Genomic DNA, 57,671 nt, shown 5'->3' with positions numbered 1-57,671 from the left:
TGCGTCAGTGGCAGACACTCTTCTACGAAGAGCGCTACTCCAACACCAACCTCGGAACGCACGGCGCCATCCGCATCCCGGACTTCGTCAAGCTCGCAGAAGCATTGGGCTGCCACGGAATTCGTGTCGAGCGCGAAGAAGATGTCGAAGCTGCGATCCGTGAGGCGCAGTCCATCAACGACAAGCCTGTCGTGATCGACTTCATCGTCACCGCCGACGCACAGGTGTGGCCGATGGTCGCTGCCGGAACGAGCAACGACGAAATCATGGCGGCCCGGGGCATCCGGCCGCTGTTCGACGACGACGAGGCAGTTGCCGAGCCCGCCGTCATCCACGAAGCCATGTCACGCGAGCAAGCCGGACCCGCCGCGGGCACAGGGGAGGATCAGAAGTGAGCACCAGTCACACCCTCAGTGTTCTCGTCGAGGACAAGCCAGGCGTGCTGGCTCGCGTCTCCGCACTTTTCTCCCGCCGCGGATTCAACATCGAATCCCTTGCGGTGGGCGGAACCGAGATCCCCGAGATCTCACGTATGACCATCGTCGTCACGGTCGACGAGTTCCCTCTCGAGCAGGTGACGAAGCAGCTCAACAAGCTGATCAACGTCATCAAGATCGTCGAGCAGGACGGTGAAGCATCCGTCGCTCGCGAGCTCGTGCTCATCAAGGTGCGCGCAGATGCAAGCGTGCGCACGCAGGTCATCGAAACGGTGAACCTGTTCCGCGCCAAGGTGATCGACGTCTCCCCGGAGTCCGTCACCATCGAGGCGACCGGTACTCGGTCCAAGCTGGATGCACTGCTGCGGATGCTTGATCCGTACGGTATCCGGGAGATCGTTCAGTCCGGGGTCGTGGCAGTCGGTCGAGGGCCGAAGTCGATCACGGCCACCCGCTAGTACTTTTAGACACGTAAAAATCCAAGGAGAGGTTGAGAACTGTGGCAGTCGAGATGTTCTACGACGACGATGCCGATCTGTCGATCATTCAGGGCCGCAAGGTTGCTGTGATCGGCTACGGAAGCCAGGGCCACGCCCATTCGTTGAGCCTGCGTGACTCGGGCGTCGATGTGCGCATCGGCCTCAAGGAAGGCTCCAAGTCCCGTGAAAAGGCTGAAGAGCAGGGGCTGACGGTCGGTACGCCGGCCGAGGTTTCCGAGTGGGCCGACGTCATCATGGTGCTCGCACCTGACACTGCTCAGGCGAGCATCTTCACCAACGACATCGAGCCGAACCTCAAGGACGGCGACGCGCTGTTCTTCGGTCACGGCCTGAACATTCACTTCGACCTGATCAAGGCTCCGGAGTTCGTCACCGTCGGTATGGTCGCTCCCAAGGGACCGGGCCACCTGGTGCGTCGTCAGTTCGTCGACGGCAAGGGCGTTCCCGCGCTCATCGCCATCGACCAGGATCCCAAGGGTGAAGGCCAGGCTCTCGCTCTGTCCTACGCCAAGGGCATCGGTGGAACGCGCGCAGGCGTCATCAAGACCACGTTCAAGGAAGAGACCGAGACGGACCTCTTCGGCGAGCAGGCCGTGCTGTGCGGCGGCACCGAGGAACTGGTCAAGACCGGTTTCGAGGTCATGGTCGAGGCCGGCTACGCACCCGAGATGGCGTACTTCGAGGTTCTGCACGAGCTCAAGCTCATCGTCGACCTCATGTACGAGGGTGGCATCGCCCGCATGAACTACTCGGTGTCCGACACCGCTGAGTTCGGTGGATACCTCTCCGGCCCGCGCGTCATCGACGCCGACACCAAGGAGCGCATGAAGGCGATCCTGGCAGACATCCAGTCCGGCGAGTTCACCCGTCGTCTGGTTGCCAACGTCGAGAACGGCAACACCGAGCTCGAGGGCCTGCGCAAGGCCAACGCCGAGCACCCCATCGAGGTCACCGGCAAGAAGCTGCGCGACCTGATGAGCTGGGTCGATCGTCCGATCACCGAAACCGCGTAATTCGCAGTTTCACGCTCCACGTCTCCACTGGCCTGATGTCGCGCCGGTTCAATTACGTTGAACCAGCGCGGCATTGGGCCGGAGTCGTTTTCCGGGTCGGCTGAGTCCGGATTCATATTGCATCGAGAATTTGCCCGCGAAAGTGTCCACTATGTGGTATTGCCTACCGCGTTGTGGATTCGAAGTCAGCGCGCACTAAACTATCGGTGGTTAAACCACCTTCACACCCACCTAATCAGGGAGTTTGCACGTGAGCCAGCCTGGCCGTCCCGTTGTTCTGATCGCCGACAAGCTCGCGCCGTCCACAGTCGAGGCGCTCGGTGACGGTGTGGAGGTGCGTTGGGTCGACGGACCCGACCGCCCGGCGCTGCTCGCCGCGGTACCCGAGGCCGACGCGATTCTCGTCCGTTCCGCCACCACCGTCGACGCCGAGGTTCTGGCTGCCGGCACCAAGCTGAAGATCATCGGCCGCGCCGGTGTCGGCCTGGACAACGTCGAGATCCCCGCAGCCACCGAGCGCGGCGTGATGGTCGTCAACGCACCGACCTCCAACATTCACTCCGCTGCCGAGCACGCTGTCGCGCTCCTCATGTCGACCGCTCGCCAGATTCCCGCAGCAGACAAGACCCTGCGTGAGAACACCTGGAAGCGAAGCAAGTTCAACGGTGTCGAGATCCTCGGCAAGACCGTCGGTGTCGTCGGACTCGGCCGCATCGGCCAGCTCTTCGCGCAGCGTCTCGCCGCGTTCGAGACCACGATCATCGCGTACGACCCCTACCTGCCCGCAGCCCGCGCAGCGCAGCTCGGCATCGAACTGGTCACCATCGACGAGCTCGTCGAGCGCGCCGACTTCATCTCCGTGCACCTGCCCAAGACCAAGGAAACGGCCGGCCTGATCAACGCCGAGCGTCTCGCCAAGGCCAAGGACGGCGTCATCATCGTCAACGCCGCCCGCGGTGGTCTGATCGACGAAGATGCGCTTTACGACGCACTGGTCTCCGGCAAGGTTCGCGGCGCCGGTCTCGACGTGTTCAGCACCGAGCCGTGCACCGATTCCAAGCTCTTCGGTCTCGACAACGTCGTTGTCACCCCGCACCTCGGTGCATCGACGTCCGAGGCTCAGGACCGCGCAGGCATCGACGTCGCGAAGAGTGTTCTCCTCGCTCTGGCAGGCGAATTCGTTCCCGAGGCCGTCAACGTCTCCGGTGGCCCCGTCGGCGAAGAAGTCGCTCCGTGGCTCGAGCTCGTCCGCAAGCTCGGTCTCCTCGCTGCGACGCTGTCGCCCGAGGCAGTTCAGACCGTGCAGGTTGTCGCCACCGGCGAGCTGTCGGCCGAAACCGTCGACATCCTCGGCCTGGCTGCACTGCGCGGCGTGTTCTCCGCCAGCAGCGACGAGGCTGTCACGTTCGTCAACGCTCCGGCACTTGCCGAGCAGCGCGGCGTGACCGTGTCGGTCGAGAAGCACTCCGAGGCTCTTGCTCACCGCAGTGCGGTCGAGGTTCGTGCAGTTGCCGCCGACGGCACGGTCACTTCGGTCACGGGCGCACTCACCGGCCTGCAGCAGGTCGAGAAGATCGTCAACATCAACGGACGCAGCTTCGACCTGCGCGCCGAGGGCCACAACATCGTCGTTCACTACAGCGATCGTCCGGGCGTTCTCGGTGTGCTCGGCACGGTTCTCGGTAACGCAGGCGTCGATATTCTCGCCGCAGCGTTGAGCCAGGACGCTGAAGGCGAAGGCGCAACGGTCATCCTGCGTGTCGACCGCGTCGTCGGTGACACCGAGGTCGAGGCAATCGTCTCGCAGCTCGACGCTCGCGTCGCCCAGGTCGACCTTTCCTGATTTGTTTTTGCTGTGCGCCTTTATTAACCGCCCGCGGTTAATAAAGGCGCACAGTTCTACTGAGATGAGGACTCCATGAAGCTTGCGGTCATTCCGGGTGACGGAATCGGCGTCGAGGTCACAGCCGAAGCGCTCAAGGTGCTCGGCAAGTTGGTTCCGGATCTGGAAACCACCGAATACGATCTCGGTGCCCGTCGCTACAACGCCACCGGCGAGTTGCTTCCGGCCGACGAGCTGGACCAGATTCGTCAGCACGACGCAATCCTGTTGGGCGCCATCGGGGATCCGCGGATCGTCGCACCCGGCATCCTCGAGCGTGGACTGCTGCTGAACATGCGTTTCCAGCTCGATCATCACGTGAATCTTCGCCCCGCACAGCTGTATCCGGGTGCTTTGTCGCCGTTGGCGGCTCAGCCGGAGATCGATTTCGTCGTGGTTCGTGAAGGAACCGAGGGTCCGTACACCGGAAACGGTGGAGCGATCCGCGTCGGTACCGATCACGAGATCGCGACCGAGGTGTCGATCAACACCTGGTTCGGTGCCGAGCGCGTGGTGCGTTACGCATTTGCCTTGGCGCAGACCCGGTCCAAGCACCTCACCTTGATTCACAAGACCAACGTGCTCTCCAATGCGGGCGCAATCTGGACGCGTGCAATCGAGACCGTCGGCGCCGAGTTCCCGGACGTCGAAACTGCGTATTGCCACATCGACGCGGCCACGATCTACATGGTCACCGACCCCTCGCGCTTCGACGTGATCGTCACGGACAACCTCTTCGGTGACATCATCACCGACCTCGCCGGCGCGGTGACCGGTGGAATCGGTTTGGCCGCAAGCGGAAACATCGACGCGTCGGGTACCAACCCGTCGATGTTCGAGCCGGTGCACGGTAGTGCTCCCGATATCGCAGGCAAGGGGATCGCCGACCCCACTGCCGCGATCCTGTCCGCTGCACTGCTCCTTCGTCACCTCGGTCGCGAAGACGACGCCGCTCGGGTCGAGGCAGTAGTTGCCGCGGACCTGGCAACGCGAGGCGAAGGCCCCATCTCCACCACGGAGATCGGTGACCGGATCACCGCAGCACTGTAGGGGTTCTTCTCACGAGACTGACGCGCGTAAGCCTTTCGGCTTGCGCGCGTCAGGCGTATCCGGCACCCGGATAGACTTGCGTTCATGCGTCTTGGTCGAATTGCCAGTCCCGATGGTGTTGCGTTCGTCAGTATCGAAGGTGAAGAGGATGCCCTCGTCGCCAAGGAGATCGCGGAGCACCCGTTCGGGAATCCCACATTTACCGGCCGAAGTTGGCCACTCGCCGATGTTCGCCTTCTCGCCCCGATTCTGGCGAGCAAGGTGATCTGCATCGGTAAGAACTACGCCGACCACATTGCCGAGATGGGCGGCGAAGCTCCCGCGGATCCCGTGATCTTCCTCAAGCCCAATACGTCCATCGTCGGTCCGGGTGCCCCGATCGTCTTGCCTCCCACCTCCAACGAGGTGCACTTCGAGGGTGAACTCGCGATAGTCATCGGTCAGCCGTGCAAGGACGTTCCCGCGGCGAAGGCGTTGAGCGTGGTCCTCGGCTACACGATCGCCAACGACGTGTCGGCGCGAGATCATCAGCGTCACGACGGGCAGTGGACGCGTGCGAAGGGGCACGACACGTTCTGCCCACTCGGACCCTGGATCGAAACCAGCCTGGACGCGTCCGACGTGGACATCAAGACCGAGGTGAACGGTCAGGTCAAGCAGGACAGCAGCACGGCTTTCCTCCTCCATGACATTCCGAAGATCATCGAGTGGATCTCGGCGGTGATGACCCTCCTGCCCGGCGACGTCATCCTCACCGGCACGCCCGCCGGAGTCGGCCCGATCGTCGACGGCGATTCCGTGTCGGTCACGGTCTCGGGGATCGGCACGCTCACGAACCCGGTGACCGCCAAGAGTTGATCTGACCCGATTCGTTCAGTCACACGAATACGGAGGCCCCATCCTTACCGGATGGGGCCTCCGTCGTGCCGTGAGCTCGCGAGTTGTCCATCGAGAAAAGTTGCAAGATGGTAACTATCGGTTGGAGGGCGGTCTGGATTGCCGCCCCACTCCAGCCGATCGCACTCCGTGACTGACCTGCAGGTTTCATGAGTCAAGCAAAGCTTCGTTAGCTCTGACCTGGCATTTTGACCGAAATTCCCGGATTGGAGGCCTTCGCCGCGAGGGTTTGCTGCCGCAACCGATATCAGACCAAATTCCCTGAAATGTAACGCTGAGCAGTAGGGTGGCCGATAACTGGATAGAAGCCGATGGGGCAATCGAGTGGATTGCGCAGAAACGTGGTGACAGATGACGACTTTCGCGGAAGCCTCCCGGACGGCGGCTGGGGACGCGCGGAACGGGCAGCGGCCGGTGTGGCGAGACAAGAAGCGCTACCTGTGGCCGTTGGGTTTGCTGGTGCCGCTCAGTCCCTTTGCTGCTTGGTTCCTGGTCGACAAATTCAGCCTGGGGCTCTTCTGGGCTATCGGGGCGTGGCTGATCGTCATCGTCATTCCTCTGATTGATCTTCTGGCAGGCGAGGACGGGAACAGTCCGCCGGACGAAGCGATTCCACATCTGCAGGAGGATCGTTTCTACCGCTGGTGCACATACTTGTTCCTGCCCCTTCAATACGTCGGTCTCGTGTTCGTCGCGTGGTGCTGGGTGAATGCGCCGATGGCTGCGGGGGAGAAGTTCGCTCTCGCGATGACTGCCGGCGTTGTTGCCGGTGTGGGAATCAATGCGGCACATGAACTAGGGCACAAGAGTGAGAAGCTCGAGAAGTGGCTCGCGAAAGTAGCGCTGGCGCAGTCCTTCTACGGCCATTTCTACGTCGAACACAACCATGGTCACCACGTCCGCGTTGCGACGCCGGAGGATCCGGCCAGCTCGCGCTACAAGGAGAATTTCTGGTTCTTCCTGCCTCGCAGTGTCATCGGCGGTCTGCGCTCGGGATGGCGGATCGAAAGCGCTCGACTGAAGCGTCAAGGACGGCGGACCTGGAGTTGGCGGAACAACATCCTGAACGCGTGGGCGATGAGCGTTGTTCTGTTCGGCAGCCTGATCGCGGTGTTCGGGTGGGAAATCGCACCGTGGCTGGCCGTTCAGGCGATTGCAGGATTCACGTTCCTCGAGACCGCCAACTATCTCGAGCATTACGGATTGCTTCGTGCAAAGAGGCCTGACGGCTCGTACGTCCGCTGCTCACCAGAGGACAGTTGGAACAGTGACCACGTGGTCAGCAACCTGTTCCTCTATCAGCTTCAACGCCACAGCGACCATCACGCGAATCCGCGTCTGCGGTACCAGAGCCTGCGCAGTGCGGCCGAAGCGCCGCAACTTCCTGCGGGTTACGCGGTCATGATCGTGTGCGCGTGGGTGCCACCGCTGTGGCGAAAGGTCATGGACAAGCGACTACTCGCCTACTACGACGGTGACATGACGAGAATCAACGTCCTGCCGGGTAGGTGATCGGGGGGATGGAGGAAGGGCTACCGGACTAACCTGTAGTACGACCATCCACCATCGCCGAGCCAAGTGAGCCATGACCAACAGCGAAGTACGCGTCCGTTTCTGCCCGTCACCCACCGGAACCCCGCACGTAGGTTTGGTGCGCACAGCCTTGTTCAACTGGGCATTCGCACGTCACCACGGCGGCACGTTCGTGTTCCGTATCGAAGACACCGATGCGCAGCGCGACAGTGAAGAGTCCTACCAGGCCATCCTCGACGCCCTCCGCTGGTTGGGGCTCAACTGGGACGAGGGCCCGGAGGTCGGCGGGCCGCACGCGCCGTATCGCCAGTCCGAGCGTCGTGACCTGCATCTCGACGTCGTAGCCAAGCTGCTTGCCGCGGGGGAGGCCTACGAGTCGTACTCGACCAACGAAGAAGTGGAAGCGCGGCACAAGGCTGCCGGCCGCGATCCGAAGCTCGGATACGACAATTTCGATCGCGACCTCAGCGAAGAGCAGCGCGCCGCCTACATTGCCGAGGGTCGCAAGCCCGTCGTCCGACTCCGGATGCCCGATCACGATCTGACGTGGAACGACCTGGTTCGCGGCGAGACCACGTTCAAAGCAGGCACCGTCCCGGACTTCGCGTTGACTCGCGGCAACGGTATTCCGCTGTACACGCTGGTCAACCCTGTCGACGACGCGTTGATGAAGATCACCCACGTACTGCGCGGCGAGGACCTGCTGTCCTCGACTCCGCGTCAGCTCGCGTTGTACGAGGCATTGATCCGCATCGGTGTTGCCGATTTCACACCGTCGTTCGGGCACCTGCCGTTCGTGATGGGTCAGGGCAACAAGAAGCTTTCCAAGCGCGATCCCGAGTCCAACCTCTTCATTCACCGTGATCGGGGCTTCATCCCCGAGGGACTGCTGAATTATCTGGCTCTGCTCGGGTGGAGCATCGCCGACGATCACGACGTCTTCTCGCTCGACGAGATGGTGGCGGCCTTCGACGTCTCCAAGGTCAACTCCAACCCCGCGCGCTTCGACCAGAAGAAGGCCGACGCGATCAACGCCGAGCACATTCGCTTGCTCGAGCCGGCCGACTTCGCGGCCCGACTGAAGTCGTTCCTGGTGGAGCACGGCCACATCAGTGCCGACGTCGACGAAGCGACGTTCACTGTTGCTGCGGACCTCGTGCAGACGCGCATCGTCGTTCTGTCCGACGCGTGGGATCTGCTGAAGTTCCTGTTCGTCGACGAGGCGTCGTTTGCCCTCGATCCGGCTGCAGCGGCCAAGAACCTGAAGGAAGATGCGGGACCGGTTCTGGACGCATCGCTTGCTGCGCTCGACGCTGTCTCCGAGTGGACGGCGGCAAGCATCGAGGAAGCTCTCAAGAAAGCCCTCATCGAGGATCTGGAGCTCAAGCCGCGTAAGGCCTTCGCCCCGGTGCGAGTGGCGATCACGGGCTCTCACATCAGCCCTCCGCTCTACGAGTCGATGGAATTGCTCGGTCGCGACATCTCTCTCGCGCGGTTGCGAGCAGGTAGGGCAGCCGTAACCGCCTAGATCGGGCGGTCTTCCGGCCGAAAATGAAGCAAAAACCTCCCGTGACCATACGATTTGGTATTTGGGGCAGGGGTACTGGTAATCTTCTTTTCGGCCGGAGACGAGCCGCCGAGCACAACAGCGAAGCGGATCGGGCAAGGCTGGTGAGCAAGACCTTGGGGTATGGTGTAATTGGCAACACAGCGGTTTCTGGTACCGCCATTCTAGGTTCGAGTCCTGGTACCCCAGCGGAAATCCGGTCGATTTTGTGGCCGGACTCAGACAAGCTAAGCTTGCTGAGCATCCTAGAGTAAGACTGAAATACCACGTTTAAAAGCGTGTCCTGGCCCCGTCGTCTAGCGGCCTAGGACGCCGCCCTCTCAAGGCGGTAGCGCGGGTTCGAATCCCGTCGGGGCTACAAAGGAAAGACCCTCCGATCATTGATCGGAGGGTCTTTTCGTATGTCCGGGAAACCTTCATCGGGTCGCGAAAAGCAATCACCCCCAATCGAATTCGACTGGGGGTGATCGTTGTCTCACTCTGTTGTCCGCCAAGGACTATCCGCTCTTACGACGGAACTCTCGCTTGTGATCGGCTGGGCCATGCGTGTTGTGGACCTTGGACTGTCCGTCGCGATGGTCGGTCGATTTGGCGTTCTGATGATTCTTCCGTTCGAGGGCCTCACGGAACTTTCGTTTGGTCTCCTCCGATTGGGATTCGGGTTCGGACGGGGTGTTGCTGTCGAGATCGCTCATATGCTCACTCCTTGTTGTTGGGCCTGTTGGTGAAACTACGCCGGCCCGAATTCGAATGCTCGTGATTTATCGGCTTACGAATCTCGGGGCTGCGGCGGCGGTGCGGTAGAGCCGGACAGAGGCATCGCAGGCATCCCGAGCTTGCGGTGGTCCCACGAACGAGTGCGATCGGGAACGAACCGTACCGCGACGCGTTTGTGGAGCATCGCGTCGACGGCGGGGCGGAGATCGTCGGTGTACGGGCCGGTGTATCGCTCCCAGACGCTGATTCCCACGGCGAAGAGGGCTTCCGGATCCTCGACGATCACTCCGGTGCCTTCCATCGAGACCCCTCGGAGCGTGTCGTACGTCAGGCCGTCTTCGATCAGCACGGACATACGGGCGTCCCGGCGAAGATTGACGGCCTTCTGCGACTTGGCTTTGGTCTCGAACCAGATTTCGCCGTCGACTATCGCGAACCACATCGCGATCAGGTGAGGCATTCCGTCAGCGCTCAACGTCGCCATCGTTGCCGTGCGGCTCTTTTCGACGAAGCTCGAAATTTCGGCCTCGGTCATCGTGATCTGACTACGCTGCTTTCCTGCCATGGTCGCGTCGTACTCCTGCGTGCTCGAGGATCTGAAGACCTTACTGTGTCACGAATTACAGACGCTTGTGGAGCGCTTCGGCAGCTGCGAGAAGGTCGGCCGCCCAGCGCGCTCCCGGTCGCCGACCCATCCGGTCGATGGGGCCGGAGACCGAAATCGCGGCAATGACAGCACCTGCGGAGTCGCGGACCGGAGCCGCGACGCTGGCGACACCCGGCTCACGTTCGGCAGCACTCTGCGCCCAGCCGCGCCGACGCACCTCGAGGAGTACTCGTTCGCCGAACGACGCATCGGCGAGAACGGTCCGTTGGGTTTGTGGATCTGCCCATGCGAGAAGGACCTTGGCGCCGGATCCGGCATTCATCGGCAGCCGAGCCCCGACGAGAACCGTGTCGCGCAAACCTGTCGGCGGCTCCATCGATGCGACGCAGATGCGTTGTGTGCCTTCCCGGCGGTACAGCTGGACGCTTTCGCCGGTGATTTCGCGAAGGCGGGGGAGGATGAGTCCGGCCGCCGCAATGAGTGGATCATTAGCCGTGGCAGCGAGTTCGGCGAGTCCGGGCCCTGGGCACCACTGACCGTCCGAGTCGCGGGTGAGGAGTCGATGGACTTCGAGGCCGACGGCGAGCCTATGGGCGGTTGCGCGCGGCAAACCGGTTCGTGCACAGAGTTCGGTGAGGCTGCATGGTTCCTCAGCTACTGCATGAAGCACGCCCATTGCTTTGTCCAGGACGCCGATGCCGCTATGCTGTCTCATAGGTCGATACCAGTTTCTCGCATAGTGGGATGTTACCGCATTTCCTGGTGAGCTAGCGCATTTCCTGAAGGGCTAGTGCAGTTCCCAGGGGCAGCCTGCATCTGCTGCAGAAGCTGGGGACCTACTTCACGCGCGGCGGGCCAGCCCGTAGTCCGCCGACGCGAGGCTACGTACAGAGGTGGAAGACATGGCACAGAAAGCACGCACTCTCGCCGAGAAGGTGTGGGACGACCACGTTGTCGTGAAAGGGGAGGGGCAGGATCCCGACCTCATCTACATCGATCTCCACCTCGTTCACGAAGTGACGAGCCCGCAGGCATTCGACGGACTTCGCTTGGCCGGACGTCCGTTGCGCCGTCCCGACCTGACGATCGCCACCGAGGATCACAACGTCCCGACGATCGACATCGACAAGCCGATTGCCGATCCCGTGTCCAAGACTCAGGTCGACACCTTGCGCCGAAATTGTGAGGAGTTCGGAGTTCGCTTGCACCGCATGGGCGATCTCGATCAGGGCATCGTGCATGTGGTCGGACCGCAGCTGGGCCTGACTCAGCCCGGAACCACCGTGGTGTGCGGCGACAGTCATACGTCGACGCACGGCGCATTCGGTGCGCTCGCAATGGGAATCGGCACCAGCGAGGTCGAGCACGTTATGGCGACGCAGACATTGTCGTTGCGCCCCTTCAAGACCATGGCGATCACGGTCGACGGCGAGTTGCCTCCCGGCGTCACGAGCAAGGACTTGATCCTCGCCGTCATCGCCAAGATCGGCACCGGCGGCGGCCAGGGCTACGTACTGGAGTACCGCGGCGAGGCCATTCGCAAACTGTCGATGGAAGCTCGTATGACCATCTGCAACATGTCGATCGAGGCCGGAGCGCGCGCCGGCATGATCGCACCGGACGAGATCACTTACGAGTTCATCAAGGGTCGTCCGCACGCACCGTCCGGCGCAGAGTGGGACGAAGCGGTCGCCGCGTGGGAGCTGCTCAAGACCGACGAGGGTGCGGAATTCGACAACGAGGTCCACATCGACGCAAGCGCATTGACGCCTTTCGTCACCTGGGGAACCAATCCGGGACAGGGTGCGCCACTCGGTGACCGTGTGCCCGATCCCGAGCTGATCGTCGACGAGAGCGAGCGTCAGGCAGCTGAGAAGGCGCTCACCTACATGGGTCTCGACGCCGGGATGCCGCTTCGGGATGTTGCTGTCGACACTGTGTTCGTCGGTTCGTGCACCAACGGACGGATCGAAGATCTGCGCGCGGTGGCCGAGGTGCTCGAAGGTCGCCATGTGGCAGAGGGTGTTCGGATGCTCATCGTTCCCGGCTCGATGCGGGTGCGTGCTCAAGCCGAAAGTGAAGGTCTCGGTGAAATCTTCACAGCGGCAGGGGCGGAATGGCGCCAGGCCGGTTGTTCGATGTGCTTGGGAATGAACCCTGACCAGCTTGCTCCCGGCGAGCGCTCGGCATCGACGTCCAACCGGAATTTCGAAGGCCGACAGGGTAAAGGCGGTCGGACCCATCTGGTTTCCCCGCTCGTCGCGGCGGCCACGGCGGTCCGCGGAACGCTCTCGGCACCGGCCGATCTGGTCTGACCCACTTACCTTCTCGAGGAGAAATTCGATGGAATCCTTTACCACGCACAAGGGTATCGGCGTCCCGCTGCGACGCTCGAATGTCGATACCGATCAGATCATCCCTGCCGTGTACCTGAAACGGGTGACGCGCACGGGATTCGAGGACGGGCTGTTTGCAGGCTGGCGTGCCGACCCCAACTTCATTCTCAATCTGGCTCCGTACGACAAGGGAAGCGTTCTCGTTGCCGGTCCCGATTTCGGCACAGGCTCTTCGCGTGAGCATGCCGTGTGGGCTCTCTCCGACTTCGGATTTCGGGTTGTGATCGCTTCGCGGTTCGCCGACATCTTCCGTGGGAACGCCGGAAAAGCCGGTCTCGTAGCGGCACAGGTCGAGCAGGGCGACGTCGAATTGCTGTGGAAGTTGCTCGAAGAGCAGCCCGGACTCGAATTGACAGTAGATCTCGAGAATCGGACTGTGAGTGCCGGAACTACGGTGGTGCCGTTCAATATTGACGACTACACACGGTGGCGTCTGCTGGAGGGTCTGGACGACATCGGACTGACATTGCGGCAGGTAGAAGCGATTTCCGAGTTCGAAAAGTCAAGGCCTTCATGGAAACCGACTACCCTTCCGGCTCGAATTTCGCAGGGCTGAACCGAAATCCGCAACTCCGCGCGGGAAGAGAAATAGGTCACCATTTCGCAGTCACGTTGAATGAGAATTGGCGTGGCACATAGACTCTTGCCGTTATCAGGTTTACCGTGGTTCTCAGTCGGTCCGACGGTGGACCACAATTAGCGGAGGAATTTCAATGAACAAGGCAGAGCTCATCGATGTTCTGACTGAAAAGCTGGGTTCGGACAGGCGCACAGCGACCGACGCAGTGGAGCACGTCGTGGACACCATCGTCCGCGCCGTCCACCGTGGCGAGAGCGTGACCATCACCGGCTTCGGAGTCTTCGAGCAGCGTCGTCGTGCAGCACGTGTTGCACGCAACCCGCGTACGGGCGAGACCGTCAAGGTCAAGCCGACGTCGGTTCCGGCTTTCCGTCCGGGTGCGCAGTTCAAGGCTGTTATCGCTGGTGGACAGAAGCTTCCGGCCACCGGCCCGGCAGTCAAGCGTGGCGTAGCAGCACCGGCCACCAAGGCTGCAGCCAAGAAGGCTGCTGCCAAGAAGACCGCAGCCAAGAAGGCTCCGGCAAAGAAGGCTCCGGTCAAGACCGCAGCCAAGAAGACGGTTGCCGCCAAGGCTCCCGCCAAGAAGGCTCCGGTCAAGACCGCAGCCAAGAAGACGGTTGCCGCCAAGGCTCCCGCCAAGAAGGCTCCGGCCAAGACCGCAGCCAAGAAGACGGTTGCCACCAAGGCTCCCGCCAAGAAGGCTCCGGCCAAGACCGCTGCCAAGGCTCCGGCCAAGAAGGCTCCGGCAAAGAAGGCTCCGGCCAAGACCGCAGCCAAGAAGGCTCCGGCCAAGAAGGCTCCGGCCAAGCGCGGCAAGTAGTCGCGTTCGGGTGAAAAACCCGATGCCGTAAGACAAAGAGGTGCAGCCGCGGATTCAATCCGCGGCTGCACCTCTTTTTGCTGTCTCGGAGAAGTCTGAATTCTCCTGTGTTTCAATGCTTTGCAAAACTACCGAATCGGTCCCACGCTCCGATTGCCCAAATCCCTCAGGAGTTGGCGACTTTGGGGAGCGGGCTGTCGAGGTGATCGGCCGCGACAAGACGGCCGTCGAGGAACGAGAGCACCCAGGTGCTCGCCTTACGGTTGCGTGCAGAGGGCAGTGTTACGCCGGCCGTATCGGCCCACCAGCGCATCAGATCGGGAATGACGCCTCCTTGGCTGCAGATCACGGGTGTGCCCTCCAGCGCGGCGATCTGCAACGCACGGGCCCGAGCGGCATCGGGATCGGCCGCATAACCTTCTTCGGTCAGAAGAGGTTCCGTAGAAATCTCGACACCCAATGCCTCCGCCAACGGCATCACCGTGTCGATGCAGCGAGTACGGTCGGCCGCGAAAACGGAATCGGCGCCGAAGATTTTCAGCTGCTCGACCAACGCGGCCGATTGCTCTTTGCCCTTGGCGTCGAGTGGACGCAGATTGTCGTCGCCCTTGTATCGCTTCCGGCTTCCGGCTTTTGCGTGGCGGACGAGTAATACCGTTTTGGTGTCCGGCCGAATGGAAACGAAGCGGCGAAGAATCATTCGATCCATCGGGTACGAAAGATGATCGGCGACCTCGGCGACCGGAAGCCAATAAAGAACATCCACTTCGTTATTCGGTCCGAAATCTCCGTCGACTGCTTCTGCCGACCAGTATTCGACCCGCTTGAGTTTGCGATGCCCCGGGATCGGGTATGTCACGCCACCGAGGTGCCTGCCGAAACGTCCCGTGATCGAGGTCTCTTCGCGCACCTCGCGAACCGCCGCGGTCAGGAAGGTCTCGCCGGGGTCGAGTTTCCCTTTGGGGAATGACCAGTCGTCGTACTTCGGTCGATGTACGACGGCGATCTCGATGGCGGAAGGATCCTCAGGAGCCTTCCGCCACAGAACCGCGCCTGCGGCAAAGATGTTGGCTTTGACCGGCTTGTCGCTCATTGTGTGATCCGAGCCCGTCAAGACCCGCTGGAGGTGCGGCTGCGCATCAACGACTGCTGATGCTCGCGTACGTCCTCGCCGCGTTCGGGGGCAGCTACCCAACTGCCGTCCGGATGCAGTACCCAGCAGCGAGTTCGGGGATCGAGCGCGGAATCGAAGATGTCACCGAGTTGCTTCGACAGTTTCGGATCCTTGACCTGCACCATGACCTCGACGCGGCGATCGAGGTTGCGGTGCATCATGTCTGCGCTGCCGATCCAGAATTCGTCGGCAGAGCGGAAATGGAACATTCGCGAGTGTTCGAGGAACCGGCCGAGAATGGAACGTACTTCGATGTTTTCGCTGAGGCCCGGAACCCCCGGCTTGAGCGCGCATATTCCGCGGACCACGATCTCGACGGGGATACCGGCCTTGGATGCGCGGTACAACGCGTCGATGACCTGCTCGTCCACCAATGCGTTGGCTTTCAATCGGATACCGGCATCGCGGCCCGCGAGCTTGTGAGCGATCTCGTTGTCGATCCGCTCGATGATCCCGCGGCGAACCCCGTACGGCGCAACGAGAAGGTTGCGGTAACTCGTCTTACGGGAGTATCCGGTCAGCGAGTTGAAGAGGTCGGTGAGGTCCGCGCCGATCTCCGGTGCTGCGGTGAGCAATCCGACGTCCTCGTACATGCGCGCGGTCTTCGGGTTGTAGTTGCCGGTGCCGATGTGGCAGTAACGGCGAATGGTCGACCCCTCACGCCTGACGACGAGGCACGTCTTGCAGTGAGTCTTGAGACCGACGAGACCGTAGACGACGTGAACGCCGGCCTGCTCGAGTTTGCGTGCCCACTTGATGTTGGCCTGCTCGTCGAAGCGCGCCTTGATCTCCACGAGGGCAACAACTTGCTTGCCGGCCTCGGCGGCGTCGATCAGTGCGTTGACGATGGGGGAGTCGCCGGAAGTGCGGTACAGGGTCTGCTTGATCGCGAGCACCTGCGGGTCGGCGGCGGCTTGTTCGATGAAGCGCTGAACGCTGGTGGAGAACGAGTCGTAAGGATGGTGGACGAGCACGTCGCCGTCGCGCAGGGTCGAGAACACACTCTTCGGCGTCTCACGCTCGCCGAACGCCGGATGCGTCGCCGGGACGAACGGAGCGTCCTTGAGTGCCGGCCGGTCGACGGCGTAAACCTGCCAGAGGCAGGACAAGTCGAGGAGGCCGGACACCTCGATCACGTCGGCCGGGTCGACGTCGAGTTCACGCAGAAGCAGTTCGAGCATGTGTTCGGTCATGTCGTCCGCGACTTCGAGTCGGACGGGCGAACCGAAACGGCGACGCGCCAATTCACGTTCGAGTGCCTGCAGCAGATCCTCGTCGCGATCCTCTTCGACCTCGAAATCGGCGTTGCGTGTGATTCGGAAAGCGTGATGTTCGACGATTTCCATTCCGGGGAACAGTACGTCCAGATGAGCCGAAATCAGTTCTTCCATTGGAAGGAACGAATCGATGGTGGACGAAGATGTCGTGCTCTTGACTCGCACGAACCGGCCGACGTTGTCGGGAACCTTGACGCGAGCGAAGTGTTCGCCGCGGGTGACGGAGTCCTTCACGGTGACGGCGAGATTGAGGCTCAGTCCGCTGATGTAGGGGAACGGGTGAGCGTGATCGACCGCCAACGGCGTCAGTACCGGGAAGACCTGCTCGTGGAAATGCGCCGAGAGTCGGCCGTGATCGTCGGCGCTGAGATCGGCCCACCGAACGATCGAAATGCCTTCTGCCGCCAACGCGGGGCGGACCGAGTCGAGAAACACGTGTGCGTGCTTGTCGGCGAGTTCCTGGGTGCGTCGGGCGATGAGCGCCAATTGTTCGCGTGGGGAGAGTCCGTCAGCAGACCTGACCGACAGGCCCGTCTCGTCGCGGCGCTTGAGTCCGGCGACCCGGACCATGAAAAATTCGTCGAGATTGGAAGCGAAGATGGCGAGGAACTTTGCGCGTTCGAGCAACGGCAGTGACTCGTCGGCGGCCAATGCGAGAACGCGCGCATTGAAATCGAGCCAGCTGAGTTCGCGGTTGAGGTAACGATCCTCGGGGAGTCCGACGAGCAGTTCGGGTAGCTCTGCCTTGGTAGCTGCAGGGGGAGCGCCCGGGATGTTGGTGGCAGTCGCGACGGCCTGAGATCGAGTCGAGGCGGCCACGCCGTTCTCGTGTCGGTCGGAGCTGTGGTCTCCGTCCGACTGGTCTTCGGAAATACGGTTTTCGAGTGCTTCGCCATTGCTCACTCGTCGATCATCCCCCACAATCGCGCGGTCCGACAATCGATGAAAGAAAATTCATCGACTGTTCGACGGCGCGGCCTTGAGTCTGGTCAACGAAGCCAGTGTGGCTGGGCCTACTCCCAGTGCTCGCACAGTGTCGAGGTCGGCATGAGTGTCGACATCGGTCCGCAGTCCCGGCCACTGGCCGGTCAGTCGTCGTGCACCTGAATTGGTATGTCCGCGTGCGGATTCCGGGCCGAATAGAGGATCGAGTGAGCTCTCGCCACACGCAAAGAGCGCCGAGGTGCCGGTGCCGTGGTGATCGACGACGACGGAACGCCCGCCGCTTCGGGCCGCGACCACAGCCTCCGACAACTCGCTCGGTTGCATAGCGGGCAAGTCGGCTTGCAGCACAACGAGGTCGACCACTCCGCGCTTGGCCCGGATATCGGCGGCCGCCGCGCTCAACGCGGCGTTGAGGGTTTCCTCCGTGCGCGGTGTGGCGCCGTTGGTTCGTGCGGCGTCGGGAGCTGGATCGGCATAGACGGTGACCCCGGCGGAATACGCCAGAGCGGCGACCGTCGGGTCGGGGGTGACCACTGTGACGCTGTCGATAGCCGAGACGGCGGCAACAGTGGACAGGGTGTCGTGAAGCATTGCCAACACGAGGTCCGCCCGCGCGTCCGAGTCGAGTTCGTCCGCGAGGCGAGACTTGGCCGATCTCAAGGACTTGACGGCAACTATCGCATGCATGGGGCGTTCGATCTCCGCGTGCGCATGCGGCGTCTCCACGACGTGTGGGTACGGGGGTTCCGCGCTGTCCATTCCTCGATCTTGCCAGTCATCGCGCTTGGTGTCCGCGGCTGCCCACCGCAGCGAGCTACAGGCGATACTCTGTGCAGACGATTTTTCTGGCGGCGACCCGCTTCGCCGGGTAGACGGGGTGAGCGTGTGAGTAAGGCAGCTGTACTGGGCGCAGGTTCGTGGGGAACGGCGTTGGCGAAGGTGATGGCCGAGGCCGGAACCGACGTGACGATGTGGGCCAGGCGTGAAGAGGTCGCGAAGCGCATCGACACCACGCACGAGAACAGCGACTATCTGCCAGGCATTGCTTTGCCTTCGTCGATTCGCGCGACCCACCACCACGAGGAGGCGATGGCAGGCGCGGACTTCATCGTGCTGGCGGTTCCCTCGCAGTCGCTACGGGGAAATCTGGAGCAGTGGAAGGGCTCGATCGGACCCGATGCGACTCTGCTGAGTCTGGCCAAGGGGATCGAGACCGGGACGCTCATGCGCATGAGCCAGGTCATCGTGTCGGTGACCGGCGTGGAACCCGGGCGCGTCGCAGTGCTCTCGGGTCCGAATCTTGCACACGAGATCGCCAGCGGGCAGCCCGCGGCGACGGTGATCGCCTGCTCGGATTCCTCGCGTGCCCTCGCTCTCCAGGATGCTTGCGCTACCGGCTATTTCAGGCCGTACACCAATTCCGACGTCATCGGTTGTGAGATCGGTGGTGCGTGCAAGAACGTGATTGCACTGGCCTGCGGCATGGCCGCCGGTAGTGGGTTCGGTGACAACACGGTTGCCAGCATCATCACCCGTGGGCTCGCCGAGACGATTCGTCTCGGCGTTGCGCTCGGTGCCAAGGCATCGACACTTGCCGGTCTGGCGGGAGTCGGTGACCTGGTCGCGACCTGCACCTCCGAGCTGTCGCGAAACCGGACGTTCGGCGAGCGGCTCGGACGGGGCGGGTCGATGGAGTCGGCGCAGAAGGCGACAAACGGGCAGGTCGCCGAGGGCGTGAAGTCGTGCACGTCGGTGCGCGCACTCGCTGCCGGATACGACGTCGAGATGCCGTTGACCGACGCCGTCCATCGGGTGTGCCACGAAGGTATGGCCGTCAGCGATGCGATCGGTCAGTTGCTCGGACGTCGGACCAAGCCGGAATGAGCGAAATCGGTGTGAGTCACTTCGAGGGTTACGGGGATTCGACGCGCAGCGTCAGCGCGGTAGCGCGGGAACACGCGGCAGGTCAGCCGATGCAACTCGGCCCGATATTCGCTGCGCCGTACCAACTTTCGGCCGACGAAGGTTCCGAATCCGATACCTACGCTCGGGCATCGAACCCGGGTTGGCGCGGACTCGAATCTGCGCTCGCGGCGCTCGAGGGAGCGGACCACGCACTCGTCATGGGTTCGGGAATGTCCGCGATCACCGCGACCTTGCGCAGCGTGCTCGTCGCCGGGGACACGGTCGTCGTGCCGTCGGACGGGTACTACCAGGTGCGGTTGTACGCGAACGAACGGTTGGCGCCGTTGGGGATCACCGTTCGGGAGGTCTCGACCCTGCAGATGGGTGACGCGAGCTTCGCGGATCTGATCGAGGCGTCGCCGGGCCGCGTGGTCGTCGTCGCCGAGACGCCGTCCAACCCGGTGCTGGACGTGGTCGACCTTCGCGTGCTCGCCGACGTGTGTCACCGTTCGGGCGCGCTCCTGATCGTCGACAACACGACTGCAACACCGCTGGGCCAGCGCCCGCTCGAATTGGGTGCCGACATCGTGGTGGCCAGCGGCACGAAGGCCCTCAGCGGGCACAGTGACCTCCTGATGGGTTACGTCGCTACCTCCGATGCGGCGGTAGGTCAGCGAATCGAGCGCGAGCGACTTCTCTCGGGAACGGTGCTCGGACCCTTCGAGACGTGGCTCGCGCACCGGAGTCTCGGCACGGCAGGACTGCGATTCGGGCGTCAGTGCGACAACGCGCTTGCACTGGCCGAGATGTTGGTAGGTCACAAAGCAGTCCGGTCCGTTCGTTACCCCGGCCTTCGCGGTGACCCGTCCTTCGCAACGGCATCCGGTCAGATGAATCGATTCGGCGGATTGGTGAGCGTCGAGTTGGATTCAGCTCAGGCGTTCCACTCGTTCGTCGAAGCGAGTGCTCTTGTCACGGCTGCCACCAGCTTCGGCGGGATCCACACGACGGCGGATCGCCGAGCGCGCTGGGGCGATCCGGTCAGTGCGGGTTTTGTCCGAATCGCTTGTGGCATCGAGGACACCACCGATCTCCTGGCCGATATCGAGCGCGCACTCGACGCGTAGACGGACCACGTCGATGATTTCCGGTCCGGCCCGATCGCGTGCCGAAGTCGATTCGGCGGTACGGTTTGACGCGTGAACAGCAGCCGTACCCGCGTGGCCGTGATCTTCGGTGGCCGGAGCAATGAGCATTCAGTGTCCTGTGTTTCCGCCGGAAGCGTCCTGAGCAACCTCGACCCCGATCGGTACGACGTCGTACCGATCGGCATCACTGTCGACGGTTCCTGGGTGCTCGGTTCGAGCGACCCCAGCTCCCTGGCGATCAGTGGGCGAGCGCTGCCGTCGGTCGACAAGGACGGAACCTCGGTGGTCCTCAGCGCGGACCCCACCCGCGAGGGCGAGGTCATCTCCTTCGACGGCTCTGACGCCGGGGCTGTGCTCGCATCGGTCGACGTCGTGTTCCCGGTCCTGCACGGCGCTTACGGCGAAGACGGCACCATTCAAGGTCTGCTCGAACTTGCCGGAGTTCCGTACGTCGGACCCGGTGTTCTGGCCAGCGCAGCAGGCATGGACAAGGAGTTCACGAAGAAGCTTCTTGCCGCTGAAGGACTTCCCGTCGGAGTGCAGGTCGTGCTTCGACCGGGAACCGCAACGCTGACCGAAGAGCAGAAGGCGGAGTTGGGCCTTCCGGTGTTCGTGAAGCCCGCTCGAGGTGGTTCGTCCATCGGGATCACGCGGGTGAGCGATTGGGAGGGGCTGGACGGGGCAATCGCTCATGCACGCCTGCACGATCCCAAGGTGATCGTCGAAGGCGCGATCATCGGCCGTGAGGTGGAATGCGGCGTCCTCGAATTCCCGAACGGTGACGTCAAAGCGAGCGTGGTCGCCGAGATCCGGATGCCGGATTCCGACGCCGATTCGGACGCGTTCTACGATTTCGACACCAAGTACCTCGACGACATCTGCGAATTCGACATCCCCGCGTTACTCGACGAGTCGGTGAGCGACCAGATTCGAGAGCTGGCCGTCCGTGCGTTCAAGGCACTCGATTGCCAGGGACTCTCGCGGGTCGATTTCTTCGTGACCGAGAACGGCCCGGTGATCAACGAGATCAACACGATGCCGGGGTTCACCTCCATCTCGATGTACCCGAAGATGTGGAACGCCACCGGAATCGATTACCGCACTTTGATTTCGACGCTGATCGACACCGCTGTCGCTCGCGGCACCGGGCTTCGCTGATCAGGGAACCGCGACCGGCGCCGGGTCGAGAGGCTTCTGCTCCAGAGTCGCCGTGATGGTGTCGGAAATCTCCTGAATCGGCGTCGGGCCGGTCCCGTCGGGAACCGTGATGCCGATGTACTCACCGCGGTCGACGGCAAACCAGGTGCTGGCCGCCAGACCGATGTCGGTTCCCGAGACCTGGAACCACTGGACGCCGTTCACGACCTGGAGCGCGGCCGCCTGGTCGAACTCGGTCGGACGATCGAGCCCGCAGCGCAAGACGATCGGCTCACCTTCGCTGCGCTGCCACGCGACTGCTCCGGCCGGGGCAGGTTCCACCAACTCGGCTTTCGTGAAGTCGTCGATCTTGTCGGGAAGCGCGCCGAGGAGAGAAACGCAGGCCTCCGACTCGGCTGCCGGCGCCGGTACGGGTCCCAGCGCTACCGGCGAGAGTTCAGGATTATTGCCCGCGACGACGGCTGCGATCACCACTCCGACGATCAGGGCCACCGGCAGTGCGATGGCAGTGGCGATCAGCGCCGGGCTGCGGCGTTCGGTCGGATCGTCCTCGCCGTCGGGGTCGATGTCGGCGTTGTCTGCGGTGGAAGTGTTGTCTGCCATGCTCAGTTCTTCGCTCGGGTCCTGGTCCAGTCGATCAGCGGTCTTGTCACTTCTGAGGGCACGTCGGTGAATCGGTAGGATTGCCGACACACGCGTGAGCTTGCAGAAGCATTCACGACCACAGCTAGAAGGTACCGCAGGCCGCTTACGAGCGAATTGCGTCGGCATTGGAGACACTCATCGCATCATCGGAGTTCACCGCATCATCGGAGTTCACTGCATCATCGGAGTTCGAATCACAGCCCACTGTCGAGCAGGTGGGGGAGTTCGACGTGATCGCGCGATCTCTGGTCGGCCGAATCCAACCGGTCACCACCGAATTGGGGCCGGGTGACGATGCCGCGATCGTGACGTCCGGTGACGGCCGCGTGGTTGTCTCGTCCGACATGTTGGTCGAAGGTCGGCATTTCCGAGTGGACTGGTCTTCGCCACGGGACGTCGGCCGCAAGGCGGTGGCCCAGAACGCCGCTGATGTGGTTTCGATGGGAGCCAGGCCGACGGCATTCACGGTGTCGCTGGGGTGCCCGCCCTCGACTCCCGTCGACGTGATCGACGGAATTTCGGCCGGGATCTGGGACGCGGCAACAGATCTGGGGGCCGGTGTGGTCGGCGGTGACCTGGTCCAGTCACCGGTGATCGTCGTGTCGGTGACTGTGCTCGGCGATCTCGGTGGCCGTCCGGCAGTTCTCCGTTCGGGTGCCAAGGTTGGTGACAAGATCGCTGTCGCCGGGCTGTTCGGTTGCTCGGCAGCGGGATTGGCACTACTGCTCGACGAAACCGAACTGCTCGACGAAGCCGGCAGTTTTCCAGATTTACTTGCCTCTCATCGTGTTCCGAATCCGCCGTATCAATCGGCCTGGGACGCCGCAGAATCAGCACACTCGATGACGGACGTCTCCGACGGATTGATCGCGGACCTTCGACATCTCGCAGAGGCATCACACGTACGGTGCGACATCGTGTCGGCCGCGGTTCCCACCTCAGCAGACGTCTTGTCGGCGGCCGAGGCGCTCGATGTCGATCCGCTGCACTGGATCTTGTCTGGTGGTGAAGATCACGGATTTGCGGCAACTTTCGGACCGGAGGTCGAGATTCCGTCGGGATGGACCGTGATCGGTGAGGTCGTCGCAGGTTCCGGTGTCTCCGTCGACGGTTCTCTTCGCGAGAGTGGTGGGGGTTGGCACAGCTTTTCGACCACCGGCACCACTGCGGTATAGGTTGCTTTCATGGCTGTATATGCACTTGGAGACAGAGTTCCGGACATACATCCGGACGCATACGTCCACCCGGACGCGGTGGTGATCGGCGCCGTGACTCTCGCTGCGGGCACCTCGATCTGGCCGCAAGCGGTGTTGCGTGGTGACTACGGAACAATTTCGGTAGGTCTCGGATCGAATATCCAGGACGGAACCGTCATCCACTGCACTGCAATCGATGCGACCGTCATCGGTTCGGGCTGCGTCGTGGGCCACAACGCACACATCGAAGGTTCGACCATCGAAGACAACTGCTTGATCGCATCGGGGTCCGTGGTGCTCAACGGAACGGTGATCGGTACGGGGTCGATCGTCGCCGCTGGTGCGGTGGTGGCTAACAAGATGCAGGTTCCGCCGCGCAGCATGGCGCTCGGTGTGCCCGCCAAGGTCCGTGCGGGATACGAGGTTCCGCTCGGTCACCTCGACGGCAACGTCAAGATGTACGCAGCCAATGCGGCGTACTACCGCGACGCGTTGCGCAGGCTCGACTGATGGCGCCGCTTGCCGAGATCGTCGATCCAGGGTGGGCGCGGGCACTCGAACCGGTGTCGGAGCAAATCTCCGCGATGGGCACGTTCTTGCGTGAAGAGATCGCTGCGGGGCGAGAGTATCTGCCGGCGGGGGAGAACGTCTTGCGTGCGTTCACGAATCCGTTCGACGACGTTCGAGTGCTCATCGTCGGTCAAGACCCCTACCCGACGCCCGGTCATGCTGTCGGGTTGAGCTTTTCGGTCGCCCCGGACGTGCGGCCGGTTCCGCGAAGCCTCGGCAACATCTACAAGGAATATCACCAGGATCTCGGATTGCCGATACCGTCGAACGGCGATCTGACTCCGTGGTCGAAACAAGGTGTGCTGCTTCTCAATCGCGTTCTCACCGTGCAGCCGGGTCAAGCCGCTTCGCATCGTAAGAAGGGCTGGGAGCCGGTGACCGAGCAGGCCATCCGCGCTCTGGTCGCGCGATCGTCACCGATGGTCGCGATCTTGTGGGGTCGCGACGCGGCTACTCTCGCGCCGATGCTCGGCGACACACCGATCATCGAATCCGCGCATCCGTCACCACTTTCGGCTTCGCGCGGTTTCTTCGGTTCGCGTCCGTTCAGTCGTGCGAACGAGCTCTTGACCGGACTCGGAGCTGATCCGGTCGACTGGAATCTGGGTTGAACGAACTGCGTCTGAACGAACTGCCGTGCCGAACGTCGTGACGCGACGTTCGGCACGGCAATTCGATTACGCCTGCTTTGCGGATGTGAAATCGGGGCGACGCTTGTCGACGAACGCGTCGACACCCTCGCGGCCGACGGGGCTGTTCGCCGCGATGGCGATGGACGCGGCTTCGGCGTCGAGTTGCTCGGCAAGCGAGTTCGTCCGCGACGAACGCAGCAGCGCTTTGATTCCCGAGTACGACGTGCTCGGTCCGTTGGCCAAGGCGCGGGCGAGGCGCGCTGCCTCTTCCTGAACCTCGTCGTCGCCGACGAGCCGGGTGAGGATCCCCAGCCGGACGGCTTCGTCGCCACCGATCACCGAATCGTTGAGAAGAATTTCGCGAGCGCGTGCCACGCCGACGATGCGGGGGAGCGTCCATGACATTCCGCCATCCGGGGTGAAACCGATGGAGGGGTAGGCGGGACGAAGCTTGGTGCCGGTGCCGCCGATTGCGACGTCGGCGAGGCAGACCAGGCTCATTCCGGCGCCGGCAGCCCATCCGTGGACCCCGGCCACCACTGGGGCGGTCGCGGCGTCGAGCGCGCGAACGAACACGTGGAAGACGCGGGCAACCTCGGCCACGTACTCGCCGCGGTCGGGGGCTGCGGCGAACGCACGGACGTTGCCTCCGGCACAGAAGTTTGCACCTTCGCCGACCAGCAGGATGCTCCCGATGTCGTTTCCGACTGTCTCGAGCGCCTGCGCGCCCTGAACCAGTCCTTCGTCGTCGAGGGAGGTGCCGTTGGCGGCGGTGGAAATGGTGATGCGGAGTACGCCCTCGTCGAGGGTCACCTTGCTCAGGTCATCGATAGAAGTCACTCAACGCACATTACGGGTGTCTGACAGCCATACGAAACACGGGGACATATAGATACAGCCACATAGATACAGCCACATAGATACAGCTCTGCCCCCGTCACCGAAGTGACGGGGGCAGAGCCTGCAATAGTTTGTGCTCGGGCAATCAGCCCCGAGCGACCTTGCCTGCCTTCAGGCAGGAGGTGCACACGTTGACCTTACGGGTGTTACCCGGGGCAACCTCGGTACGAACAGACTGAATGTTCGGGTTCCAGCGACGATTGGTACGCCGGTGCGAGTGCGAGACCGACTTACCGAAGCCGGGCCCCTTGGCGCATACGTCGCAGACGGCAGCCATAGTCGCGAACTCCTTGTTAGAAATGAATATTGAAGTGGTTACCCTACACGGTAGGGCAGCCAGAATTACAATCCGAATATACTCGACTTCGAACCGATCCTTGACCGCTCACTGTGCAGCCGAACGTGAAAACAGTCAATCAGCAACAAACAAAGTGCAGCATTATTTCGTGTAGCCCGTTCGAGGCAACCGTGTAAGAGTAACCGCTTCCGGCCCGAATGGCCAAACCGCCCGGTAATGACGGTTGCGCAGAAGCGTCGGACTACCCTCGACTGCACCGATCACCGATCTCTTTTTCATCGTCAGTCTTTCCATCGTCGAGGGGAACCGTCAGTGGGGGAAGTGCAACGCGTCGCCGAAGAAGCGGAATCCGTCGCGGACGGACATCTGCTGCGGCGCTGGGCCCGCCGGGCGGTCGACAGTCTCCAGAAGCGCCGCGGAGAGATCAACAGCCTCAACGTCTTTCCCATCCCTGATTCGGATACCGGCACCAACCTGTTGTTCACGATGCGGGCCGCGCTCGATTCCGCCGAGACGATCGAGGACGACGTCCGCAGTGCGGGCCGCGTCGCCAACGCTCTGGCTCGGGGCGCTGTCTCCGGCGCCCGGGGCAATTCCGGCGTGATCCTCTCCCAGGTGATCCGGGGTATCGCCGAGAGCGTTCAAGGCGAGCACATCGACGGCCGCAGCTTCGCGAACTCACTGACTACGGCGACGACGCTGGCCTCACGGGCTGTCTCCGATCTGGTGGAAGGCACCATCGTCACAGTTCTGCGTGCATCGGGAGAAGCAGCGCAAGAGTGCGTCGACACCAGGACGCCGAGCGGCGAGGACCTTGCTTCCGTAGTTGCCGCCGCTGCCGACGCCGCTGCGGTCGCACTGAACAAGACGCCGGAGCAACTGGACGTTCTGGCGTCCGCCGGGGTGGTCGATGCCGGGGGATTCGGTCTCGTTCTGATCCTCGACGCTTTTGTCGAGGTGGTGACCGGGAAGTCTCAGGTCCGCGAGGATCTGGGAACACCGGACCTGCGCTCGACCTCCCTGGTCGATGTCAGTGCATTCGATCACGATTGGGCTCACAAGAGCCCGATCGAATGTGGTGATCACTCGGAGCAGGATTTCGAGGTCATGTACCTCGTCGACGACTCCGACGACGATCGGATGGCGGCGCTGCGCACGCGACTCTCCGTCCTCGGGGATTCGACGGTCATCGTCAGCGACGGCTTCGGCGGCTGGTCCGTGCACGTACATTGCTGCGATGCCGGCGCGGCGGTGGAAGCAGGCCTCGAGGCCGGAAAGGTCCACGGCATTCGCATCAGCAGTTTTCTCGTCGACGAACGCGACCAGCTGGTGGCACGGGCGGAGAGGCGATTCCCGGGCGCCGGCGCACGCGGCGTTCTGGCCGTCGTCGCCGGTGAAAGCGCGTCGGCGTTGTTCGAGAGTGAGGGCGCGACCGTTCTTCGTTGCGACGATGCGCCGGTCACACGCGCGCAGCTGCTCGGGCGCATTCGTCAGATGGAGCGAAGCGAAGTCCTGGTGCTGCCGAACGGAGCTTTGACCGCTCAGGAACTGGTCGCAGTCAGTGCCGCTGCACGCGATCCGCTTCACCAGGTCCTGCTGCTGTCGACGTCGTCGATGGTGCAGGGCTTGGCCGCCCTCGCCGTTCACGACGCCCAGCGCAACGTCGCCGACGACGGCTTCACGATGTCCGAGGCTGCAGCGGCGACGCGCTGGGGATCTTTGCGTATTGCCGTCGAGCGCTCGCTGACCTACGTCGGGACGTGTGATCCGGGGGACGCCATCGGGTTGATGGGTCACGAGGTGGTGCTCATCGGTCCCGATGTCGCCGAGTCGAGTGCGCGATTGGTCGATCTTGCGCTCGGATCCGGCGGTGAACTCGTGACCCTTCTCATGGGGGCCGACGCACCGGACGACCTGGCAGCGCAGCTCGAGGCCCACGTGATCGCGCACCACCCGGGTGTGGACGTACTCGTGTATCAGGGTGATCAGCCCGGTGACCTGTTCCAGTTGGGCGTGGAGTGATCGGACCGAGTCTGTCGGTGACTGCTGATATACGAACACCTGTGCTTATCGCGACACTGTGCTGGAGGAACTGATGGCGACGCTCGGCGACCCACTCGATCGGCTGCTGGGAAAGAAGACCGCGGAGGCGCTCGACGAGGCATTCGAGATCCGGACCGTCGAGGACTTGCTGCGTCACTACCCACACCGGTACGCGTCGGCAGGCAAGGAACTTGCCGAGAAAGAGCCGCCCGAGGGTGAGCACATCACCATCATCGCGCGGGTGGCGTCGGCAGCCGTCGTGAAGATGAAGAACCGTCCAGGACAGATGCTGAGGGTCTCGCTCGCGACCGATTCGCAGACCGTCGACGTCACGTTCTTCAATCCGCAGAAGGTGCGTCACGTCATCAAGCCCGGCGTGCGGGCGATGTTCTCCGGGACGGTCAAGTACTTCCGCGGGAAGTGGTCTCTCACTCATCCGAGCTACCTGATCCTCCCGGAACCTCGTGTCGGCGAAGAGGATTCAGTGGTTCCTCTGGCATCCATCAAGGGGGCCGGCGACCTTGCCGGTCTGGCTCGCGCAAATCAGGACCCCGGCGCAGAACTCGATCTCTCCGTCTTCGACCGGGCATTGATCCCGCTGTACCCGGCGACCCGCGAGGTCGAGAGCTGGACCATCATGCGGTGCGTGCGGCAAGTGCTCGACCAACTCGATCCGATCGAGGAGCCGTTGCCCGCCGAGACTCGGGCCGAGCACGGATTCATCGGTTTGGACGAGGCGCTGCGCACCGTGCACCTGCCAGATACCAAGGAAGACATCGAACGAGCACAGGATCGTCTGCGTTTCGACGAGGCGCTGTCTCTGCAGTTGGTCCTCGCGATGCGTCGTCACGACAATTCCGAGCGTGTGGCTCCGGCCTGCGCTCCGGTCGCCGGCGGGATCGCGGACCAGTTCGAGGAGATGCTCCCGTTCACTCTGACGGAGGGACAGCAAGCAGTCGCGGAGGAGATCTCCACCGACCTTGCCCGCCCACACCCGATGAGCCGCCTTCTTCAGGGCGAGGTCGGGTCAGGCAAGACGATCGTGGCTCTGCGCGCGATGCTGCAGGTCGTCGATGCGGGTTATCAGTGCGCGTTGCTCGCACCCACCGAGGTCCTGGCAAATCAGCACGCGCGATCACTGCGCAAGATGATGGGCTCACTGGCTGCAGGTGGTGAACTCGGTTCTGCCGAACATTCCACCCGTATCGCCCTTCTTACCGGCTCGCTGCCAGTCGCTGCGAAACGCGCAGCGCTGCTCGAAGCCGTGACCGGCGACGCCGGGATTGTCATCGGTACCCATGCGCTCATCCAGGACAACGTCGAGTTCTTCAACCTCGGGATGGTCGTGGTCGACGAGCAGCACCGCTTCGGCGTCGAGCAACGTGATCAGTTGCGATCGCGGGCACGTGAAGGCCTGAGTCCGCATCTGCTGGTGATGACGGCAACGCCGATTCCGCGAACCATCGCCATGACGGTGCTCGGCGATCTCGAGGTATCGACCCTGCGGGAGCTGCCGCGTGGGCGTACTCCGATCAAGAGCAACGTCGTGCCTGCGAAGCAGAAGCCGCAGTGGGTGGATCGCGCATGGGAACGAATTCGGGAGGACGTTGCCGACGGCCGTCAGGCGTATGTCGTGTGCTCGCGGATCGGCGACGGTGAGCAGGGCGCAGGCGAAGACCAGTTCACCGAGGAGAAGCAGCCGGAGACCAAGTCGGCGGTCGACGTCTTCGAGGAGCTGTCGAGCGGCCCGCTGGCCGATCTGCGAGTCGGATTGCTGCACGGTCGACTGCCTTCCGACGAAAAGGACGTCGTCATGAGCGCGTTCAACGTCGGTGACATCGACGTCCTTGTCTGCACGACCGTCGTCGAAGTCGGTGTGGACGTCCCGAACGCGACGGTGATGGTGATCGTCGACGCCGAACGGTTCGGTGTCAGTCAGCTCCATCAGCTGCGTGGTCGTGTCGGCCGTGGAAAGCATCAGGGACTCTGCATTCTCGTTACCGGAAGCAATCCCGGCGGGCCGGCATACGAGCGACTCTCCGCGGTGGCCGCGACCAACGACGGGTTCGAACTGGCTCAGCTCGACCTCGCGACCAGGCGCGAAGGCGACATCCTCGGAGCTGCGCAGTCGGGCACGACCTCGAACCTGCGGCTGCTTTCTCTCATGGCACACGGAGACATCCTCGAATCCGCCCGGGAGTTCGCCCAGGGAATCGTCGACGACGATCCATCGCTCGACGGTCATCCCGCCCTGGCTTCCATGGTGACCGCCGCGCTGGACTCCGACCGGATCGAGTACCTCGAGAAGTCGTGACGGGTATGACGACAAGCTGAAATCGAATAGCACGAGGACCGCCGGGTTGGTTTCTCGATTCAGTCCGAAATATGAGACTCCGCATGTAGACGCAAGATGAAATCGGGGTAGTTTTCTCGAATGTTCTCCAAAGTGCTCGTCGCGAACCGCGGCGAAATTGCGATCCGTGCCTTCCGTGCCGCCTACGAACTAGGTGCCGGAACCGTCGCGGTGTTCCCGTACGAGGATCGGAACTCGATCCACCGTCTCAAGGCAGACGAGAGCTACCAGATCGGGGAGAAGGGCCACCCCGTTCGCGCGTATCTCTCGGTCGAGGAGATCGTCGCCGCCGCAAAGAGCGCCGGAGCCGACGCCATCTACCCCGGTTACGGTTTCCTCTCCGAGAACCCGGATCTGTCGGCGGCGTGCGCCGAGGCAGGCATCAAGTTCGTGGGTCCCTCCGCGGAGATCCTCGAGTTGACCGGTAACAAGGCACGCGCCATCGCCGCGGCCAAAGCCGCCGGTCTCCCGGTGCTCGCGTCTTCGGAGCCGTCAGCGGACATCGACGAGCTGCTCGCAGCAGCCGAGGACATGACCTTCCCGCTCTTCGTCAAGGCTGTCGCCGGCGGCGGCGGACGCGGAATGCGCCGCGTTGCGGAACGCTCACAGCTCAAGGAATCGATCGAAGCCGCAGCGCGCGAAGCGGAGTCGGCCTTCGGCGATTCGACGGTGTTCCTCGAGCAGGCCGTCATCGACCCCCGGCACATCGAAGTGCAGATCCTCGCCGACGAGCAGGGCAACGTCATCCACCTCTTCGAGCGTGACTGCTCGTTGCAGCGTCGCCACCAGAAGGTGATCGAGCTTGCTCCGGCCCCCAACCTCTCGGAAGAGTTGCGCGCCAAGATCTGTGCCGACGCCGTCGCTTTCGCGAAGGAGATCGGGTACACGTGCGCCGGCACTGTCGAGTTCCTCCTCGACAAGCGCGGCAACCACGTCTTCATCGAGATGAACCCGCGAATTCAGGTGGAGCACACAGTCACCGAAGAAGTGACGGACGTGGACTTGGTCCAGTCGCAGCTCAAGATCGCGTCCGGTTCGACGCTTGCAGATCTGGGTCTGTCACAGGACACGATCAAGCTGCGCGGAGCGGCGCTGCAGTGCCGCATCACGACCGAGGATCCGGCCAACGGATTCCGCCCGGACACGGGCCGGATCACCGCGTACCGCACCCCGGGCGGTGCCGGTATCCGCCTTGACGGCGGCGCGACGCTCGGTGCCGAGGTCGGAGCGTACTTCGACTCGATGCTGGTCAAGCTCACCTGCCGCGGTCGCGACCTCGAAGCCGCTGTCGCGAGGGCTCGCCGCGCGGTCACCGAGTTCCGTATTCGTGGAGTCTCGACCAACATTCCGTTCCTGCAGGCGGTTCTCGACGACCCGGACTTCCGGGCCGGACGAGTGACGACCTCCTTCATCGAGGAACGTCCGCAGCTGCTGACCCTGCGTTCCTCCGCCGACCGCGGCACCAAGATCCTGACCTACCTCGCCGATGTGACGGTCAACAAGCCGCACGGCGAGCGTCCCTCTTCGGTGTACCCGCAGGACAAACTGCCCAAGATCGATCTTTCGACGCCGCCGCCCGCCGGCAGCCGCCAGCGTCTGCTCGAACTCGGTCCCGAAGGTTTCGCGAAGGCACTGCGTGAGCAGAAGGCCGTCGGCGTCACCGACACCACTTTCCGCGACGCGCATCAGTCCTTGTTGGCCACGCGAGTTCGAACCAGTGGACTTCTCGGAGTTGCCGGGCACGTTGCTCGGTTGACGCCGGAATTGCTTTCGATCGAAGCCTGGGGCGGCGCGACGTACGATGTGGGACTTCGCTTCCTGCACGAGGATCCGTGGTACCGGCTCGCCGCGCTCCGTGAAGCGATCCCGAACATCTGCCTCCAGATGCTCCTTCGCGGACGAAACACGGTGGGCTACACGCCCTATCCGGAGAAGGTCACGCGCGCATTCGTCCAGGAAGCCACCGACACCGGCATCGACATCTTCCGAATCTTCGACGCGCTCAACAACGTCGACCAGATGCGCCCTGCCATCGACGCGGTGCGTGAGACGGGAACGGCTCTCGCCGAGGTGGCGCTGAGCTACACCGGCGATCTGTCGGATCCGAACGAAACGCTGTACACGCTCGACTACTACCTGAAGTTGGCAGAAGAGATCGTCGATGCCGGCGCTCACGTGCTCGCGATCAAGGACATGGCCGGCCTGCTGCGCGCTCCGGCGGCCACCAAGCTCGTGACGGCGCTACGCAGCAACTTCGATCTGCCGGTTCACGTCCACACGCACGACACCCCCGGTGGACAGTTGGCCACGTACTTCGCCGCGTGGCAGGCGGGCGCCGACGCAGTCGACGGTGCTTCGGCGGCATTGGCCGGAACCACCAGCCAGCCTGCGCTCTCGGCTATCGTCGCCGCTGCTGCGCACTCCGAGTTCGACACCGGACTGAACTTGCAGAACGTGTGCGACCTCGAGCCGTACTGGGAGGCGCTGCGAAAGGTGTACGCGCCCTTCGAATCCGGGCTACCGGCCCCGACGGGACGCGTGTACACGCACGAGATTCCGGGTGGTCAGCTCTCCAACCTACGCACTCAGGCCGTTGCTCTCGGCCTCGGCGACCGGTTCGAAGAGGTCGAAGCCAAGTACGCCGACGCAGACCGCATGCTCGGGCATCTGGTCAAGGTGACGCCGTCGTCGAAGGTTGTCGGCGACCTCGCGCTCCATCTTGTCGGTGCCGGTGTGCCTTCGGAGGAGTTCGCCGCAGATCCGGCGAAGTTCGACATTCCCGACTCCGTGGTCGGCTTCCTGCGCGGCGAACTCGGTACGCCTCCCGGTGGTTGGCCGGAACCATTCCGCAGCAAGGCGCTCGAAGGCCGTGGCCAGGCCAAGCCCGAAGCGACGCTCTCCGCCGAGGACGAGGTACTGCTGGAGGGCTCTTCGAAGGACCGTCAGGCGACGCTGAATCGTCTGCTCTTCCCCGGCCCGACAAAGGAATTCCTCGAGCACCGCGAGAAGTACGGCGACACGTCGCGGCTGTCGGCGAACCAGTTCTTCTACGGTCTGCGGCGCGGCGACGAGCACCGCGTCGAATTGGCTCCCGGCGTGGAACTGATCATCGGTCTCGAAGCGATTTCCGAGCCCGACGAGCGCGGCTACCGCACTGTCATGTGCATCCTGAACGGCCAGCTGCGTCCGGTCTCGATCCGCGATCGCTCCATTGCCAGTGACGTGCCGGTGGCGGAGAAGGCCGACAAGAACAACCCGGGCCACGTGGCGGCACCGTTCGCGGGCGTCGTGACGCTCGCGGTCAAGGAAGGCCAGAAGATCGAGGCCGGCGACACCGTGGCCACGATCGAAGCGATGAAGATGGAAGCGGCGATCACCTCGCCGCGTGCCGGCGTCGTTTCGCGGATCGCGATCAGCGCTGTTCAGCAGGTCGAGGGCGGAGACCTGCTGGTAGTCGTCTCGACGGGGGAGAGCGCCGCAGAGTGACTCGCATCATCTCGGGACTCGCGGGCGGTCGACGCCTGCGAGTCCCGCCGAGCGGCACCCGTCCGACGTCGGATCGGGTTCGCGAGGCGTTGTTCAGTGCACTCGAAGCGCGCATCGATCTCGAAGGGTGCGCGGTTCTCGACCTCTTCGCGGGTTCGGGTGCCCTCGGCCTCGAAGCGCTCTCTCGTGGAGCCGAGCACGTCGTTCTCGTGGAATCCGATGCCAAAGCCGCTGCCGTCATCAAGGCGAACATCAGCACTGTCGCGTTGCCGGGGGCGACGGTTCGCGCCGCTCCGGTCGCGGCCGTGGTGTCGGGGCCGAGCGGGCGCGAATACGACATAGTCATCGCCGACCCGCCGTATGCGGTGACCGACGAGGCCGTCGTGTCCATGCTCATTGATCTGCAGGTCAACAAATGGGTGGGGGAGGGCACGATCGTGGTACTCGAACGTTCGTCGCGTTCGCCGAAGACCGTGTGGCCGCAGGGCTACGAGCCGATCAAGGCGAAGAACTACGGTGAAGCTCGCATCGAGCTGGCCACCTGCTACGGTCTGGACTCATGACTGGCGCCGTCTGCCCCGGATCCTTCGACCCTGTGACCAATGGTCACCTCGACGTAATCGGAAGAGTTGCTGCGCAATTCGACGAGGTCGTGGTCACCGTGCTGATCAACAAGAGCAAGCGTGGCATGTTCACGATCGACGAGCGGATCGAGATGCTCGAAGACGCGACGAGTCACCTGCCTAACGTTCGGGTCACGTCGTGGCACGGACTGTTGGTCGACTTTGCGAAACAAGAAGGCCTCAGCGCGATCGTCAAGGGTCTGCGCGGCGCGAACGACTTCGATTACGAGCTGCAGATGGCTCAGATGAATCAGAAGCTCACAGGCGTCGACACGCTCTTCGTCGCCACGAATCCGACCTACAGCTACCTGTCGAGTTCTCTCGTGAAGGAAGTCGCGACCTTCGGTGGCGACGTCTCCGACATGCTCCCGGCCAAGGTACATTCTCGGCTACTCGCGCGTATCGCCGAACGAGCAGCAGAAAACAGCTGATCCCCGACACACCGACCACGACGACACCCCGTTGGCCGTTCTTCCGGCAAACTTGGACAGGAACGGGCACAGGTCCGAGTGGACAGGTGACGATGTGGGCCGAATTCGGCCGGTAGAGATTGGGGTTGCTTGTGTACCGCGTATTCGAGGCACTGGACGAACTGGTCGCAATTGTCGAAGAGGCGCGCGGTGTTCCCATGACCGCAGGGTGTGTTGTGCCTCGCGGCGACGTACTCGAGCTTCTCGACGACGTCCGGGACGCAATTCCGAGCGAGTTGGACGACGCTCAGGACGTCCTCGATCATCGGGACAAATTGGTCGGTGACGCGCGAGCCAACGCGGAGAAGACCGTCAGCAGCGCCAACGCCGAGGCGACGTCGACTGTGGAGAACGCACGCGACGACGCCGACCGCATTCTGTCCGATGCCAAGGCTCAGGCCGATCGCATGGTTGCCGAAGCGCGTGCGCACGCCGATCAGTTGGTCGAGGACGCCGAAGCAGAAGCGGAACGGACCGTCACCGACGGCCGTCGTGAGTACGAGGCCGTCACCGGACGGGCGCGTGCCGAGGCCGATCGGATGATCGAGTCCGGCCAGGCCTCGTACGAACATTCGGTGGCGGAGGGAACGGCAGAGCAGGCTCGTCTGGTGTCCCAGACCGAGGTTGTCCAGTCCGCTCACGCGGAATCCGCGCGAGTGATCGACGCCGCTCACGCCGAGTCCGACAGGATGCGTTCGGAGTGTGACCTGTACGTCGACACCAAGTTGGCCGAGTTCGAGGAATTCCTCACCGGGACCGTTCGGTCGGTCGGGCGTGGTCGTCAACAGCTTCGAACGGGTTCGGGAGTTCCCGATTACCAGGACGACGATCGTCGTTCCGAGCGGCGCCGATAGAGCAGACAAGTCAGTCGAGGGTGGGTCGTCCGATATGGGGCGGCCCACTTTTTCGTGGATCGAATTGGGATTTGCCTTGTAGCTGCCGTATTGTGGAGTGGTTGCCCATACCAGTTTCAACAGTTAGGTGAGTTCTCTTTGTCAACGCATCGTCGTAGTTCGTCGCATCAGTCAAGTGATGCGGGATTTTTGCTGGACACGGTCAAGCTCGGTCGTCGTCCAGGGTCGATGCGTACCGTCGAGAGAACAATTCAGTCCCCGAACCGTATCGGTCTCGATCTGATCGCGATCGAAGCGGGCGCGGACATAGATCTCGATCTTCGTCTCGAAGCAGTGTCCGAAGGCGTTCTCGTCACCGGAAACGTGCACGCACCCACCAAGGGTGAATGCTCGCGGTGCCTTGAACCTTTCACCGACACCGTGGACATCTATCTCACGGAGTTGTTCGCTTACCCGGACAGCACCACCGAGGAGACGACGGAAGAGGGCGAGGTCTACGCGGTCGAAGACGACGAAATCGACCCCGAACCGGTCATCGTCGATGCAGTCGGGCTGGCGCTTCCGCTCCAGCCTCTGTGCAGTGACGATTGCCTGGGATTGTGCTCAGAATGTGGCATTCGCCTGGCGATTGCGGAATCTGGGCATGGGCATGACATACTTGATCCTCGCTGGGCTGGTCTCGCGGCCAAATTTGGCGTGGAATCAAACACCAGCGAAAATCTTGTGATCACCGAAGCCGAGGAGAAGTAGAAGTGGCTGTCCCCAAGCGCAAAATGTCGCGATCCAACACGCGGTCGCGTCGTAGCCAGTGGAAGACCACTGTGCCCACCCTCGTTACCTGCCCCAACCGTGGCTGTGGCGAGCAGACCCTTCCCCACATCGCATGCCCGTCATGCGGTACTTACAAGGGCCGCCAGGTAACCGCTGCTGTCTAGTTCTCCCCGGAGAAAGACTATGACGAGCGAAAATACAGTTTCAGCCGCCGGCGGCGAGGGCAATCACGACAAGCTCCTCGCCGCTGTCGGCGTAGATATAGAGCCCGGTCTTCTGACCCTGGCTCTCACGCACCGCTCGTACGCGTACGAGAACGGCGGACTGCCCACGAACGAGCGCCTCGAGTTCCTCGGGGATTCCGTTCTCGGCGTCACGGTGACCGAAAATCTCTACCTGTCCCACCCGGACAAATCCGAAGGTGATCTGGCGAAGATCCGTGCCAGCGTGGTGAACATGCATGCACTCGCCGAGGTCGCCAGGACTCTGGGCGAAGGTGGACTCGGAGCACACCTGCTGTTGGGTAAGGGCGAGGAAATGACGGGCGGCCGTGACAAGCCGTCCATTCTCGCCGACGGCATGGAGTCGATTCTCGGCGCCATTCACCTGCAGCACGGCATCGAGACTGCGCGACGCGTTGTCCTCGATCTGTTCGACGATCTACTCACTCGCGCACCGCTTCTGGGCGCGGGTCTGGATTGGAAGACGAGTCTGCAGGAACTGACCGCAGAACACGGTGCCGGAGTTCCCGTTTACGAGATCACCGCTACCGGACCCGATCACGACAAGGAATTCACGGCCACCGTTCTCATCAGTGGCAAACCCTTGGGTGTCGGTGTCGGTCGTTCCAAGAAGGAAGCCGAGCAGAAGGCAGCAAGTTCGGCATGGAAGACGATGTCGGAGAATGCCGCTGCTACCGCAGTCGCTGCCGACGACGCGCCTGATCTTGCCGGCTGAGTTCACTCTTGCCTGAGCTTCCCGAAGTCGAAGTCGTTCGCCGCGGCCTGCAGTCTCACGCTGTAGGTGCGGCGATCGAGGCCGTCGAGGTCCTCCATCCCCGCGCGATCAGGCGCCACATTCTCGGTTCCGAGGACTTGATCGGCCAACTCACCGGGCAGACCATCGCTTCGGCAGAGCGTCGCGGCAAGTATCTGTGGCTGGTTCTCGAGCCTGCCGGTGTCGGGCTGGTGGTTCATCTCGGGATGAGCGGACAGATGTTGGTCCAGCCCCCGACAGTCGACTGGGAAAAGCATCTACGCATCCGGTTGGCCCTCGATTCCGGAGCGGATCTTCGATTCGTCGATCAGCGAACGTTCGGTGGCTGGTCGATTTCACCTCTCGTCGAGGTCGACGGAACGATGCTGCCCGAGTCGGTGGCGCACATCGCTCGTGATCCCATGGATGTTGCATTCGATCTCGAATCCGTCGTGAAAGTCCTGCGGGGCAAGCACACCGAGATCAAGCGCGCGATTCTCGACCAGACCGTGGTCTCCGGGATCGGGAACATCTACGCCGACGAATCATTGTGGCGCGCCAAGATTCACGGTAACCGAATCGCCGAAACGCTTACCAGGCCCAAACTTCGAGAGCTGTTGACCGCAGCGCACGCAGTGATGGGTGAAGCGCTCGATCAGGGCGGAACGTCCTTCGACGCTCTGTACGTGAACGTCAACGGCGAGTCCGGTTACTTCGACCGGTCACTGTCGGCCTACGGGCAGGAAAATCTTCCGTGCCCGCGATGCGGCGCGCCGATCAAGCGTGAGAAGTTCATGAATCGATCGTCGTTCAGTTGCCCGCGGTGTCAGCCGACCCCGAGGGCACGGCGAATCGCCTAGGTCTCCCGCCCCTCCGGTTCGGCGGAGTGGCAAGATTGCGTCATGGCTGAACAGACTCCCGACAACGCTGCAACCGCCCCCGCTCACACGGAGCTTTGGGTCGAACGCACCGGAACCCGCCTCTACACCGGCAAGAGTTCGCGCGGCGCAGAGGTTCTCATCGGCTCCGAATCGGTTCCAGGAGTCTTCACGCCCGGCGAACTGCTCAAAATCGCGCTCGCCGCGTGCACCGGTATGAGCTCCGACTTCCCGATTTCTCGCCGCCTCGGTGACAACTACGACGCGACGGTCCGCGTGTCCGGCGCCGCCGATCGGGAGAACGAGGTCTACCCGCAGCTCGACGAGGTCCTCGAACTCGATCTCAGCGAGTTGGATGCCGAAGCACAGCAGCGCCTCATCACTCTCGTCGAGCGCTCCGTGGACAAGGTATGCACCGTCGGGCGCACGCTCAAGGCCGGAACCAAGGTAACTCTGTCGTTCGACACGGAAGCCTGATGTCTCGCGCGGGCAGCATTGTCGCTGCGATCGCACTGGGTTCCGTTGTGGCGGTGAGTGCTCCGGCGCACGCCTCGGTCCCGATCGACGGCTCGGCCGGTGGTTGCGGGTCGTGGACGTCGAGCGTCGTGACGACTGGCGCCGGCATGCTCGAGAATCTCGAATTCGACGGCAACGGGTCGATGGTGTTGTCGCAGTCGGCTCTGATCGGGCCGGGTGCACTGCTGAAAGTGACTCCGGACGAAACCCGGACAACTTTGGTCGGTGACGTTACCGGACCTGGCGGGTTGGTCGCGCGTGACGGATCCGTGTACTTCACCACGGGCAACTCGACTGTCTCGGGACTGTTCGGAATCGCCGACGGCAGCCTTCGTAAGGTCGACGTCGCAGACGGATCGGTGACAACGATTGCCGACGGTCTGGTGATGCCGAACGGGCTTGTACAGCTGGACGGTAACCGCTTCCTCACTGCTCGCACACTCACCAGGCCGGGGCTCACGGTGGTCAACAGTGACGGAACCAGTTCGATCGTTCGTGAAGACCTCGGCACCGTCGACGGCCTCGCACGCTCCGGGTCGGCGATCTACGTGACGACGACCTTCGACATGATAACCGCCGTCCATGTCCTCGACGCAGACGATCTGGGCGGGCCGGTGCGGACGATCACGCTCCCCGGATTCGGTCCGGCAAACATGGCGGACGATCTGACCGTCGGACCGGACGGCGCGCTGTACGTCGCTTTCAATGCCGGCGGCAAAGTTGTTCGCGTCGATCCGGATTCGGGATCTTCGTGTGAGATCGCCTCGGGTCTGCCGTTCACATCCGCGGTCAAGTTCGGCGCCGGTCCGGGCTGGGATCCCAACTCGCTCTACACCACCGGTTTCCTGGGTGAGGTTCACCGTCTCGAACGTGTGGCGGGCTGAGCGTCGTGGCTGAGACAGCGCCTGTGCGGTTGACGGCGTGGGTTCACGGATACGTTCAAGGCGTCGGATTTCGGTGGTGGACCAGGGCCCGCGCTCTCGAACTCGGGTTGATCGGATATGCGTCCAACCAGCGTGACGGTCGAGTGCTCGTCGTGGCGGAAGGCGAACGCACGCAACTCGAGCGATTGTTGGAGTTACTGCGCTCGGGGACTACCCCGGGCACGGTGGATCTTGTGGTCGACAGCTGGGACCCCGCCAGGGGCGACCTGACAGGGTTCGTCGAACGCTGACCGGTTTGGCGGTAAAGTTTCCCCCCATGCACCTCAAGAGTCTGACACTCAAGGGATTCAAATCCTTTGCGTCGGCAACGACTCTTCGGTTCGAGCCGGGGATCACCTGCGTCGTCGGCCCCAACGGCTCGGGTAAATCCAACGTCGTCGATGCGTTGACCTGGGTGATGGGCGAGCAGGGCGCCAAGGCCTTGCGCGGCGGCAAGATGGAAGACGTCATCTTTGCCGGGACCTCCGGTCGGGCGCCGCTGGGCCGCGCCGAGGTGACCCTGACCATCGACAACGCCGACGGCGCGCTCCCGATCGAGTACTCCGAGGTGTCGATCACGCGCCGGATGTTCCGCGACGGCGCGGGGGAGTACGAGATCAACGGCTCGTCCTGCCGTCTGATGGACGTCCAGGAACTGCTCAGCGACTCCGGTATCGGCCGCGAGATGCACGTCATCGTCGGGCAGGGACGGCTCGCCGCGATCCTCGAATCCCGGCCCGAAGATCGACGCGCCTTCATCGAAGAAGCCGCCGGAGTCCTCAAACATCGCCGCCGCAAGGAAAAAGCGGTCCGCAAGCTCGATTCCATGCAGGCCAATCTCGCTCGGCTCAGTGACCTCACCTCGGAACTGCGTCGGCAACTCAAACCGCTGGGACGCCAAGCCGAGGTTGCTCGGCGAGCGCAGACGGTGCAGGCCGACCTGCGTGATGCAAAGATGCGTCTGGCTGCTGACGATCTGGTGACCCGTCGAAACCAGTTGAACGACCAGGCGCAGGACGAGAAAGCGGCCCGTGAACAGCACAACCAGGTGGCGGCTGCGCTGGACGAGGCCAATCTCGAACTCGGGCGCCAGGAGCAAGCTCTCGCTCGTCTGACTCCGGGATCGGAAGCCGCTGCGCAGAGTTGGTTCCAGCTTTCCGCGCTTGCCGAACGCGTCAACGCCACCGTGCGCATCGCCCGCGAGCGTGCGCGTCATCTCGACTCCGAACCCGTCGGCAACCGAGGCCAGGACCCGGACGAGATGGAGGCGCGCGCCGAACGTCTTGCAGCCGAGGAAGCCGAACTCCTCGAAGGCGTCGAGATCGCGCGAGCGGCATCGGAAGCAGCTCGTGAGCAGCTGGCAGCCACGGAAGATGCTGCAGCAGAGGCGGAACGGGCGCACATGGCGGAAGTCCGCGCCGTCGCGGATCGGCGCGAAGGTCTCGCTCGACTCTCCGGTCAGGTCGACACTCTGCGTACCCGCGTCGAATCCGTCGACGCGGAAGTGTCTCGGCTGACCGAAGCGATCGACGAGGCTCGCCTGCGTGGGGATGCCGCACAGGCCGAGTTCGACACGGTGCAGGAAAGCATCGGGGATCTCGATGCCGGTGAAGTCGGCCTCGACACCAATCACGAACGCGCCATCGAAGCTCTCGAGATGATCGACGCGCGCGTCGAGGAACTTCGCGAGGAAGAAAAGACGAGCGGGCAACGTATCGCTTCGCTCCGTGCGCGCGTCGAGGCGCTGTCGATGGGCTTGCAGCGCAAGGACGGTGGCGGTTGGCTGCTCGAACACCGGCGTGACGACGGTATCACCTCGCTGGCCGGATTGATCCACGTCGAACCAGGTTACGAAGCCGCGATCGCCGCCGCGATGGGACCGGCGGCGGACGCCGTCGTGGCGCAGTCGCTGGACTCGGCTCGGTCGGCTGTTGCATCGCTGGCCGATCAGGACGGTGGGCGTGCATCACTGATCGTGAGCGGTGAGCCGGCGATCAAGCGCGAGGCCGAGATCGCGCCGGGTAGTCGTCATGCGGTCGACGTCATCGACTGCCCTGACGAGTTGCGTGCCGGATTGACCGCCATCCTCGATGGCGTAGTCCTGGTCGAGACACTCGATGACGCGATTCGAGTTGTTGCTGACCACAAGGGAATTCGTGCAGTGACGCGTTCCGGCGATCTGCACGGTCCGGGGTGGATGATCGGCGGCTCGGATCGGCAACCGAGCACGCTGGAGGTGCAGGCGGCGATCGACGCGTCCGCAGCGGAACTGGCGGCAACGGAGAGCCGATCCGAGGAACTCGACGCTGCGCTGTCCGGCGCCCTGGCCGAACAGGCCGCTCGACGCGAGACCGCGGAGCAGACATTGGCCGCGCTCAACGAGTCGGACGCCGCCATGTCCGCCATCTACGAGCAGCTGGGCAGATTGGGGCAGGCAGCACGAGTCGCCCACGCGGAATCCGATCGGCTGACCGCCCAGCGAGTGCGTGCCGAGGAGGGACGCGGTGAGTCGCTGACCAAGCTCGCGGATCTGGAGGAACGACTGCGCGTTGCCGAAACCGACGGCAGTGCAACGGGACACGGCGCAGAATCGACCGCAGCCGACCGTGAAATGGCCGCAGCAGCGCTGGCGGAAGTACGCATCGTCGAAATGGATGCTCGCCTTGCGGTGCGCACCGCCGAAGAACGTGCGGAATCCGTTCGCGGAAAGGCTGATTCGCTTCGCCGCGCCGCGGCCGCCGAACGAGAAGCGCGAATTCGCGCCGAACGGGCTCTGCGCGCCAGGGCGCACGCGGCAGAGGTTGCAGCTGCCGTCGCCGAATCGGGACAACGTGTGGCGGCCGAACTCGAGACCGTCGTCGCTGCGGCTCTTGCTCACCGCGACGAGTTGGCTCGGGCCCGCTCCGAGTGCACGGCCAAACTGGATCAGGTCCGCGAGATAGTCCGTGCACTGACCGGACAGCTCGCTTCGCTCACCGACGCCGTCCATCGCGACGAGGTTGCCAAGGCTGAGGCGGCGTTGCGCATCGAACAACTCGAGGAGTCGATCCTCGACCAGTACGGTATCGGGCTCGACGATCTGATCGCCGAGTACGGGCCCGACGTCGAACTGCCACCGACGGCGCTCGAAATCGAGGAGTACGAACAGGCGAAGGAGCGTGGAGAGCAGGTCACCGCGCCCGCTCCGCTTCCGTACGACCGCACGACTCAGGAACGGCGCGCCAAGCGTGCAGAGAAAGACCTCGCCACCCTCGGCAAGGTCAATCCGCTCGCGCTCGAGGAGTTTGCAGCGCTCGAAGAGCGGTACACCTTCCTCTCCACTCAGCTCGAAGACGTCAAGACCGCTCGCAAGGACCTTCTTGCTGTGGTCGCAGACGTGGACGCGCGAATTCTGCAGGTATTCACCGAGGCGTACGCCGACGTCGAGCGTGAGTTCGTCGGAGTATTCGAAAAATTGTTCCCCGGGGGCGAAGGGCGACTGGTCCTCACCGACCCCTCGGACATGCTCACCACCGGCATCGAAGTCGAGGCGCGTCCGCCCGGCAAGAAGGTCAAGCGGTTGTCGTTGCTGTCGGGCGGAGAGAAGTCGTTGACCGCGGTGGCCATGCTGGTCGCGATCTTCCGGGCTCGCCCTTCCCCGTTCTACGTGATGGACGAGGTGGAGGCGGCGTTGGACGACACCAACCTGCGGCGGCTGATCGGACTCTTCGAACAATTGCGGGAGAAGTCGCAATTGATCGTGATCACCCACCAGAAACCGACCATGGAAATCGCCGACGCGTTGTACGGAGTCAGCATGCGCGGCGACGGAATCACCACAGTGATTTCGCAGCGACTTCGCGGTCAAGACATGGCCTCTACGTAAGCCCTGCTCACTTTCCGGCTCGGAGCCTGAAACAATGGGCCGGTGACTACCCAGGCTTGGATCATCATCGCGGCTGTAGCAGCCGTACTACTCGTCGTTCTCGTTGCCGGATTCCTGCGCTACCGCAAGGGGCAGGTGTCGCTGAAGGCGCCCGAGACGAAGCCGGAGCTCGGCGCCCCCGAGAAGGACAAGTCAGGCGGCTACAAGGCCGGCGGCGGGTTCAACTTCAGTCAGGGGTCCACGGCGACGGCGCCGCCTCCGGTGGTTCCGACACCTCCGGTCGCGGAGAAGCCGCCCGTTGTCGAAAAGCCGATAGTTGAAGAACCTGTCGTCGAAAAACCGGTTGTCGAGAAGCCGGCTGCTGCGGAACCGGCTGTCGAGGAACCTGTCGCTGAGAAGCCGGCCGTCGTCGAGGAACCGGTTGCCGAAGAGCCGGTAGTAGAAGAGCCGGTAGTAGAAGAGCCGGTAACCGAAAAGCCGGTTGTCGAAGAACCTGTTGTCGTTCCCGAACCTGTTGTCGTTCCCGAACCGGTAGTTGTACCCGAGCCTGTCGTGCCTGCACCGCGCGTGCTGGACGAGATCGACCCGACCGAGGGCCGGCTGGACCGTCTGCGCGGACGCCTCTCCCGCTCGCAGTCAGCGGTCGGCAAGAGCTTGCTCGGTCTGCTCGGTGGCGGCGATCTGGACGAGGATTCGTGGGAAGAAGTCGAGGACACCCTTCTGATCGCGGACCTCGGCTCCGCGACCACCGAGAAAGTCGTCACCAAGCTTCGTGAGCAGATGGCGGCCCGCAGTGTCCGCACCGAAGCTGACGCCCGCGCACTACTTCGCGAGGTGCTGATTGCCGAACTGCGCCCCGAAATGGACCGTTCCATTCGCGCACTGCCGCACGACGATCACCCGGCTGTTCTGCTCGTCGTCGGTGTCAACGGGACCGGCAAGACCACCACCACCGGCAAACTGGCTCGCGTGCTCGTCGCCGACGGTCGTCGCGTAGTGCTCGGTGCCGCGGACACGTTCCGCGCCGCCGCTGCCGATCAGCTCCAGACGTGGGCCGAACGTGTCGGCGCCGAAGTTGTCCGTGGCAAGGAGGGCGGCGATCCCGCTGCGATCGCGTTCGACGCGGTTTCTCGCGGCATCGCGGACGGCGTCGACGTGGTCCTCATCGACACCGCCGGCCGCCTGCACACCAAGACCGGTCTGATGGACGAACTCGGCAAGGTCAAGCGGGTCATCGAGAAGAAGGCGTCGGTCGACGACGTTCTGCTGGTTCTCGACGCGACGGTCGGCCAGAACGGACTCGCGCAGGCACGAGTGTTCGCGGAGGTCGTGGACATCACCGGCGTCGTGTTGACCAAGCTGGACGGAACCGCGAAGGGCGGAATCGTCTTCCAGGTTCAGCATGAACTGGGTGTGCCGGTGAAGTTGGTCGGTCTCGGTGAAGGCGCCGACGATCTGGCGCCGTTCGAGCCGGGTGCGTTCGTAGACGCCCTGTTGGGCTGACGCCCCCGTGCGCCTTTTTGGTAGTTCGAACTACCGAAAAGGCGCACAGGGTTCGTAGAACCCCCTGGCGAAACCTGTTTGCAACAAAGTTGGGCAATTGGTTCACGTCTGCGAAACGCGACAGCGCCATGGACGAAACACCAGCCCAGCACTCTTCTCCTTAACGACGTGCTGCCCGGCACGTGCGACTAGGAGGTAGTAAGTGAGTACCGACGATTTGTTGGCGAACTCCGGTAACGCCGCATGGATGCTGATGGCTGCATCTCTGGTCTTGCTGATGACACCCGGCCTCGCTTTCTTCTACGGCGGGATGTCTCGGTCCAAGTCAGTCCTGAACATGATGATGATGTCCTTCGGGGCCATGGCCGTCATCGGCGTCATCTACGTTCTGTGGGGATGGTCGATGTCCTACGGCACCGAGAACATCGGGGGCATTTTTGCCAACCCGTTCGAGTTCTTCGGCCTCAAGAACAGCATCACCGATGCTGACGGCAACTTCATCGCGGGCGCGTGGGGCTACCCCAACGTCATCGACATCGCGTTCCAGGTGACATTCGCGATCATCACAACCGCCCTCATCAGTGGCGCCCTGGCCGAGCGAGTCAAGTTCGGCACCTGGCTCCTGTTCTCGGGTATCTGGGTCACCGTCGTCTACTTCCCCCTCGCACACATGGTGTGGGGCGGCGGACTCCTCTCGGGCTCCGAGGACGGCATCGCGGCAAAGCTCTTCGGCACCACGGTCAACGATGACGGAGTCACCGTCGCCAACGTCGCTCCGATCGACTTCGCCGGTGGCACAGTCGTTCACATCAACGCCGGTATGGCCGGTCTGGTTCTCGCCCTCATCGTCGGCAAGCGTCTCGGCTTCGGCAAGACCGCCTTCCGTCCGCACAACCTGCCGTTCGTGATGCTCGGCGCCGCACTGCTCTGGTTCGGTTGGTTCGGTTTCAACGCCGGCTCGGCATTCGCCGCCGACGGTAACGCCGGTCTTGCTTGGGTCAACACGACCACCGCGACGTGTGCTGCAGTCCTGGCCTGGCTTGCTACCGAGCGTATTCGTGACGGTCACGCCACCAGCCTCGGCGCAGCATCCGGTGCGGTTGCCGGTCTGGTCGCCATCACTCCGGCTGCCGGTGCGCTCAACCCCGTCGGTTCCATCTTCCTCGGCGCTGTCGCCGGCATCCTGTCCGCTCTCGCAGTCGGCCTGAAGTTCCGCTTCGGCTTCGATGACTCGCTCGACGTCGTCGGTGTTCACCTCGTCTCCGGCTTGTGGGGCACGATCGGTATCGGATTCTTCGGCACCGCAACCGGCCTCTTCTACGGCGGCGACTACAAGCAACTGGTGGTTCAGATCGTGATCGCACTCGCAGCACTCGTCTTCACCGGCGTTCTGACGACGATTATCGGCTTCGCGCTCAAGCCCTTGGGCTGGCGAATCTCGGCCGAGGACGAGGCACGCGGCATCGACGAGACCGAACACGCAGAGACCGCATACGACCTCGCGTGATCAGCACGTGATTAAAGTGAATTCAGGCACTTCAGAGTTGGGAAAGGGATGAGCACATGAAGCTGATCACAGCAATCGTCAAGCCGTTCACGCTCGAGGACGTCAAGACCGGACTCGAGCAGGCCGGAGTGCTGGGTATGACAGTCAGCGAAGTTCAGGGCTACGGCCGACAGAAGGGCCACACCGAGGTGTACCGAGGCGCGGAGTACTCCGTGGACTTCGTACCCAAGGTTCGGGTCGAGGTCGTCGTCGACGACGCGGCCGTGGACAAGGTGGTCGAGGTGATCGTCGAGGCCGCTCGCACCGGCAAGATCGGTGACGGCAAGGTGTGGGTCTCGCCCGTCGAGTCGGTCATCCGGGTTCGAACCGGGGAACGCGGTGGCGATGCACTCTGACCCGAAAGGGTCCGAGAACTTCGGCCCTGGTTCCGTCGCGAAAGCGACGGGGCCAGGGCCGGTCTCGTCAGGGGGATCCGACGAAGCTGCGGACCTGGCCCGCGCACGCAAGGCCCTACTCACCGGAGGCGTCAAGAACAGGAGGCTCGACGCCCCGTCACTGCGACATGCACTGGTCGATCTGCACGAATTCTGGTTGACCACCAAGGGGACCGAACTGGGCATCAAACCGGATTGTGGGTTTGCCATCGTCGCCGTGGGTGGTCTGGGCCGACGCGAACTGTTGCCGTATTCCGACCTCGATCTGATTTTGCTGCACGACGACATGGACCCGGCAGTCGTCTCCCACGTTGCGGACAGCCTGTGGTACCCGCTGTGGGACGCGCACATCAAACTCGACCACAGCGTGCGGACGCTTCCGCAGGCGCTCCAGGTTGCGGCCACCGACATGACCGCGGCGCTAGGAATGCTCGAAGCGCGCCACATTGCCGGCGACGTGGAACTGAGCAACCTGTTGATCAGTGGTGTCCGTCGACAGTGGCGTATGGACATCCGCAGCCGGTTCGACGAATTGATCACCCAGACCCGTACGAGGTGGGAGCGAAGCGGCGAGATCGCCCATCGCGCCGAACCGGACCTCAAGAGCGGCCGCGGGGGGTTGCGTGACGTGCAGTTGCTCAACGCCCTGTCCATCGCCCAGTTGACCGACGGGATGCCAGGACTCGGACCCAACTCGCCCGGCGGCGGTCTGGCACTTGCGCACAGGCGGTTGCTCGACGTGCGCACCGAACTTCATCGCGTTGCCGGTCGCGCCCGCGATCAACTGCGAGCACAGGACGCCGACGAAATCGGTGCGGCGCTGCGGATCGGGGACCGATTCGATCTTGCGCGCCTCCTCAGTGAATCGGCGCGCACCATCAGCTATTCGGTGGACGTCGGTATCCGTACCGCCGGAAACTCCTTGCCCAGGCGCGGTTTGTCTCGGCTGCGTCGTGCGCCGGTGCGGCGGCCCCTGGACGAGGGCGTCGTCGAGCACGCGGGTGAGGTTGTTCTGGCGCGCGACGCCAGGCCGAAGAAGGACCCCGGTCTGGTGATGCGGGTGGCGGCAGCAGCAGCCACCAACGGCATGCCGATCTCTGCGTCGACGCTCAATCGCCTGGCCGACAATGCCCCCGAACTACGTGAACCGTGGCCCAAGAACGCGGTCAACGATCTTCTTGTCGTGCTCGGTTCAGGCTCGCGTGCGGTTCCGGTGATCGAGGCGATGGACCGGACCGGGCTCTGGGGTCGACTCCTGCCGGAGTGGGGAACCATTCGCGATCTTCCGCCGCGCGACGCCGTTCACACGTGGACGGTCGATCGCCACCTGGTCGAAACTGCCGCCTATGCAAGCGGATTCACCACGCGCGTTGCCCGGCCGGATCTGCTCATGCTCGGTGCGTTGATCCACGACATCGGCAAGGGTCGAGGGGGAGATCACAGCGTCGTCGGTGCCGAACTGGCCACCGCGATCGGAAATCGATTGGGACTCTGGCCTTCCGACGTCGCGACGTTGACGGCGATGGTGCGCTATCACCTGCTGTTGCCGGAAACCGCGACCCGTCGCGACCTCGACGATCCGGCAACGGTGCAGCGAGTGGTCGACGCACTCGAGGGAGACGGGACCCTTCTCGATCTCCTGCATTCGTTGGCGGAAGCGGATTCCCTGGCCACCGGGCCTGGTGTCTGGGGCGACTGGAAATCGTCGTTGATCGGTGAGCTCGTGCGTCGTTGCCGATTGCTGATGGCGGGGGAGGAGCTCCCGCAACCAGATCCACTCGCACCCGAGCAGTTGGCCATCGCCGAGGACGGCGGGGTTCACGTCTCGCTCGTTCCGGCCGAGAATCCGCACACCTACGTCGTGACCGTCATCGCGCCCGACGCACCCGGGTTGTTGTCTCGGGCTGCCGGGGTTCTGGCGCTGCAGTCTTTGCGGGTGCATTCCGCTTCGCTGGGGTCGCATGCGGGTTCGGCGGTCAACTCGTTTGTCGTGACGCCGAGGTTCGGTACACCGCCGCAAGCGGTGTTGCTCCGACAGGAACTGATCCGAGCGTCCGCCGGTGAACTGAATCTGCTCGAACTTCTCGATGCAAAGGACGAAGAGGCGCGGGCGGAGCAGTGGGACGACCCGATCCAGACCAACAAGGATTCGGCGGTTCCGGTGCTCTATTCGCAGGCGCCGCCGCGGGTCATCTGGTTCGACGCGCCCGGCGACGGTCACGCGATCCTCGAATTGCGCACCGAGGACCGCGTCGGCCTGCTCTGCCGTCTGGCCGCAGCACTCGAACACAGTGGTGCCGATATCCGGTGGGCAAAGGTCGCGACGTTGGGTTCTTCGGTGGTCGACGCGTTCTGCCTCGACTTCGGTGAGGCAGACACCCGCGCGGCCAGAGAGCGTGTGGAAGAGGCGGTCCTCGCGGTGGTTCCGGTGCCTCAACCCAAGAAGAAAGAGGATTGACGGACCTGGTTTCGGCGGTTACGCCCGCATCGGCTGGGATCGGTGCGGGCGTAGCGGCTAGGCTGGTGCCCGAGAATATCCACGGCTAACTCGCACGACCTTCAGGAGCGCACTCGGTGTTCGAATCCCTTTCCGACAGATTGACCGGATCTCTCAAGGATCTGCGTGGCAAGGGTCGTCTGTCCGGCGCCGACATCGACGCTACGGCCCGCGAGATCCGCCTTGCCCTGCTCGAGGCCGACGTCGCACTTCCCGTAGTGCGCAGTTTCATCGCCAAGGTCAAGGAACGAGCCAAGGGCGCCGAGGTCTCGGGTGCACTCAACCCGGCTCAGCAGGTCGTCAAGATCGTCAACGAAGAGCTGGTCGAGGTTCTCGGCGGCGAAACCCGTCGACTCCAGTTCGCCAAGACGCCGCCGACGGTCATCATGTTGGCCGGTCTGCAGGGTTCCGGTAAGACCACGCTGGCCGGAAAGTTGGCCAAGTGGCTCAAGGATCAGGGGCACACGCCGCTCCTCGTCGCCTGTGACCTTCAGCGTCCGGGCGCCGTCACTCAGCTTCAGATCGTCGGTGAGCGCGCGGGCGCTGCAGTCTTCGCTCCGCATCCCGGCACCTCCATCGGCGGCGGCGAGAACGCCCTCGGTGTGTCCGCTGCCGACCCCGTCGAGGTCGCCCGCGCCGGCGTCGAGGAAGCACGCAACAAGCATTACGACGTCGTGATCGTCGATACCGCCGGTCGTCTCGGCATCGACTCGGAGCTGATGGCGCAGGCCGCCGGTATCCGTGACGCCGTCAACCCGGACGAGACCATCTTCGTTCTCGACGCCATGATCGGTCAGGACGCGGTCAGTACCGCCGACGCTTTCCGTGAGGGAGTCGGCATCACCGGCGTCGTCCTCACCAAGCTCGACGGCGACGCCCGCGGTGGCGCCGCACTGAGCGTCCGCGAGGTCACCGGTCAGCCGATCCTCTTCGCCTCCACCGGCGAGAAGCTCGAAGACTTCGACGTCTTCCACCCCGATCGCATGGCCAGCCGGATCCTCGGCATGGGCGACGTCCTGAGCCTCATCGAGCAGGCCGAGCAGGTTTTCGACGCCGATCAGGCCGAAGCCACTGCAGCCAAGATCGGTTCCGGACAGCTCACCCTCGAAGACTTCCTCGATCAGATGATGGCCGTCCGCAAGATGGGCCCGATCGGCAACCTGCTCGGCATGCTGCCGGGTGCAGGCGGCATGAAGGACGCGCTTGCCAACGTCGACGAGAAGCAACTCGATCGCATTCAGGCAATCATCCGCGGTATGACGCCGGCCGAGCGTGACGATCCGAAGATCATCAACGCCTCACGCCGACTGCGCATCGCGAACGGTTCGGGCGTCAAGGTTTCCGACGTCAACCAGTTGGTGGATCGCTTCTTCGAAGCCCGCAAGATGATGGCTGCCATGGCCGGTCGTATGGGCATGCCCGGCGCCCGCAAGCAGGTTCGCAGCAAGAAGGGCAAGAAGGGCAAGAAGGGCGGCAAGGGTCCGACGCAGCCAAAGATGCGCGGAGGATTCCCCGGTATGGGCGGATTCCCGGGGATGCCCGGTGGCATGCCGGCCGGAATGCCCGACCTGTCGAACATGCCCAAGGGTCTCGATCAGTTGCCGCCCGGACTGGAAGGCATCGATCTCTCCCAGCTCAAGCTGCCCAAGAAGTAGTCGGTGACTGCGCTTCATCTTCGGGGTATCGGTCTGCCCGATGCCCGGCCGATCGAATTGTGGATCGTCGACGGGATGATTTCTTTCGAGCCGGTGTCCGGTGCGGAGACGATCGTCGAATCGGGTTGGATCACACCGGGTCTCGTGGATGCGCACTGTCACGTCGGTATCCGTTACGGCGGTGGCGGCGGCGAAACCGTCGACGGCTTGCTGGGGCAGGCGCAGACCGAACGTGACGCGGGCGTGCTGTTGCTTCGCGACGCAGGATCACCGGTCGACACCAGGTTCATCGACGAGCGCCTCGATTTGCCGCGGATCATTCGCGCAGGTCAGCACATCGCGACACCCAAGCGATACATCCCGGGCCTGCCGGTCGATCTGGACGACGAATCTCAGTTGCCGGCCGAAGTCGTGCGTCAGGCACGCGCCGGTGACGGTTGGGTCAAGCTCGTCGGGGACTGGATCGATCGTTCCATCGGCGACCTCGCCCCGTTGTGGAGTGACGAGATTCTGGTCGAGGCCATCGCCGCCGCTCATGCCGAAGGCGCACGGGTCACCGCTCACGTTTTTGCCGAAGATGCTCTACCCGGACTGATCAACGCCGGTATCGACTGCATCGAGCACGGGACCGGATTGACGGACGCGACCATCGAATCGATGGTCGCTCACGGCACGGCCTTGGTTCCGACGCTGATCAACATCGCTACTTTCCCCGAGATCGCGGACTCTGCCACGCGGTATCCAACCTACGCAGCGCACATGCGGGATCTGCACGCTCGTCGACACCAGACCATCGGTGCCGCCCACGACGCGGGGATTCCGATCTATGCCGGAACGGATGCCGGCGGTTCGATCAGGCATGGGCGGATCGCCGACGAGGTGGCCGAACTCCAGGCTGCCGGTCTGACGGCGCACCAGGCGCTGGGTGCAGCCTGCTGGGACGCACGGAGTTGGTTGGGCGCTCAGGGCATCGAAGACGGAGCGCCCGCCGACCTGGTGGTGTTCGCCGAAGATCCGCGCGGAAACCCCGCTGTGCTCGCGAAGCCGACGCGTGTGATCCTCCGCGGCACCCCCGTGAGTGGTTAGGGAGTCCCCGCACTCCCGGAACGCGCACAGGGTGGTTTCCGAACGAGCCCACCCATCTGGCACAATGGACCATTGTTCGTCGCAACCGGTTACGTACCGCTGCGACGGTCACAGGATAGAGGCAAAACCGGGCTCACAAATCGTGTGGGTCGCTGAATTGCACGTGACATGCGCAGCACTGTTGTGCGCGCTGAAGGAGAACTGCAGCTGTGGCTGTCAAAATCAAGCTCACCCGCCTCGGCAAGATCCGCAACGCTCAGTACCGCGTTGTCATCGCCGACTCGCGCACCCGTCGTGACGGCCGTGCGATCGAGACCATCGGCAAGTACCACCCCAAGGAAGAGCCCTCGCTGATCGACATCGATTCCGAGCGCGCTCAGTACTGGCTGTCCGTGGGCGCACAGCCCACCGAGCCCGTCGAGGCACTCCTCAAGATCACCGGTGACTGGCAGAAGTTCAAGGGCCTGCCGGGCACCGAAGGCACCCTGCGTGTCAAGGAAGCCAAGCCCACCAAGCTCGAGCTCTTCCAGGCTGCACTCGCGCAGGCCGAGAACGAGCCGGTTGCTGAAGCAATCACCCCCAAGAAGAAGAAGGCTGCAAAGGCTGACGAGGCCAAGGCAGAAGACACCGCGGCTGACGCCGAGGCTCCCGCTGCAGACGCCGAGGCTGCTGACAAGTGAGTGCCGTCGTCGCTGATGCGGTAGAGCATCTCGTGCGTGGCATCGTCGCCAATCCCGACGATGTTCGCGTCGAGCTGATCACCGGACGTCGGGGACGGACCGTCGAGGTGCACGTGCACCCCGACGATCTCGGCAAGGTCATCGGTCGGGGTGGTCGCACGGCGACCGCTCTGCGGACCTTGGTCTCCGGCATCGGTGGCCGCGGTATCCGTGTTGATGTCGTCGACACCGATCAGTAGACGGCAGTAAACAGGTGGAACTCGTAGTCGGTCGTGTCGCGAAGTCGCATGGCATCAAAGGTGAATTGGTTGTCGAGGTTCGTACAGACGAGCCCGAAGATCGTTTTGCCGTAGGTTCCGTGCTGCGTGGGCGTAAGCCGCGCGAGTCCACACTGAAGTCGTACACAGTGGAAGCCGCCCGGGATCATTCCGGGCGGCTTCTGCTGCGCCTCGAAGGCGTGAGTGACCGTGGCGACGCAGATGCGTTGCGCGGCACACTGTTTGTGATCGACAGTTCCGAACTCGAGCCTTCGGATGATCCGGACGAGTTCTACGATCACGAACTCGAAGGACTGAAGGTCGTCCTCACGGACGGCACCGAGGTCGGTTCGGTCATCGAGGTATTGCATTCCGCCGCAGGCGAATTGCTTTCGATTCGCCGCGCCGGTGAGACGTCCGGTGAATTGCTGATCCCGTTTGTCGCCGCCATCGTCACCTCGGTGTCGATCGCCGACGGCGTCGTGGTGATCGAGCCCCCCGAGGGACTGCTCGACCCGGACTTCGGCGACAAGTCGAACAGCGACAATTCGAACGCCGACAGCGACTGATCGCTCGTCATGCGTCTCGATGTAGTCACCATATTTCCCGAGTATCTCGAACCGCTTCGTGCTGCCTTGCTGGGCAAGGCAATCGAACGTGGCTTGATCTCGGTCGACGTCCACGATCTGCGGTCGTGGACCCATGACGTGCACAAAGCCGTCGACGATTCTCCGTACGGCGGCGGACCAGGCATGGTCATGAAACCGACCGTCTGGGGCCCGGCCCTGGACGACGTGATCGGACGAGCAGATACTGACGGCCCGGATGACGCCGAGACGATTCTGGTGGTGCCCACTCCTGCCGGCGTCCCGTTCACTCAGGCGACCGCGCACCGCTGGTCTACCGCAAAGCATCTTGTCTTCGCCTGCGGCCGATACGAAGGAATCGATCAACGAGTTTTCGACGACGCAGCCAAGCGGGTTCGCGTCGAAGAAGTCAGCATCGGCGACTACGTGCTGATCGGCGGTGAAGCTGCCGTGCTGGTGATGGTCGAGGCTGTTGTTCGACTGATGCCCGGTGTTCTCGGCAATCAGCTTTCACACCAAGAAGATTCGTTTTCCGACGGACTCCTCGAAGGACCCAGTTACACGCGTCCGGCCGTGTGGCGCGACCTCGAGGTCCCTCCTGTTCTGCTGTCCGGTGATCACGCAAAGATCAAGGCTTGGCGCCATGAGCAGTCGCTGCAGCGCACGGCCGAGCGTCGACCGGACCTGCTCCCTTAGGTATTTCGCTTCAACCAGGTGATGCTCGCGCCGTCACTCAGCGATTCGGTTGCAGTCGGTGTGAACGGTGTCGGCTCGAAGTTGCCTCTGATCATCGGTATGCCCGCGCCTGCGACAAGCGGATACCTCTTGACGACCAATTCGTCGATCTCCGGTAGCAGTTCGCCGGCGAGAGTTCCGCCGCCGCAGAGCCAGATATCTTGTCCTTCCTCCTCTTTGAGAGATTTGACCAGCTCCAGGGGATCAGCGCGGACGAGGGTGATCGCGGGATCCTCGGTGTCGGGGAGGGTGGTGGAGACGACGAACTGGCGCAGATGCGCGAAGGGGCTGCTCACCCCGGCGGTCAGTCCGGGCTCGTAGGAACCGCGACCCATGATGACGGTGTCGAAGACCTTGTTGGGTACGCCCTCCACTCCGAGGGAAGGCCGCACGTGCGTTGGCACGGTGTCGGGATACCGATCGCATATCCAGGCCGTGATCTGTTCGGATACCGGGTAGAAGTCGAATTCGCCGCCGGGTCCCGCGATGTAGCCGTCGAGCGATGCTCCCACGTAGTACACAAGCTTCCGCATGAAGTGCTCCGTTCGTAGTACTCTGTTTGTAGTGGTTTAACCTAGGGTCGTGTCTGGAGTGATGTCAAGTGCGAAAGAACCCGGAGCGTCGGCTTGCCCTGATCGACGCGGCAATCGAGGTGTTGGCGCGAGAGGGCGCTCGAGGCTTGACCTTTCGAGCCGTCGACAGTCAGGCAGCTGTGCCGAACGGGACTGCGTCGAACTACTTTTCCAATCGCGACGACCTACTGACACAAGCCGGTGGCCGGATCTACGAGCGACTGATTCCGGACGACCTCGAGGGATTGATCGATCCCGTCAACGGCACCGATCGTGAGCGTCTGGTGACGCTCATGCTCGAAGTGGTCGAGCGGGTCACCTCGTTCGGGACAGGTTTCCTTGCGCTCATGGAATTGCGACTGGAGGCGACGCGTCGACCGGACCTGCGTGCGGTACTGACCGTCCGCATCCGAGAAGACTTCGATCTGAACGTAGCCAATCATCTGGCGTCGGGCGTGCCCGGTGATGCGATGACCGTTCGCCTGCTCTACATGTCGTTGAACTGGCTCGCCCTGGATCGACTCACATTGCCGAACCTGTTCGGGGAGGAAGACATTCGAACGATCGTCGAGGCGGCAGTGGATCGCGCTTTACCCCGCGAGTCGTAGAAGATCAGTGCCGTTCGGTTGGTTTGCGGCGGAACGAGAAGTATCGATGACCGAAGAAACTCACACCGGCAACGATCAGCATGACAACGGCCTGAGCGGGGAGCGGCGGGGCGTGCAGAATCGACACTGCGAGTGTTCCGAGAATCAGATTCAGCACGAGGCCACCGGAATTGACGACGACGAACGCGCCCAGGTCGCGGGCAACATGTCCGCGAACGCGGAAAACGAGAGTCCGATGCAGAACAAAAGCGATGAGGACGCTGATGGAGTACGCGCCGATCACGGCCACCTGATACAGATTCTTGTTGTCGAGGATCAACGACCACATCACGAAGAGCACGTAGCCGATCGCCGTATTGGCCACTCCGACAATGGCAAACGCGATGGGTTGATGCTTGACCACCCGTAGCAGTGGGCCGGGGTTCTCGGTTGAGGCGACGTCTTCGGTCATGAAGACTCGGTGTGCTCGTCGCTGGTCCGGTCCTTGCGTCGCGTGCGCAGATACATCCATTCGAGCACCCCGAGTCCGAGGACTCCGGCGACCATCGAAGCGCCGCCGACCTTCCATCCCGGGGGACGCCACGTCAGGACAAGTTCCGCGTCTTTCGTACCGGCTGGAACGTCCACGGTGACAAAGGACTTCGCGACGACGTCGATCGGGACAGGCTGACCGTCGATGCTCGCCCGATATCCGGGCCAGCCGAGCCGTGCAAACACAACCTTGCCGCCGGTCTCCGAACTGACACGAAGGGTGCTCGACATGCTCGATTCCCCGGTCGAAACAGCATCGACGCCTTGGGTATCGGCGATGCGTCCGTTGCGTGTCGAGACGGGGCCGTCGACGCGTTCGAGTACCGAGATGTAGTTCTCGTGTCCGGGGTAGTCGACCCATTTCCATCCGTCGGGAGCCGGGTTCTTGCGTGCATCGGGGTAGAGGGCGTTTTGCAGTACGACGCGGTCCACGTTCATCAGATCGACGATGGTGCGGCCAGTGGTGGGTTCGACGGTGAATGCGCGTCGGAAGGCGTCGGGGCACACGCTCATGTCCCAGCGCATGCAGAGCAGGTCACCGAAGTAGAAGTGCCCGTTGGGGGTGTAGCCGCTGGTGTAGGTCAGTTCGAGGTCTTTGGGATAGTTGCCGAAGGCCAGGGAACCGTACGCTCCGTCGAGTGTTCGGTCGTCGGGGCCGATGAGCGCGCGATCGCCCAGTTGTAGTGTCGTGCCTTCGAAGTCGGGGAAGGCTTCCTTCATCTCCGAGCGGGATTCGGGCAGGTTCCAGCTCATCGGGGTTGGTTGTGCTGCTCGAACCTGGGCGTAAGCGATGGGGGAGACCGCGACGATCGCTACGAGGCATGCGAATGCAGTGCCTTTGGTACGGCCGAGCCACACCATCGCGGCGCCGAGGGCAACGACGGCGACGGCTGAGATCACATGCCATTTCGCGAGCCCCGGGGCTGCCGAGGCGGACCGAATCAGAAGCAGGCCCACGAGGATTCCCGCTGCAACGCAGCGCCCGCGCAACTTGTCGGTCGTGGCGTAACGCCCGAGCAGGATGCACACCAGAAGCAGAAGGCCGATGGCCACCATCGGAAGCACGCGTGCCGGCCACCGCAGTGGGCCGATCGTGCTCGGCCCGGCAGTCCACATGAGGACGGCGACGGTGAAGATCCCGACGGCGGTCAATTCGCGTGCCGCGGCGCGTGCCTTGCCCCAGTCGATGAAAGCCAGCGCCGGAATGAGGAACCAGGCGATGTAGACCATGGGCATGGTCTGGATGTATCCCCACCACGAGGTGAACGCGGGCATGGTGCTCGGCAGGCTCGCGTTCAGCGATTCCGACCACGGGACGGCAAGGAATGCGTCGTTCTTGACCTCGGATGCACCGCGCCAGGTGACGTCGGCGGTGAGCAGGCTCGGCAGATACGTCGCCAGCCCGGCCAGAGCCG

General features: G+C 63.2%; 54 protein-coding genes and 2 tRNA genes (2 of these 56 running past the window's edge). 44 read left to right on the top strand and 12 right to left on the bottom strand.

Annotation, left to right across the window (positions count from 1 at the left end; all coding sequences use genetic code 11):
- The 10 genes from ACFWEM_RS12370 to ACFWEM_RS12325 all read left to right on the top strand — a co-directional run.
- Positions 1-395: the final stretch of an acetolactate synthase large subunit gene (locus ACFWEM_RS12370; RefSeq protein ID WP_378450048.1), read on the top strand. The gene continues 1,546 nt to the left of window position 1, outside the view; the window shows 395 of its 1,941 coding nt (coding positions 1,547-1,941); its start codon lies beyond the left edge, outside the window; the stop codon is at positions 393-395.
- The gene (gene ilvN, locus ACFWEM_RS12365; RefSeq protein WP_003944718.1) at positions 392-895 is read left to right on the top strand and encodes an acetolactate synthase small subunit; all 504 of its coding nucleotides are present in this window, start codon (positions 392-394) and stop codon (positions 893-895) included. Before ACFWEM_RS12370 ends, ilvN begins: the two co-directional genes overlap by 4 nt.
- Positions 896-948: 53 nt before the next feature.
- On the top strand, positions 949-1,950 hold the full coding sequence (gene ilvC, locus ACFWEM_RS12360; RefSeq protein WP_030535412.1) for a ketol-acid reductoisomerase: 1,002 nt from the start codon (positions 949-951) through the stop codon (positions 1,948-1,950).
- A 250-nt stretch (positions 1,951-2,200) separates the two neighbouring features.
- Positions 2,201-3,793 (top strand): phosphoglycerate dehydrogenase, encoded by a 1,593-nt coding sequence (serA, locus tag ACFWEM_RS12355; protein WP_378450047.1) that lies wholly within the window; start codon positions 2,201-2,203, stop codon positions 3,791-3,793.
- A 75-nt stretch (positions 3,794-3,868) separates the two neighbouring features.
- A complete protein-coding gene (locus ACFWEM_RS12350; protein ID WP_003944691.1) occupies positions 3,869-4,882 on the top strand; it encodes a 3-isopropylmalate dehydrogenase in 1,014 nt (337 codons plus the stop codon).
- A gap of 84 nt (positions 4,883-4,966) precedes the next feature.
- The gene (locus tag ACFWEM_RS12345; protein ID WP_230812824.1) at positions 4,967-5,740 is read left to right on the top strand and encodes a fumarylacetoacetate hydrolase family protein; all 774 of its coding nucleotides are present in this window, start codon (positions 4,967-4,969) and stop codon (positions 5,738-5,740) included.
- Positions 5,741-6,130: 390 nt separating this feature from the next.
- Positions 6,131-7,291 (top strand): alkane 1-monooxygenase, encoded by a 1,161-nt coding sequence (locus tag ACFWEM_RS12340; protein ID WP_378450046.1) that lies wholly within the window; start codon positions 6,131-6,133, stop codon positions 7,289-7,291.
- A gap of 73 nt (positions 7,292-7,364) precedes the next feature.
- On the top strand, positions 7,365-8,840 hold the full coding sequence (gene gltX, locus ACFWEM_RS12335; protein ID WP_378533845.1) for a glutamate--tRNA ligase: 1,476 nt from the start codon (positions 7,365-7,367) through the stop codon (positions 8,838-8,840).
- 156 nt (positions 8,841-8,996) lie between these two features.
- Positions 8,997-9,068, top strand: a tRNA-Gln gene (locus ACFWEM_RS12330).
- Between the two features lie 96 nt (positions 9,069-9,164).
- Positions 9,165-9,237 (top strand) — tRNA-Glu (locus ACFWEM_RS12325).
- Between the two features lie 139 nt (positions 9,238-9,376).
- On the opposite strand, the gene ACFWEM_RS12320 is transcribed toward ACFWEM_RS12325, so the two are convergent.
- The 3 genes from ACFWEM_RS12320 to ACFWEM_RS12310 form a co-directional block, all read right to left on the bottom strand.
- Positions 9,377-9,574 carry a DUF5302 domain-containing protein gene (locus ACFWEM_RS12320; protein ID WP_007729345.1) on the bottom strand — a complete coding sequence of 66 codons (198 nt, stop codon included), beginning with the start codon at positions 9,572-9,574 and terminating at the stop codon, positions 9,377-9,379.
- A gap of 74 nt (positions 9,575-9,648) precedes the next feature.
- Complete coding sequence (locus ACFWEM_RS12315; RefSeq protein ID WP_378533843.1) at positions 9,649-10,161, bottom strand: pyridoxamine 5'-phosphate oxidase family protein; 513 nt, start codon at positions 10,159-10,161, stop codon at positions 9,649-9,651.
- A 55-nt stretch (positions 10,162-10,216) separates the two neighbouring features.
- Positions 10,217-10,918: an IclR family transcriptional regulator gene (locus tag ACFWEM_RS12310; protein ID WP_007729342.1), complete on the bottom strand. Its 702-nt coding sequence runs from the start codon at positions 10,916-10,918 to the stop codon at positions 10,217-10,219.
- 178 nt (positions 10,919-11,096) lie between these two features.
- On the opposite strand from ACFWEM_RS12310, the gene leuC reads away from it, so the two are divergent.
- From leuC to ACFWEM_RS12295, 3 genes are all read left to right on the top strand, one after another.
- Complete coding sequence (gene leuC / locus ACFWEM_RS12305; RefSeq protein WP_378533841.1) at positions 11,097-12,518, top strand: 3-isopropylmalate dehydratase large subunit; 1,422 nt, start codon at positions 11,097-11,099, stop codon at positions 12,516-12,518.
- Positions 12,519-12,546: 28 nt separating this feature from the next.
- Positions 12,547-13,155, top strand: a complete 609-nt coding sequence (gene leuD, locus ACFWEM_RS12300) for a 3-isopropylmalate dehydratase small subunit (protein WP_378533839.1) — start codon at positions 12,547-12,549, stop codon at positions 13,153-13,155.
- Between the two features lie 157 nt (positions 13,156-13,312).
- Positions 13,313-13,999: an HU family DNA-binding protein gene (locus ACFWEM_RS12295; protein WP_378533836.1), complete on the top strand. Its 687-nt coding sequence runs from the start codon at positions 13,313-13,315 to the stop codon at positions 13,997-13,999.
- A 166-nt stretch (positions 14,000-14,165) separates the two neighbouring features.
- On the opposite strand, the gene ACFWEM_RS12290 is transcribed toward ACFWEM_RS12295, so the two are convergent.
- From ACFWEM_RS12290 to cofC, 3 genes are all read right to left on the bottom strand, one after another.
- Complete coding sequence (locus ACFWEM_RS12290; RefSeq protein ID WP_378449571.1) at positions 14,166-15,092, bottom strand: bifunctional NUDIX hydrolase/histidine phosphatase family protein; 927 nt, start codon at positions 15,090-15,092, stop codon at positions 14,166-14,168.
- 17 nt (positions 15,093-15,109) lie between these two features.
- Positions 15,110-17,269, bottom strand: coding sequence for an RNA degradosome polyphosphate kinase (locus ACFWEM_RS12285; protein WP_378449575.1), 2,160 nt, complete (start codon positions 17,267-17,269; stop codon positions 15,110-15,112).
- A 135-nt stretch (positions 17,270-17,404) separates the two neighbouring features.
- On the bottom strand, positions 17,405-18,154 hold the full coding sequence (gene cofC, locus ACFWEM_RS12280) for a 2-phospho-L-lactate guanylyltransferase (protein ID WP_378449570.1): 750 nt from the start codon (positions 18,152-18,154) through the stop codon (positions 17,405-17,407).
- Positions 18,155-18,280: 126 nt separating this feature from the next.
- Between cofC and ACFWEM_RS12275 the strand changes: the two genes are divergently transcribed.
- From ACFWEM_RS12275 to ACFWEM_RS12265, 3 genes are all read left to right on the top strand, one after another.
- The gene (locus ACFWEM_RS12275) at positions 18,281-19,279 is read left to right on the top strand and encodes an NAD(P)H-dependent glycerol-3-phosphate dehydrogenase (RefSeq protein WP_019747941.1); all 999 of its coding nucleotides are present in this window, start codon (positions 18,281-18,283) and stop codon (positions 19,277-19,279) included.
- Positions 19,276-20,427, top strand: coding sequence for a cystathionine gamma-lyase (locus tag ACFWEM_RS12270; protein WP_378533834.1), 1,152 nt, complete (start codon positions 19,276-19,278; stop codon positions 20,425-20,427). The genes ACFWEM_RS12275 and ACFWEM_RS12270 overlap by 4 nt, the downstream gene beginning before the upstream one ends.
- Before the next feature lie 72 nt (positions 20,428-20,499).
- Positions 20,500-21,606: a D-alanine--D-alanine ligase family protein gene (locus tag ACFWEM_RS12265; RefSeq protein ID WP_378533832.1), complete on the top strand. Its 1,107-nt coding sequence runs from the start codon at positions 20,500-20,502 to the stop codon at positions 21,604-21,606.
- On the opposite strand, the gene ACFWEM_RS12260 is transcribed toward ACFWEM_RS12265, so the two are convergent.
- Positions 21,607-22,299, bottom strand: a complete 693-nt coding sequence (locus ACFWEM_RS12260; RefSeq protein WP_378533830.1) for a DUF3515 domain-containing protein — start codon at positions 22,297-22,299, stop codon at positions 21,607-21,609.
- Positions 22,300-22,376: 77 nt separating this feature from the next.
- Between ACFWEM_RS12260 and ACFWEM_RS12255 the strand changes: the two genes are divergently transcribed.
- Genes ACFWEM_RS12255 through ACFWEM_RS12245 form a run of 3 tightly spaced genes read left to right on the top strand, consistent with a single transcriptional unit; the run spans position 22,377 to position 24,628 of the window.
- The gene (locus ACFWEM_RS12255) at positions 22,377-23,426 is read left to right on the top strand and encodes a thiamine-phosphate kinase (RefSeq protein WP_378533828.1); all 1,050 of its coding nucleotides are present in this window, start codon (positions 22,377-22,379) and stop codon (positions 23,424-23,426) included.
- Between the two features lie 9 nt (positions 23,427-23,435).
- On the top strand, positions 23,436-23,957 hold the full coding sequence (locus tag ACFWEM_RS12250) for a gamma carbonic anhydrase family protein (protein ID WP_378449565.1): 522 nt from the start codon (positions 23,436-23,438) through the stop codon (positions 23,955-23,957).
- Positions 23,957-24,628 carry a uracil-DNA glycosylase gene (locus ACFWEM_RS12245; protein ID WP_378533825.1) on the top strand — a complete coding sequence of 224 codons (672 nt, stop codon included), beginning with the start codon at positions 23,957-23,959 and terminating at the stop codon, positions 24,626-24,628. The genes ACFWEM_RS12250 and ACFWEM_RS12245 overlap by 1 nt, the downstream gene beginning before the upstream one ends.
- A gap of 66 nt (positions 24,629-24,694) precedes the next feature.
- Here ACFWEM_RS12245 and ACFWEM_RS12240 read toward each other — a convergent pair whose 3' ends face one another.
- Together ACFWEM_RS12240 and rpmB are read right to left on the bottom strand one after the other, a co-directional pair.
- Positions 24,695-25,489, bottom strand: coding sequence for an enoyl-CoA hydratase-related protein (locus ACFWEM_RS12240; protein WP_230812869.1), 795 nt, complete (start codon positions 25,487-25,489; stop codon positions 24,695-24,697).
- A gap of 145 nt (positions 25,490-25,634) precedes the next feature.
- Positions 25,635-25,826 (bottom strand): 50S ribosomal protein L28, encoded by a 192-nt coding sequence (gene rpmB / locus ACFWEM_RS12235; RefSeq protein WP_003942669.1) that lies wholly within the window; start codon positions 25,824-25,826, stop codon positions 25,635-25,637.
- Between the two features lie 333 nt (positions 25,827-26,159).
- On the opposite strand from rpmB, the gene ACFWEM_RS12230 reads away from it, so the two are divergent.
- From ACFWEM_RS12230 to trmD, 24 genes are all read left to right on the top strand, one after another.
- Positions 26,160-27,869: a DAK2 domain-containing protein gene (locus tag ACFWEM_RS12230; RefSeq protein ID WP_378533823.1), complete on the top strand. Its 1,710-nt coding sequence runs from the start codon at positions 26,160-26,162 to the stop codon at positions 27,867-27,869.
- Between the two features lie 73 nt (positions 27,870-27,942).
- Complete coding sequence (gene recG / locus ACFWEM_RS12225) at positions 27,943-30,204, top strand: ATP-dependent DNA helicase RecG (RefSeq protein WP_378533820.1); 2,262 nt, start codon at positions 27,943-27,945, stop codon at positions 30,202-30,204.
- 120 nt (positions 30,205-30,324) lie between these two features.
- Positions 30,325-33,729: a pyruvate carboxylase gene (locus tag ACFWEM_RS12220; protein ID WP_378449561.1), complete on the top strand. Its 3,405-nt coding sequence runs from the start codon at positions 30,325-30,327 to the stop codon at positions 33,727-33,729.
- Positions 33,726-34,292 carry a 16S rRNA (guanine(966)-N(2))-methyltransferase RsmD gene (rsmD, locus tag ACFWEM_RS12215; RefSeq protein WP_378533817.1) on the top strand — a complete coding sequence of 189 codons (567 nt, stop codon included), beginning with the start codon at positions 33,726-33,728 and terminating at the stop codon, positions 34,290-34,292. Before ACFWEM_RS12220 ends, rsmD begins: the two co-directional genes overlap by 4 nt.
- A complete protein-coding gene (gene coaD / locus ACFWEM_RS12210; protein WP_378449559.1) occupies positions 34,289-34,783 on the top strand; it encodes a pantetheine-phosphate adenylyltransferase in 495 nt (164 codons plus the stop codon). Before rsmD ends, coaD begins: the two co-directional genes overlap by 4 nt.
- A gap of 131 nt (positions 34,784-34,914) precedes the next feature.
- Positions 34,915-35,676, top strand: a complete 762-nt coding sequence (locus tag ACFWEM_RS12205) for a DivIVA domain-containing protein (protein ID WP_003942696.1) — start codon at positions 34,915-34,917, stop codon at positions 35,674-35,676.
- A gap of 189 nt (positions 35,677-35,865) precedes the next feature.
- Positions 35,866-36,426, top strand: coding sequence for a YceD family protein (locus ACFWEM_RS12200; RefSeq protein WP_378533815.1), 561 nt, complete (start codon positions 35,866-35,868; stop codon positions 36,424-36,426).
- Between the two features lie 2 nt (positions 36,427-36,428).
- Positions 36,429-36,611 (top strand): 50S ribosomal protein L32, encoded by a 183-nt coding sequence (gene rpmF / locus ACFWEM_RS12195; RefSeq protein ID WP_007729318.1) that lies wholly within the window; start codon positions 36,429-36,431, stop codon positions 36,609-36,611.
- A 19-nt stretch (positions 36,612-36,630) separates the two neighbouring features.
- The gene (gene rnc, locus ACFWEM_RS12190) at positions 36,631-37,404 is read left to right on the top strand and encodes a ribonuclease III (RefSeq protein WP_378449558.1); all 774 of its coding nucleotides are present in this window, start codon (positions 36,631-36,633) and stop codon (positions 37,402-37,404) included.
- An 8-nt stretch (positions 37,405-37,412) separates the two neighbouring features.
- On the top strand, positions 37,413-38,282 hold the full coding sequence (gene mutM / locus ACFWEM_RS12185; protein WP_378533813.1) for a bifunctional DNA-formamidopyrimidine glycosylase/DNA-(apurinic or apyrimidinic site) lyase: 870 nt from the start codon (positions 37,413-37,415) through the stop codon (positions 38,280-38,282).
- A 42-nt stretch (positions 38,283-38,324) separates the two neighbouring features.
- Positions 38,325-38,777: an OsmC family protein gene (locus tag ACFWEM_RS12180; protein WP_317555137.1), complete on the top strand. Its 453-nt coding sequence runs from the start codon at positions 38,325-38,327 to the stop codon at positions 38,775-38,777.
- A complete protein-coding gene (locus ACFWEM_RS12175) occupies positions 38,777-39,700 on the top strand; it encodes an SMP-30/gluconolactonase/LRE family protein (RefSeq protein ID WP_378533811.1) in 924 nt (307 codons plus the stop codon). Before ACFWEM_RS12180 ends, ACFWEM_RS12175 begins: the two co-directional genes overlap by 1 nt.
- 5 nt (positions 39,701-39,705) lie before the next feature.
- Positions 39,706-39,990: an acylphosphatase gene (locus ACFWEM_RS12170; protein WP_230812898.1), complete on the top strand. Its 285-nt coding sequence runs from the start codon at positions 39,706-39,708 to the stop codon at positions 39,988-39,990.
- 26 nt (positions 39,991-40,016) lie between these two features.
- Positions 40,017-43,604 (top strand): chromosome segregation protein SMC, encoded by a 3,588-nt coding sequence (smc, locus tag ACFWEM_RS12165; protein WP_378533808.1) that lies wholly within the window; start codon positions 40,017-40,019, stop codon positions 43,602-43,604.
- Positions 43,605-43,646: 42 nt separating this feature from the next.
- Positions 43,647-45,107: a signal recognition particle-docking protein FtsY gene (ftsY, locus tag ACFWEM_RS12160; RefSeq protein ID WP_378533806.1), complete on the top strand. Its 1,461-nt coding sequence runs from the start codon at positions 43,647-43,649 to the stop codon at positions 45,105-45,107.
- Positions 45,108-45,354: 247 nt separating this feature from the next.
- Positions 45,355-46,614, top strand: a complete 1,260-nt coding sequence (locus tag ACFWEM_RS12155) for an ammonium transporter (RefSeq protein ID WP_042450902.1) — start codon at positions 45,355-45,357, stop codon at positions 46,612-46,614.
- 56 nt (positions 46,615-46,670) lie between these two features.
- The gene (locus tag ACFWEM_RS12150) at positions 46,671-47,009 is read left to right on the top strand and encodes a P-II family nitrogen regulator (protein ID WP_003942772.1); all 339 of its coding nucleotides are present in this window, start codon (positions 46,671-46,673) and stop codon (positions 47,007-47,009) included.
- Positions 46,999-49,506, top strand: a complete 2,508-nt coding sequence (locus ACFWEM_RS12145) for a [protein-PII] uridylyltransferase (RefSeq protein WP_378449552.1) — start codon at positions 46,999-47,001, stop codon at positions 49,504-49,506. Before ACFWEM_RS12150 ends, ACFWEM_RS12145 begins: the two co-directional genes overlap by 11 nt.
- 116 nt (positions 49,507-49,622) lie before the next feature.
- Positions 49,623-51,200 carry a signal recognition particle protein gene (gene ffh, locus ACFWEM_RS12140; protein WP_230812905.1) on the top strand — a complete coding sequence of 526 codons (1,578 nt, stop codon included), beginning with the start codon at positions 49,623-49,625 and terminating at the stop codon, positions 51,198-51,200.
- Positions 51,201-51,203: 3 nt separating this feature from the next.
- Positions 51,204-52,286 (top strand): amidohydrolase family protein, encoded by a 1,083-nt coding sequence (locus tag ACFWEM_RS12135; protein WP_378533804.1) that lies wholly within the window; start codon positions 51,204-51,206, stop codon positions 52,284-52,286.
- Positions 52,287-52,495: 209 nt separating this feature from the next.
- Positions 52,496-52,966 carry a 30S ribosomal protein S16 gene (gene rpsP / locus ACFWEM_RS12130; RefSeq protein ID WP_003942818.1) on the top strand — a complete coding sequence of 157 codons (471 nt, stop codon included), beginning with the start codon at positions 52,496-52,498 and terminating at the stop codon, positions 52,964-52,966.
- Positions 52,963-53,205 (top strand): RNA-binding protein, encoded by a 243-nt coding sequence (locus ACFWEM_RS12125; RefSeq protein ID WP_003939023.1) that lies wholly within the window; start codon positions 52,963-52,965, stop codon positions 53,203-53,205. Before rpsP ends, ACFWEM_RS12125 begins: the two co-directional genes overlap by 4 nt.
- A gap of 14 nt (positions 53,206-53,219) precedes the next feature.
- Positions 53,220-53,792, top strand: coding sequence for a ribosome maturation factor RimM (gene rimM / locus ACFWEM_RS12120; RefSeq protein ID WP_378533801.1), 573 nt, complete (start codon positions 53,220-53,222; stop codon positions 53,790-53,792).
- A gap of 9 nt (positions 53,793-53,801) precedes the next feature.
- Complete coding sequence (gene trmD, locus ACFWEM_RS12115; RefSeq protein ID WP_230812909.1) at positions 53,802-54,506, top strand: tRNA (guanosine(37)-N1)-methyltransferase TrmD; 705 nt, start codon at positions 53,802-53,804, stop codon at positions 54,504-54,506.
- On the opposite strand, the gene ACFWEM_RS12110 is transcribed toward trmD, so the two are convergent.
- The gene (locus ACFWEM_RS12110) at positions 54,503-55,078 is read right to left on the bottom strand and encodes a dihydrofolate reductase family protein (RefSeq protein ID WP_378533798.1); all 576 of its coding nucleotides are present in this window, start codon (positions 55,076-55,078) and stop codon (positions 54,503-54,505) included. The genes trmD and ACFWEM_RS12110 overlap by 4 nt on opposite strands.
- A gap of 68 nt (positions 55,079-55,146) precedes the next feature.
- Between ACFWEM_RS12110 and ACFWEM_RS12105 the strand changes: the two genes are divergently transcribed.
- On the top strand, positions 55,147-55,725 hold the full coding sequence (locus ACFWEM_RS12105) for a TetR/AcrR family transcriptional regulator (RefSeq protein ID WP_378449548.1): 579 nt from the start codon (positions 55,147-55,149) through the stop codon (positions 55,723-55,725).
- Positions 55,726-55,729: 4 nt separating this feature from the next.
- On the opposite strand, the gene ACFWEM_RS12100 is transcribed toward ACFWEM_RS12105, so the two are convergent.
- Positions 55,730-56,176 carry a GtrA family protein gene (locus tag ACFWEM_RS12100; protein ID WP_378533796.1) on the bottom strand — a complete coding sequence of 149 codons (447 nt, stop codon included), beginning with the start codon at positions 56,174-56,176 and terminating at the stop codon, positions 55,730-55,732.
- Positions 56,173-57,671: the 3' portion of a hypothetical protein gene (locus tag ACFWEM_RS12095; RefSeq protein ID WP_378533794.1), read on the bottom strand. 700 nt of this gene lie beyond the right edge of the window; only the last 1,499 of its 2,199 coding nucleotides appear in the window; the start codon falls outside the window, past its right edge — the gene reads right to left on this strand; it ends in the stop codon at positions 56,173-56,175. The genes ACFWEM_RS12100 and ACFWEM_RS12095 overlap by 4 nt, the downstream gene beginning before the upstream one ends.

Origin of the sequence: Rhodococcus sp. NPDC060176 (assembly GCF_042728675.1) — a bacterium.
Taxonomy (GTDB): Bacteria; Actinomycetota; Actinomycetes; order Mycobacteriales; family Mycobacteriaceae; genus Rhodococcus_F.
The sequence above is the reverse complement of the archived record's forward strand: the minus strand, read 5'-3'. Positions and strand labels throughout refer to the sequence as shown.

Coding starts and splice junctions, on each gene's coding strand:
- ACFWEM_RS12110 (WP_378533798.1), bottom strand. CDS start 55,078: ATGCGGAAGCTTGTGTACTACGTGGGAGCATCGCTCGACGGCTACATC.
- ACFWEM_RS12180 (WP_317555137.1), top strand. CDS start 38,325: ATGGCTGAACAGACTCCCGACAACGCTGCAACCGCCCCCGCTCACACG.
- rpmB (WP_003942669.1), bottom strand. CDS start 25,826: ATGGCTGCCGTCTGCGACGTATGCGCCAAGGGGCCCGGCTTCGGTAAG.
- ACFWEM_RS12270 (WP_378533834.1), top strand. CDS start 19,276: ATGAGCGAAATCGGTGTGAGTCACTTCGAGGGTTACGGGGATTCGACG.
- ACFWEM_RS12320 (WP_007729345.1), bottom strand. CDS start 9,574: ATGAGCGATCTCGACAGCAACACCCCGTCCGAACCCGAATCCCAATCG.
- ACFWEM_RS12250 (WP_378449565.1), top strand. CDS start 23,436: ATGGCTGTATATGCACTTGGAGACAGAGTTCCGGACATACATCCGGAC.
- gltX (WP_378533845.1), top strand. CDS start 7,365: ATGACCAACAGCGAAGTACGCGTCCGTTTCTGCCCGTCACCCACCGGA.
- ACFWEM_RS12245 (WP_378533825.1), top strand. CDS start 23,957: ATGGCGCCGCTTGCCGAGATCGTCGATCCAGGGTGGGCGCGGGCACTC.
- ACFWEM_RS12220 (WP_378449561.1), top strand. CDS start 30,325: ATGTTCTCCAAAGTGCTCGTCGCGAACCGCGGCGAAATTGCGATCCGT.
- ACFWEM_RS12290 (WP_378449571.1), bottom strand. CDS start 15,092: ATGAGCGACAAGCCGGTCAAAGCCAACATCTTTGCCGCAGGCGCGGTT.
- recG (WP_378533820.1), top strand. CDS start 27,943: ATGGCGACGCTCGGCGACCCACTCGATCGGCTGCTGGGAAAGAAGACC.
- ilvC (WP_030535412.1), top strand. CDS start 949: ATGTTCTACGACGACGATGCCGATCTGTCGATCATTCAGGGCCGCAAG.
- ACFWEM_RS12340 (WP_378450046.1), top strand. CDS start 6,131: ATGACGACTTTCGCGGAAGCCTCCCGGACGGCGGCTGGGGACGCGCGG.
- leuD (WP_378533839.1), top strand. CDS start 12,547: ATGGAATCCTTTACCACGCACAAGGGTATCGGCGTCCCGCTGCGACGC.
- trmD (WP_230812909.1), top strand. CDS start 53,802: ATGCGTCTCGATGTAGTCACCATATTTCCCGAGTATCTCGAACCGCTT.
- ACFWEM_RS12150 (WP_003942772.1), top strand. CDS start 46,671: ATGAAGCTGATCACAGCAATCGTCAAGCCGTTCACGCTCGAGGACGTC.
- ACFWEM_RS12155 (WP_042450902.1), top strand. CDS start 45,355: ATGCTGATGGCTGCATCTCTGGTCTTGCTGATGACACCCGGCCTCGCT.
- ACFWEM_RS12345 (WP_230812824.1), top strand. CDS start 4,967: ATGCGTCTTGGTCGAATTGCCAGTCCCGATGGTGTTGCGTTCGTCAGT.
- ACFWEM_RS12100 (WP_378533796.1), bottom strand. CDS start 56,176: ATGACCGAAGACGTCGCCTCAACCGAGAACCCCGGCCCACTGCTACGG.
- rnc (WP_378449558.1), top strand. CDS start 36,631: ATGACGAGCGAAAATACAGTTTCAGCCGCCGGCGGCGAGGGCAATCAC.
- cofC (WP_378449570.1), bottom strand. CDS start 18,154: ATGGACAGCGCGGAACCCCCGTACCCACACGTCGTGGAGACGCCGCAT.
- ACFWEM_RS12310 (WP_007729342.1), bottom strand. CDS start 10,918: ATGAGACAGCATAGCGGCATCGGCGTCCTGGACAAAGCAATGGGCGTG.
- coaD (WP_378449559.1), top strand. CDS start 34,289: ATGACTGGCGCCGTCTGCCCCGGATCCTTCGACCCTGTGACCAATGGT.
- ACFWEM_RS12315 (WP_378533843.1), bottom strand. CDS start 10,161: ATGGCAGGAAAGCAGCGTAGTCAGATCACGATGACCGAGGCCGAAATT.
- ACFWEM_RS12350 (WP_003944691.1), top strand. CDS start 3,869: ATGAAGCTTGCGGTCATTCCGGGTGACGGAATCGGCGTCGAGGTCACA.
- ACFWEM_RS12175 (WP_378533811.1), top strand. CDS start 38,777: ATGTCTCGCGCGGGCAGCATTGTCGCTGCGATCGCACTGGGTTCCGTT.
- ACFWEM_RS12145 (WP_378449552.1), top strand. CDS start 46,999: ATGCACTCTGACCCGAAAGGGTCCGAGAACTTCGGCCCTGGTTCCGTC.
- smc (WP_378533808.1), top strand. CDS start 40,017: ATGCACCTCAAGAGTCTGACACTCAAGGGATTCAAATCCTTTGCGTCG.
- ACFWEM_RS12295 (WP_378533836.1), top strand. CDS start 13,313: ATGAACAAGGCAGAGCTCATCGATGTTCTGACTGAAAAGCTGGGTTCG.